Annotated in this window: 47 protein-coding genes (1 of these 47 only partly in view); 22 read left to right on the top strand and 25 right to left on the bottom strand. The window is 44.3% G+C overall.

Translation table 11 applies throughout. From position 1 onward, the window contains the following. Window positions 1-209 precede the first annotated feature (209 nt). Window positions 210-1,040, bottom strand: coding sequence for a class I SAM-dependent methyltransferase (locus KYS23_RS09010; protein WP_159531771.1), 831 nt, complete (start codon window positions 1,038-1,040; stop codon window positions 210-212). An 85-nt stretch (window positions 1,041-1,125) separates the two neighbouring features. Between KYS23_RS09010 and gloB the strand changes: the two genes are divergently transcribed. The 4 genes from gloB to KYS23_RS08990 all read left to right on the top strand — a co-directional run bounded on the left by gloB (window position 1,126) and on the right by KYS23_RS08990 (window position 6,981). Then, window positions 1,126-1,917: a hydroxyacylglutathione hydrolase gene (gene gloB, locus KYS23_RS09005; RefSeq protein WP_159531773.1), complete on the top strand. Its 792-nt coding sequence runs from the start codon at window positions 1,126-1,128 to the stop codon at window positions 1,915-1,917. A 63-nt stretch (window positions 1,918-1,980) separates the two neighbouring features. Further along, window positions 1,981-3,660 (top strand): lytic transglycosylase, encoded by a 1,680-nt coding sequence (locus tag KYS23_RS09000; RefSeq protein WP_159531775.1) that lies wholly within the window; start codon window positions 1,981-1,983, stop codon window positions 3,658-3,660. An 18-nt stretch (window positions 3,661-3,678) separates the two neighbouring features. Further along, a complete protein-coding gene (locus tag KYS23_RS08995) occupies window positions 3,679-4,734 on the top strand; it encodes an ion transporter (protein WP_159531777.1) in 1,056 nt (351 codons plus the stop codon). 114 nt (window positions 4,735-4,848) lie between these two features. Continuing rightward, complete coding sequence (locus KYS23_RS08990) at window positions 4,849-6,981, top strand: TonB-dependent siderophore receptor (RefSeq protein ID WP_218418437.1); 2,133 nt, start codon at window positions 4,849-4,851, stop codon at window positions 6,979-6,981. A gap of 67 nt (window positions 6,982-7,048) precedes the next feature. On the opposite strand, the gene cysS is transcribed toward KYS23_RS08990, so the two are convergent. Continuing rightward, complete coding sequence (gene cysS / locus KYS23_RS08985) at window positions 7,049-8,431, bottom strand: cysteine--tRNA ligase (RefSeq protein ID WP_159531781.1); 1,383 nt, start codon at window positions 8,429-8,431, stop codon at window positions 7,049-7,051. A 161-nt stretch (window positions 8,432-8,592) separates the two neighbouring features. Between cysS and KYS23_RS08980 the strand changes: the two genes are divergently transcribed. The 9 genes from KYS23_RS08980 (at window position 8,593) to KYS23_RS08940 (ending at window position 19,322) form a co-directional block, all read left to right on the top strand. Next, window positions 8,593-9,084 (top strand): peptidylprolyl isomerase, encoded by a 492-nt coding sequence (locus tag KYS23_RS08980; RefSeq protein WP_159531783.1) that lies wholly within the window; start codon window positions 8,593-8,595, stop codon window positions 9,082-9,084. A 121-nt stretch (window positions 9,085-9,205) separates the two neighbouring features. Next, window positions 9,206-9,931, top strand: a complete 726-nt coding sequence (gene lpxH / locus KYS23_RS08975) for a UDP-2,3-diacylglucosamine diphosphatase (protein ID WP_159531785.1) — start codon at window positions 9,206-9,208, stop codon at window positions 9,929-9,931. Between the two features lie 323 nt (window positions 9,932-10,254). Continuing rightward, window positions 10,255-11,838: an alkaline phosphatase gene (locus KYS23_RS08970; protein WP_218418436.1), complete on the top strand. Its 1,584-nt coding sequence runs from the start codon at window positions 10,255-10,257 to the stop codon at window positions 11,836-11,838. A gap of 13 nt (window positions 11,839-11,851) precedes the next feature. Beyond that, on the top strand, window positions 11,852-13,765 hold the full coding sequence (locus KYS23_RS08965) for an alkaline phosphatase (RefSeq protein ID WP_218418435.1): 1,914 nt from the start codon (window positions 11,852-11,854) through the stop codon (window positions 13,763-13,765). A gap of 66 nt (window positions 13,766-13,831) precedes the next feature. Further along, window positions 13,832-14,653 (top strand): hypothetical protein, encoded by an 822-nt coding sequence (locus KYS23_RS08960; RefSeq protein ID WP_218418434.1) that lies wholly within the window; start codon window positions 13,832-13,834, stop codon window positions 14,651-14,653. Between the two features lie 110 nt (window positions 14,654-14,763). After that, window positions 14,764-15,384: an OB-fold-containig protein gene (locus KYS23_RS08955; RefSeq protein ID WP_218418433.1), complete on the top strand. Its 621-nt coding sequence runs from the start codon at window positions 14,764-14,766 to the stop codon at window positions 15,382-15,384. A 17-nt stretch (window positions 15,385-15,401) separates the two neighbouring features. Next, window positions 15,402-17,150: a flotillin family protein gene (locus KYS23_RS08950; RefSeq protein WP_159531795.1), complete on the top strand. Its 1,749-nt coding sequence runs from the start codon at window positions 15,402-15,404 to the stop codon at window positions 17,148-17,150. A gap of 243 nt (window positions 17,151-17,393) precedes the next feature. After that, a complete protein-coding gene (locus KYS23_RS08945) occupies window positions 17,394-18,329 on the top strand; it encodes a transposase (RefSeq protein ID WP_218418432.1) in 936 nt (311 codons plus the stop codon). Window positions 18,330-18,872: 543 nt separating this feature from the next. Then, entirely contained in the window at window positions 18,873-19,322 is a 450-nt protein-coding gene (locus tag KYS23_RS08940; protein WP_159531799.1) for a hypothetical protein, read from the top strand. Between the two features lie 159 nt (window positions 19,323-19,481). Here the strand turns inward: KYS23_RS08940 and KYS23_RS08935 are convergent, their stop codons facing one another. The 5 genes from KYS23_RS08935 to KYS23_RS08915 all read right to left on the bottom strand — a co-directional run bounded on the left by KYS23_RS08935 (window position 19,482) and on the right by KYS23_RS08915 (window position 27,258). Beyond that, window positions 19,482-21,791, bottom strand: coding sequence for a xanthine dehydrogenase family protein molybdopterin-binding subunit (locus KYS23_RS08935; protein WP_218418431.1), 2,310 nt, complete (start codon window positions 21,789-21,791; stop codon window positions 19,482-19,484). Continuing rightward, entirely contained in the window at window positions 21,781-22,803 is a 1,023-nt protein-coding gene (locus KYS23_RS08930; protein ID WP_218396622.1) for an FAD binding domain-containing protein, read from the bottom strand. The genes KYS23_RS08935 and KYS23_RS08930 overlap by 11 nt, the downstream gene beginning before the upstream one ends. Further along, window positions 22,803-23,300, bottom strand: coding sequence for a (2Fe-2S)-binding protein (locus KYS23_RS08925; RefSeq protein ID WP_218418430.1), 498 nt, complete (start codon window positions 23,298-23,300; stop codon window positions 22,803-22,805). The genes KYS23_RS08930 and KYS23_RS08925 overlap by 1 nt, the downstream gene beginning before the upstream one ends. 326 nt (window positions 23,301-23,626) lie before the next feature. Continuing rightward, complete coding sequence (locus KYS23_RS08920; protein ID WP_218418429.1) at window positions 23,627-25,867, bottom strand: heparinase II/III domain-containing protein; 2,241 nt, start codon at window positions 25,865-25,867, stop codon at window positions 23,627-23,629. A gap of 365 nt (window positions 25,868-26,232) precedes the next feature. Beyond that, on the bottom strand, window positions 26,233-27,258 hold the full coding sequence (locus tag KYS23_RS08915; RefSeq protein WP_218418428.1) for a zinc-binding alcohol dehydrogenase family protein: 1,026 nt from the start codon (window positions 27,256-27,258) through the stop codon (window positions 26,233-26,235). A 137-nt stretch (window positions 27,259-27,395) separates the two neighbouring features. Here KYS23_RS08915 and KYS23_RS08910 point away from each other — a divergent pair, with 137 nt between their 5' ends. Then, window positions 27,396-28,328, top strand: coding sequence for a LysR family transcriptional regulator (locus KYS23_RS08910; RefSeq protein ID WP_218418427.1), 933 nt, complete (start codon window positions 27,396-27,398; stop codon window positions 28,326-28,328). On the opposite strand, the gene KYS23_RS08905 is transcribed toward KYS23_RS08910, so the two are convergent. After that, window positions 28,325-28,936 (bottom strand): acyl carrier protein phosphodiesterase, encoded by a 612-nt coding sequence (locus KYS23_RS08905; protein ID WP_159531813.1) that lies wholly within the window; start codon window positions 28,934-28,936, stop codon window positions 28,325-28,327. The genes KYS23_RS08910 and KYS23_RS08905 overlap by 4 nt on opposite strands. A 140-nt stretch (window positions 28,937-29,076) precedes the next feature. Between KYS23_RS08905 and miaE the strand changes: the two genes are divergently transcribed. Continuing rightward, entirely contained in the window at window positions 29,077-29,835 is a 759-nt protein-coding gene (miaE, locus tag KYS23_RS08900) for a tRNA isopentenyl-2-thiomethyl-A-37 hydroxylase MiaE (protein WP_159531815.1), read from the top strand. 461 nt (window positions 29,836-30,296) lie between these two features. Continuing rightward, window positions 30,297-30,893: a Yip1 family protein gene (locus KYS23_RS08895; RefSeq protein ID WP_159531817.1), complete on the top strand. Its 597-nt coding sequence runs from the start codon at window positions 30,297-30,299 to the stop codon at window positions 30,891-30,893. A 127-nt stretch (window positions 30,894-31,020) separates the two neighbouring features. On the opposite strand, the gene purF is transcribed toward KYS23_RS08895, so the two are convergent. The 10 genes from purF to KYS23_RS08845 form a co-directional block, all read right to left on the bottom strand. Next, the gene (gene purF / locus KYS23_RS08890; RefSeq protein WP_159531819.1) at window positions 31,021-32,544 is read right to left on the bottom strand and encodes an amidophosphoribosyltransferase; all 1,524 of its coding nucleotides are present in this window, start codon (window positions 32,542-32,544) and stop codon (window positions 31,021-31,023) included. Between the two features lie 14 nt (window positions 32,545-32,558). Further along, on the bottom strand, window positions 32,559-33,047 hold the full coding sequence (locus KYS23_RS08885) for a CvpA family protein (protein ID WP_218418426.1): 489 nt from the start codon (window positions 33,045-33,047) through the stop codon (window positions 32,559-32,561). Window positions 33,048-33,207: 160 nt separating this feature from the next. Continuing rightward, entirely contained in the window at window positions 33,208-33,816 is a 609-nt protein-coding gene (locus KYS23_RS08880) for an SPOR domain-containing protein (protein ID WP_218418425.1), read from the bottom strand. 31 nt (window positions 33,817-33,847) lie between these two features. Beyond that, window positions 33,848-35,167, bottom strand: a complete 1,320-nt coding sequence (gene folC, locus KYS23_RS08875) for a bifunctional tetrahydrofolate synthase/dihydrofolate synthase (protein ID WP_218418424.1) — start codon at window positions 35,165-35,167, stop codon at window positions 33,848-33,850. After that, window positions 35,167-36,012 (bottom strand): acetyl-CoA carboxylase, carboxyltransferase subunit beta, encoded by an 846-nt coding sequence (accD, locus tag KYS23_RS08870; RefSeq protein WP_159531825.1) that lies wholly within the window; start codon window positions 36,010-36,012, stop codon window positions 35,167-35,169. Before accD ends, folC begins: the two co-directional genes overlap by 1 nt. Window positions 36,013-36,244: 232 nt before the next feature. After that, a complete protein-coding gene (truA, locus tag KYS23_RS08865) occupies window positions 36,245-37,036 on the bottom strand; it encodes a tRNA pseudouridine(38-40) synthase TruA (RefSeq protein ID WP_013783501.1) in 792 nt (263 codons plus the stop codon). 61 nt (window positions 37,037-37,097) lie between these two features. After that, the gene (locus KYS23_RS08860) at window positions 37,098-42,017 is read right to left on the bottom strand and encodes a FimV/HubP family polar landmark protein (protein ID WP_218418423.1); all 4,920 of its coding nucleotides are present in this window, start codon (window positions 42,015-42,017) and stop codon (window positions 37,098-37,100) included. Between the two features lie 422 nt (window positions 42,018-42,439). Next, the gene (locus KYS23_RS08855; RefSeq protein WP_159531840.1) at window positions 42,440-43,456 is read right to left on the bottom strand and encodes an aspartate-semialdehyde dehydrogenase; all 1,017 of its coding nucleotides are present in this window, start codon (window positions 43,454-43,456) and stop codon (window positions 42,440-42,442) included. Window positions 43,457-43,515: 59 nt separating this feature from the next. Further along, entirely contained in the window at window positions 43,516-44,715 is a 1,200-nt protein-coding gene (locus KYS23_RS08850) for a 4-phosphoerythronate dehydrogenase (protein WP_218418422.1), read from the bottom strand. An 81-nt stretch (window positions 44,716-44,796) separates the two neighbouring features. Next, a complete protein-coding gene (locus KYS23_RS08845) occupies window positions 44,797-45,552 on the bottom strand; it encodes a class II aldolase/adducin family protein (protein ID WP_159531844.1) in 756 nt (251 codons plus the stop codon). A 72-nt stretch (window positions 45,553-45,624) separates the two neighbouring features. Here KYS23_RS08845 and KYS23_RS08840 point away from each other — a divergent pair, with 72 nt between their 5' ends. Continuing rightward, window positions 45,625-46,329 (top strand): Crp/Fnr family transcriptional regulator, encoded by a 705-nt coding sequence (locus KYS23_RS08840; protein WP_159531846.1) that lies wholly within the window; start codon window positions 45,625-45,627, stop codon window positions 46,327-46,329. Window positions 46,330-46,453: 124 nt separating this feature from the next. Here the strand turns inward: KYS23_RS08840 and fabB are convergent, their stop codons facing one another. Then, on the bottom strand, window positions 46,454-47,668 hold the full coding sequence (fabB, locus tag KYS23_RS08835; protein ID WP_218418421.1) for a beta-ketoacyl-ACP synthase I: 1,215 nt from the start codon (window positions 47,666-47,668) through the stop codon (window positions 46,454-46,456). A 461-nt stretch (window positions 47,669-48,129) separates the two neighbouring features. Here fabB and KYS23_RS08830 point away from each other — a divergent pair, with 461 nt between their 5' ends. Then, window positions 48,130-49,149 carry a GGDEF domain-containing protein gene (locus tag KYS23_RS08830; protein WP_218418420.1) on the top strand — a complete coding sequence of 340 codons (1,020 nt, stop codon included), beginning with the start codon at window positions 48,130-48,132 and terminating at the stop codon, window positions 49,147-49,149. Window positions 49,150-49,185: 36 nt separating this feature from the next. After that, a complete protein-coding gene (gene mnmC / locus KYS23_RS08825) occupies window positions 49,186-51,312 on the top strand; it encodes a bifunctional tRNA (5-methylaminomethyl-2-thiouridine)(34)-methyltransferase MnmC2/FAD-dependent 5-carboxymethylaminomethyl-2-thiouridine(34) oxidoreductase MnmC1 (RefSeq protein WP_218418419.1) in 2,127 nt (708 codons plus the stop codon). Window positions 51,313-51,467: 155 nt separating this feature from the next. On the opposite strand, the gene KYS23_RS08820 is transcribed toward mnmC, so the two are convergent. From KYS23_RS08820 to KYS23_RS08795, 6 genes are all read right to left on the bottom strand, one after another. After that, window positions 51,468-52,184 carry a FlgO family outer membrane protein gene (locus tag KYS23_RS08820; protein ID WP_218418418.1) on the bottom strand — a complete coding sequence of 239 codons (717 nt, stop codon included), beginning with the start codon at window positions 52,182-52,184 and terminating at the stop codon, window positions 51,468-51,470. Window positions 52,185-52,186: 2 nt separating this feature from the next. Then, window positions 52,187-52,951, bottom strand: a complete 765-nt coding sequence (locus KYS23_RS08815) for a FlgO family outer membrane protein (protein WP_159531856.1) — start codon at window positions 52,949-52,951, stop codon at window positions 52,187-52,189. A 4-nt stretch (window positions 52,952-52,955) separates the two neighbouring features. After that, entirely contained in the window at window positions 52,956-53,669 is a 714-nt protein-coding gene (locus tag KYS23_RS08810; RefSeq protein ID WP_218418417.1) for a FlgO family outer membrane protein, read from the bottom strand. Window positions 53,670-54,103: 434 nt separating this feature from the next. Further along, on the bottom strand, window positions 54,104-54,406 hold the full coding sequence (locus tag KYS23_RS08805; protein ID WP_159531860.1) for a YfcL family protein: 303 nt from the start codon (window positions 54,404-54,406) through the stop codon (window positions 54,104-54,106). A gap of 40 nt (window positions 54,407-54,446) precedes the next feature. Continuing rightward, entirely contained in the window at window positions 54,447-55,577 is a 1,131-nt protein-coding gene (locus KYS23_RS08800; RefSeq protein ID WP_218418416.1) for an ATP-NAD kinase family protein, read from the bottom strand. Further along, complete coding sequence (locus KYS23_RS08795) at window positions 55,574-56,098, bottom strand: elongation factor P hydroxylase (RefSeq protein WP_420838752.1); 525 nt, start codon at window positions 56,096-56,098, stop codon at window positions 55,574-55,576. Before KYS23_RS08795 ends, KYS23_RS08800 begins: the two co-directional genes overlap by 4 nt. A gap of 205 nt (window positions 56,099-56,303) precedes the next feature. On the opposite strand from KYS23_RS08795, the gene KYS23_RS08790 reads away from it, so the two are divergent. The 3 genes in view from KYS23_RS08790 to KYS23_RS08780 are tightly spaced (at most 49 nt apart) and all read left to right on the top strand, a layout consistent with a single transcriptional unit that may run on beyond the window. Further along, entirely contained in the window at window positions 56,304-57,020 is a 717-nt protein-coding gene (locus KYS23_RS08790) for a DUF8198 family protein (RefSeq protein ID WP_159531866.1), read from the top strand. Window positions 57,021-57,069: 49 nt separating this feature from the next. Further along, complete coding sequence (locus KYS23_RS08785) at window positions 57,070-57,525, top strand: acyl-CoA thioesterase (RefSeq protein ID WP_218418415.1); 456 nt, start codon at window positions 57,070-57,072, stop codon at window positions 57,523-57,525. A 27-nt stretch (window positions 57,526-57,552) separates the two neighbouring features. Beyond that, on the top strand, window positions 57,553-57,671 hold the start of the coding sequence (locus KYS23_RS08780; protein ID WP_218418414.1) for a retropepsin-like aspartic protease family protein. 1,081 nt of this gene lie beyond the right edge of the window; the window shows 119 of its 1,200 coding nt (coding positions 1-119); its start codon is at window positions 57,553-57,555; its stop codon lies off the right edge, out of view.

Below are 57,671 nucleotides of genomic sequence, written 5' to 3'. Positions count from 1 at the left end.
CTCACTTTTATATTGCCAAGGCGAATTGTGGGTGTCTTGTTTTTGGCTCTCGTCAAATCGGTGATAAAGGTGGGCATCCATGTTTTAACCCCAATCAAAAAATGGACATCCACTGATTAATATTCCAAATTAACGTGGGTGTCCACGTTTAAGCACCCAGAAATATCGTGGGTGTCCATGTTTCGGCTTAGACTAAAACTGTGGGTGTCTCAGCTTTTGGCTTTATTATAGGAAGAGGTTCTGGCGCTCGCGGCACCAACAGGAGAGAACTGACGTTTTAGTTGAAGTTTCGGGCGAATAGCCGTCATAGGCATTACCCGCTTTCTGGCCAATATTACGTAAACGGCACTACACCATGGGAAATAAGTGGAAAGGTATTGCTGAATGTTATTCGCGTAACCCCATCGCTGTTCAAAAAACAATGTAGAAAACATAATTTGGCGCTGTTCTACAATTTCAAAGCCCAACAGCTGCAACCAATCTTTAATGCGATATGAGGTAAAAAAACGAGCGTCATGCAGTTTATTGTCGCGCTTGACCGGTAAGTACTTGGCGATGCCGGCTAAACTCAGCGGGTTGAACCCGCTAATAATAACGTAACCACTTTGAGTAATAACTCTGTCTACTTCCCGTAAAATTTCGTGAGGGTCTTGCGCAAAGTCCAATTCATTGGCTAGTAAAAAGCCATCTATGCTGTTTTCAGAAAATGGCAGCTGATGTGACTGTCCTACTATTTTGGGGCTTGCTGAACTATCAACGCTTTCTATCCGCCCATCACTATTACTCGCACTTTCACTTATCTCATCACGCTCTAAATGCATCGCACTAAATGGCACTTGGCTAACAATGTTACGTATTGGGCTTTTCACCAAAGGAATTTGAGCACTTAAACTGCCGAGTTTCACGAAGTGATACCCAAAAATGCGTTGGGTGTAGTCGTCGCACACTTGCGTGATGGCTTGCTTAATTTGCTCTCCTGCTGGAAAGTCGGTCCAGTCTTCAGGATAACGGGGTGCTTGGGAGCGAAATGCTGATCTCATAGATGCTAAGCGTGCCTTAAGGTTGCTCTGTGTACAACAAGTTCTTATAGTATCGCATAATTATACCTACACAAGCAGGTGCACCATGACGACTGACGTTCTTCCTCACGGCATTTCAATTTTTCCAATAGAAGCATTTAGCGACAATTACATCTGGTGTATTCACAATAACGACCAAGCGATCGTTGTCGACCCAGGCGATGCGGAGCCCGTACTCTCGTTTTTAAACAGTGAAAACCTACATTTAGCGGCCGTGTTAATTACGCATCATCATCATGACCACACGGGTGGCATTGCCAAATTAATGTCGGCAAACCCAGGCCTTCCCGTTATCGGCCCAAGAGGGGGACATATTCGTGGCATCACTAAATCCGTTTCGCAAGGCGATACCTTACAGCTTCCTGTATTAGATTTAGAATTCCAAGTAATGGAAGTGCCCGGTCATACACTCGATCATATTGCGTTTTTTGGCCACAACGTTTTGTTTTGTGGTGATACATTATTTTCAGCAGGTTGTGGCCGGTTATTCGAAGGTTCGCCTGAACAAATGTTGCACTCGTTGAACAAGCTGAAGCGCTTGCCCGACAACACGCTGGTTTACTGTACCCACGAATATACTCAATCGAACGTACGCTTCGCATTAGAAGTAGAACCAGAAAATCAAAACCTACAAAACTATTCATCGTGGGTAGATAAAAAGCGAGAAATGGGTATGCCAACCCTGCCCTCATATTTGGCAGAGCAAAAACAAATTAACCCTTTCTTACGTTCTCATGAACTTTCTGTACAAACTGCTGCCGAAGCTTATTGCGAAAAAAACATGGGCGACGATGTAGCGGTATTTGCTGCAGTTCGGCGCTGGAAAGATGAGTTTTAATGCAAAACTAACGCACTGAAGGTAGAATGTGCGGTTTGCAGGTATTCGAGAGGTCCCTTCTACATGCAGTTGAAGTTGTTTGTTTTGTCACCCGTTTTATTAGCGTTAGGGCTAAGTGGGTGCCAAATCACCGAAGAACAAATACAAGAAGACGTGGCGAATGTACAAAATGTTGAAGGCGCTACTGAACCCTGCAACACATTATACGACACGCCAGAAGCAATTGAAGACTGTGAAATAGCGCGCGAAGGCGTTATTGATGTAGTGCACCCTAAAGATAATCTGCTGTCGGAAGCAGAAGAGCTTATTGACGATCCTTCAGTAGAAACCGAAGCCATTATTACCAACGTGTGGCAGCGAGTAAGCGATGGGCTTGATTTATACATTCCCGATGATCGCCGCGTTGATGTGCAAAAAAACTGGTATTTAAAGCATCCAGAGTACATGAAACGTGTGGTTACTCGTGCCAAGCCGTTTCTTTACTACATTGTTGATGAAATAGAAAAGCGTGATATGCCAATGGAATTGGTGTTATTGCCCATTGTTGAAAGTGCTTTCGACCCTTTTGCCTACTCTCATGGCCGAGCCGCTGGTATGTGGCAATTTATTCCCGGCACGGGCAAGCGTTTCGGAATGGAGCAAACCTGGTGGTACGATGGGCGTCGTGACGTTATAGCGTCCACAAAAGGTGCTTTAGATTACCTAACCTATTTATCGAACATGTTCGATGGCGATTGGCTACATGCTCTAGCGGCGTATAACAGTGGCGAAGGCAGAGTTTCAAAAGCCATTCGCGCAAATAAAAAAGCCGGTAAGCCTACCGATTTTTGGTCGTTAAACTTACCTCGTGAAACGCGTGCGTATGTACCGAAATTATTAGCATTGGCAGACATTTTAAAACATCGTGATGAATATGCTTTTGCATGGCCTGAAGTTGAAAACGTCGCCGTTATCGAAGTGGTTGATATTGGTTCACAGGTAGATTTGGCCTTTGCTGCCGACCTTGCGGGCATGACGCTTAAAGAGTTACATGCATTGAACCCTGGCTTTAACCGCTGGGCTACTGCTCCAGAGGGCCCGCATAGATTAGTGTTACCGTTAACCGAAGCCGCTGATTTTAGTGATGCGCTTGCTAAAATTGATCGTACCGACCGATTGAATTGGGTACGTCATACGGTGAAGCCTGGCGATAGCTTAGGGAAACTTGCGAATAAATATCACACCACTGTAAAAGTGATTAAGCAAGTTAATGAGCTTAACTCTAACGTTATTCGTATTGGCCAACCCATTATGGTACCTGTGGCCTTGAAAGCGCTAGATAATTACGACCTATCACAAGGCCAGCGTTTAGCCAGTGTGCAAAACAAAAAGCACGGTGCATATAAAGTTACCCATACTATTCGCTCAGGTGATACGTTATGGGATATTGCACGTAAATATGGCGTTACTACTAAAAAACTAGCGAGTTGGAACAATATGGCGCCTGGCGACATGCTCCATCTTGGGAAAAAATTAGTGGTTTGGCAGAATAACAATAGCAACTCAAAAAACGCTGATGCTATAACCAAACGCGTAACCTATACGGTTAGAAACGGTGATTCCCTGTCGCGCATTGCGAATAAATTCAATGTCAGCATCAGCAATATTGGCAAATGGAATAACATTAATACATCGCGTTACTTACAGCCGGGCCAGAAGCTAAAGCTGTTTGTAGACGTCACTAGATTAAATAGCACAGGCTAAATAGCAAAGGATAGAGCAATGCTAAGGATTAACCGGGACAATTTACGTAACAGTCATGAAACGCCCTGGTTGATCTTAGATTTAGTCATGCTGGGTATTTTATTTTTAAACCTAGCATGGCTAATTTTCGATGCCTTGTACGCTACCGATTTTATCTATTCTCAAATAGATGCCTTCTTCCCCGCTTTAATTAACGCTTACGACCCCATTCATCACAACTTCTTGTTGGTTGATTTAGTCTTCATTGGCATTTTTCTCACTGAGTTTTGTTTTAGGTGGATTGTTGCCATCGTGCGCAAAGAGCACCTGCGTTGGTATTTTTTCCCTTTTCTGCATTGGTACGATTTAGTTGGACTAATTCCTCTTGGGGCTACGCGGCTGTTCCGCTTCCTACGCATATTTTCAATTTTGCATCGGCTGCACAAATATCAAATTATTGATTTAAACCGCACCGCAATTTTTCGGTTCTTCGCCTTCTATTACGATGTATTTGTTGAAGAGCTTAGCGACAGAATTGTGGTGAAAGTATTAAGCGATGCGCAAAAAGACATTGCCGCAGGCTCACCATTGGTAGATGAGATTACCGAGCAAGTCCTTGCACCACGCCGCCCTGTTATTACCCAATGGATGGCGGGTGTTATTAATCACTTAGGGCAATCGATAAGTAACGACGAACATGGTGAAGTGATACGTGAACATGTTCGCAAAAGTGTAGGCAAAGCGGTACGTGGAAACTCCCAGGTGTCTACGCTTAATTACTTACCCATAATTGGTAAAACAATTGAAAACACACTGGAGGAATCGGTAACCGATATTGTCACCATGTCGCTGGTAAATTTGTTGTCTGATTTAGATGCTGATCGCATCGACCATTTCATCTCAGTGGGTATGCATGATTACACCCCTACAGCCGATGCATTAGATAAAGAAGTATTACAGGTGGTGAATGAATGCTTAGAATTGATGAAAGGACACATTGCACAACAGCGCTGGAAATCAGAGCTCGCTAAAAAAGAATCTACGATGCCAGTAACAGCGCCTTCAGAGGATACAACAATAAAAAGGAACTTGTAGATACACCTTTGCAAAATTAAAACCTAATGATAACCATTATCATTTCAATACTCATATGGTAGACTTCTGACCAATACCATTGGTTGTTAGTCTTACATTTTGAGGAAATAAAGAATGTCGAACGGTCGTAAAGGTTGGTTTTACCCTTCCTTAACCGCATTAGCGATAGCGGTAGCTACATCACCAGTTGCACAAGAACAAGACGATGAAAGCCTTGAGCACATTGAAGTTAACCCTATGCAGTCGTACAGAAGTACGGCGACTAAGTCTTCTTTGCGCCCTATCGATTCGCCTGTCAGTATTAGTGTTATCGATCAAGAACTTTTGCAATTGCGCCAAGCACAATCTGTGTCAGAAGCCTTGCGCTATAGCTCCGGTGTAACGACTGAAAGTCGCCCAACCATCACTATTTTTGACCAATTTACCATTCGTGGATTCGATACCTACCAAACTTTTTACGATGGCCTACCCCTTTTAAGTAACAACAGTTGGAATTTGTACCCGCAAGTAGACTCGTTCGCCACTGAATCATTAGAAATTCTAAAAGGCCCTGCATCGTCACTTTATGGACTAGTTCCTCCAGGTGGAATGGTGAATCAGGTGGCCAAATATCCAAAAGACGAAGACGAAACTTTGGTTCGTGCAGCGGTAGGTTCAGATAACTTATTTGAGCTTGGTGTAGATACTACCGGCCAACTTACCGACAACGCGCGCTTTCGTATTGTGGCACTTGGTAGAAAACAAGATGGATTTCAGGACACTACTGAGAATGAGCGCTACACCATTGCGCCTTCTGTAACCGTAGATATTAGCAAGGCAACGGAGCTTACCCTTTCTGCGTACTATCAAGACGACCCTGAAATGGTGCCCTCTACCCCACTTCCAGGCGTTGGTACCCTTTACGAAGCACCTTATGGCAAGCTTGACGCTAGTGTTTACGCCGGTGATAAAAACTGGAACAGTTATTCTCGGGAAGTGCTTATGCTTGGCTATAAACTGAACCATGAATTTAGTGAAAACTGGTCAGTATTACAAAAATTTCGCTACACCGATGCGGATGCCCTGCAGCAAAACTCGTATCATTCTGGTGAACCAACGGATGGAATTTTCCTTACCCGTTCAGCGTACCTTACCGATGAAGAAATTGATGGTGTGACCGTTGATACGCAGGTCGCAGGTTTTGTGAAAACTGGCGATGTATCACACAACCTGTTATTCGGTGTGGATTATCAAAATTCCGACTCAACCGTAGCGTATCGCGATACATTAACCACAGATACGCCAGTGCTTGATTTAAGCAATATTGATAACGACCTTTTCGATGTAAGTTCGCTGCCACTGGATTTCTATCAAGAAGATCACGTTATCGACATTGAGCAAATTGGCTTTTATCTTCAAGACGAAATTCGTATCGATAATTTCACGTTCTTACTTAATGGTCGATATGATCAATTTGAAAGTACCGATGTAGCTGAAAATGAGTACGCTGGCTTCCCTTACGGCAGCACCACAGAAATTGACCAGAATGAGTTTTCAGGCCGTGTAGCAGCTATGTACACGTTTGACTCAGGGTGGCGCATGTATGCGAACTACTCTGAATCTTTCGAACCTGTTTCAGGCACCGACTCAGTTACTGGCGAAGCTTTCAAACCTACTACAGCTGACCAAGTTGAAGTGGGTACTAAATATATTAGCGGTGATGGCGCAACCACGTTTACGGGGGCGTACTTCGTACTGACGAAACAAAATGTAGTGGTCAATACGTCAGACTTTGCGCAATATACACAAAATGGTGAAGTTGAATCTAAAGGGATTGAGCTAGAACTTAATACCCGCGTGACCAACGCACTATCGGTTCAAGCAAATGCGACTTTCCTTGATATGGAAGTGACCGAAGATACATTAGACCCAGACGTAGTAGGTAAAACACCGGTATGGGTTGCTGAAGAAAGTGCCTCTGTTTGGGCAAACTACTTTTTCGACGATGCTCTAGACGGGTTAATGTTAGGTGCAGGTGTACGTTACGTGGGTGAAACCCAAGTAGATAAGTACAACACCGACACTGTGCCTTCTTACACCTTGGTTGATGCGGTATTGTCTTACGACATGCCAGAGTATGATTTAAAACTGACGGGAAGCGTAAGTAACTTGACCGACAAAGAGTATGTTGGTGCTTGCTACGACACGAATAACTGTTGGTATGGTGCACAGCGTAGATTTGAAATTGGTATTGAAAAGCGTTTTTAAGCGAATGTTTTTTGATAATCAGGGCTTAGCCGATGATGTCAGCTAAGCCCTTTTTTGTTTTGAGCACCTACCCTCTGCGCCAAGTCGTACCTGCAGGCCCATCTTCTAACACTATATTCTTAGCGTTAAGTGCATCTCTCGCAGCATCTGCTGCAGCCCAATCTTTAGCTGCACGAGCATCGTTCCGCTGTTTTATCAACGCTTCTATTTCAGCGGCTTCATCATCGTTTTCGCTACCGCCTTTCAGGTAAGCATCTGGGTCGCTTTGCAGCATTCCCAAAATAGCACCTAAACCTTTAAGCACCGCAGCTAATTTACTCGCTTCTTCGGTATTATCTTTATTTCGGTTTATTTCACGCGCCACATCAAACAATACTGAAAATGCTTCAGGTACGTTTAAATCGTCATTCATGGCGGTTTCAAAGCGCGCTAAATAACCACCGTAGCTAAGGTCGGTAGATTCATCTACTGATACACCACGAAGCGCAGTGTATAAACGCTCTAATGCCGCTTTTGCTTGGGTAATGTTATCTTGCGAGTAACTTAACTGGCTACGGTAATGTGCCGACATTAAGAAGAAGCGCAAGGTTTCAGCATCGTGCTCTTGTAGTACGTCACGAAGGGTAAAAAAGTTACCTAACGACTTAGACATTTTCTCATCGTCTACTTGCACCATGCCTGCGTGCATCCACACGTTTACGTACGGTGTATCAAATGCGCAGCAAGACTGCGCCACTTCATTTTCATGGTGCGGGAACGTAAGGTCAGAACCTCCACCGTGAATATCAAAATGTGCACCCAAATGCTTTTTGTTCATAGCAGAACATTCAATGTGCCAACCGGGGCGGCCTTCACCCCACGGCGATTGCCATGCAGGCTCACCGGCTTTAGCGGGTTTCCACAACACAAAATCTAGCGGGTCATCTTTGTCCGATGTTACTTCAACACGGGATCCAGATTGAAGTTGATCTAAGTCCTGCTTGCTCAACTTGCCATATTCAGGGAATTTGCTTACATCAAATAATACATCGCCATTTGAGGCCTGATATGCAAAGCCTTTATCCATCAATATCTTAATAATATCGATGATCTCAACCATATGTCCGCTAACGGTTGGCTCTACGTCTGGCTCAAGTAAATTGATAGCCGCAAAGTCTTCATGCATCATGCCAATGGTGCGCTTAGTTAACGCTTGAAAGGTTTCACCGTTTTCATTAGCACGGGCAATAATTTTGTCGTCAATATCTGTGATATTACGAACGTACTTCACATCAAAACCCAAATGACGCAGGTATCGAACAAGTATGTCGAAACTAAGGTAAGTGCGAGCATGCCCCATATGGCTTAGGTCGTACACGGTAATACCACACACATACAAGCCCACCTTCCCTTCTTGAAGCGGCACGAATTTCGCCTTGTCACGGGTACGGGTATTGTAAAGGTGTAGCATAAAGTGAATTCCTAAGTATCAAAATGGCCGCAAAGTTTAGCACTGTATGTGGCCAAATGGTAAGATTTTGCGATGCATTTTAGCATCGCTACTTCCCCGCATGGCTGGTTATGCGGTAATATTACTGGGTATTTACTTATTTAAAGGCAGGACACGAAGAAATGGTTACTCTCAAAACAAACTTTGGTGACATCACCCTAGAATTATTTGAAGACAAAGCCCCTAAAACTGTAGAGAACTTTCTAGCTTATGTTAAAGAAGGTTTTTACGATGACACTATTTTTCACCGTGTGATTGACGGTTTCATGATTCAAGGTGGTGGTTTCACTGCAGATATGGATCAGAAAGACACCAAAGATACTATTGAAAATGAAGCAAACAACGGCGTTGCTAACGAAATTGGTACTATTGCGATGGCACGTACTAATGATCCGCATTCAGCAACTGCGCAGTTCTTCATTAACGTGGGTAATAACAGCTTCCTTAACCACACTAGCGAATCAGTGAATGGCTGGGGCTACTGCGCATTCGGTAAAGTTACCGACGGCATGGACGTAGTTGAGAAAATCAAAAACGTTAAAACCGGTTCAAGCGGTTATCATCAAGATGTACCTGTTGAGCCAGTTGTTATTGAAAAAGCGGTTGTAGCTTAGTGCTGTTAAGTGAGCATTTAAAACCTTAAATGCTCACTATCGCTACATCTTATTAAGCAAAGGCCGTACTCATTCAAAGCGGCCTCTTTTTTCGAAACGCCTTTCAAAGTTGTCCATTTCTATGTCATTTACCTACTTCATCGCTGATTTACACCTAAGTGCAGACCGCCCTGACATCACCGCGTGCCTAATGCAATTTTTAGAAAGCGATGCAAAGGAAGCCGATGCCTTATATGTGTTGGGCGATTTATTTGAAGTATGGATTGGCGATGATGACGTTACCCCATTTAATACCGCTATTGCAGAGGCATTCAAGACTTTAAGCCAACATGTGCCTATTTACTTTATGCATGGCAATCGCGATTTTGCGATACGCGAAGGCTGGACATACAAGGCGGGAATGACACTTATCAACGAACCCACCGTTATTGACCTATACGGGACACCCACACTTATCACCCACGGCGACGAGCTTTGCACTAACGATGTGGCCTATCAAAAATTCAGAAAGAAATCTCGCGGTTGGTGGTGGCCTAGGCTAATGCTAGCCTTGCCTTTATGGTACAGACGCCGCGTTGCAAGAAATGGTCGAGCGGAAAGTAAAGAGAACCAAAAGCACCTCAAGCCAGACATTATGGATGTGACACCCACAGAAGTGATTAAGGTTATGGAGCAGCACAATGTTCAACGCTTAATTCATGGACACACACACCGCCCTAACATTCATTCTCTTACCGCCAATGGCAAACCTGCAACCAGAATCGTGTTAGGTGACTGGTATGATCAAGGCAGCACATTGTGTGTATCACACTCCAATGTTATGTTACAACATCACACTTTTAAGTAGCGATATCTGATACTTAGCTTCCTGTCATACTAAAAATTTCATAAATTTAATTTTATTATTTGTCTTCAAAATACGCTTTTCCAACACTCTAATTTGTAAAGATAATTTACAAATAGTCTTGCCCTCCTTCTCTTAAATTTTGTACTTAGTAGTTGCTTTGTTAAAGCCCGTTCAAAAATCTGTCAAATAAACGTCACTTTCCCGATATATCGTTGAAAATAGCGCATTTAAATGATAACGAGAATCAATTTCATTTGGCGATTTGCGTACTAATTAACAATAAAACTGACCATCACAATTTAAATTCAATGTAGGGAACGACGATGAATCGTACTTGGAAAACGAAGCTTAGTGCTCTTGCACTGGTTGCTTCATCTGGTTTGCAAGCAGCTGTTTTACCCGAACACCAAACAGATAACGAATGGTATTCAGATGCGCAAAGCAAACTTACTGAAAAACTAGTGACAAACAACCAGTTCAAAGCCAAAAACGTGATTTTGTTTGTAGGCGACGGAATGGGGGTTTCTACACTTACTTCTGCGCGCATCCACAAAGGGCAGCTAGAAGGCGAGTTGGGCGAAGAAGGTTACTTGGCATTTGAAAGCTTTCCTCACACAGCCTTAGTCAAAACCTACAATGTTGATGCACAAACTCCTGATTCTGCGGGCACTATGACAGCGATGATGTCAGGCCTAAAAACAGATGTGGGTGTTATTGGCGTTGATGAAGATATTGAACGCGGAGAATGCGCTACCGTTTCTGGCAATGAAGTTATTACTGCACTTGAACTTGCTGAAATTAAAGGTTTAGCGACCGGTATTATTTCTACTGCACGTATTACACACGCTACGCCTGCGGCCACTTACGCTAAATCGGCTGATCGTAACTGGGAAGATATTTCAGATATGCCAGAAGAGGCTGCTGCGGCCGGCTGTATTGATATTGCAGACCAACTAGTCAATTTTGAAACCTTCCTAGAAGACAGATATACAGGTGTTGATGTTGACGGTATTGAAGTGGTTATGGGCGGTGGCCGTCGTCACTTCTTACCTAATGATGCGGCTTTTAATAGTGCTGATGCAGTTAGCGAAGTAGAAGGCGATCGTACAGACAACCGTGACCTTACCGCAGAGTGGCAAGAGATATATGAAAATGGTGTCTATGTTGTTGACCAAGCAGGCTTCGACACTTTAGACACTGAATCGACTGAACGGGTTTTTGCTTTGTTCAACGAGTCGCACATGCAATACGAAGCAGACCGCGCTAATGACGTAGCGGGCGAGCCATCTATTGCTGAAATGACCGAAGCTGCGGTAAACATCTTAGATAACAACGACACTGGTTTCTTCTTAATGGTTGAGTCAGGCCGAATTGACCATGCCCACCACGCTGGTAATGCAGCCGGTGCACTTACAGACACTTTGGCGTTTGAAGCCGCTGTAATGGCCGCCTATGAAAACACAGATCCATCTGAAACACTTATCTTAGTAACGGCTGATCACGGCCATGTATTTACTATTGCAGGCTACCCAAAACGCGGTAATCCCATTTTAGGTAAAGTGGTTAATGTTGGAGCAGAAGAACCCGCAACAGCGTCCGATGGCACGCCATATACCACGTTAGGTTACACCAATGGCTTAGGTTTTCGTGACCTAGGAACAGAAACCGATTCTGATGAAGGTTACAACTACGACAATGCGGCAGGTCGTATGGACTTGACCGATGTAGATACCACTACCGCCGGTTATCACCAAGAAGCACTTATTCCACTTGGATCTGAAACACACTCTGGTGAAGATATAGCATTACACGCAACTGGACCAGGAAGTCAATTAGCACAAGGTGTGATAGAACAAAATGTTGTTTTCCACCTAATCAACCAAGCCCTTGGCCTGATAAACGAATAAGTGGAGAAGAACAATGAAACTTTTTAAATTGAGTATTGTTGCATTAGCAGTTGCCGGCCTAACCGCCTGCTCTCTTGAAGGCGATGACGGAAACGATGGCGCAGCAGGTGTTGATGGTTCAAATGGCCTTAATAGCTTAACCGTGCAAACTGCGTTAGCAGTAGGCGATGCAAACTGCCCGAATAGCGGTGTACAGTTTGATTCTGGCCTAGATACCAATGCAGATGGCACGTTAGGTGACGACGAAATCACCGATACAAGTTACGTTTGTGCACCCGGCAGTTCTGAAGTTGCAACCGGTGAGCTGCTTACTACTTTGAACAACGACTGGTTTATAGCCGCCAGTGCAAAAGTGGAAAACAACAAGCAAGTGTGGATGGATGCGACAGGCACCTCAGCAAGTATCTCGAGCGCTAACATCGAAGTTACTCAAGTAGCCAACGATGAAGAGTTACAGGCTATGGTAGCCGACCTTCGCGGTAAAGCGAAGAACGTTATTCTGTTCGTTGGTGACGGCATGGGCATTTCAACCATTACAGCCGCACGAATTCTAGATGGCCAGTTAAAAGGGCTTGATGGCGAAGAAAACCAGCTTAGCTTTGGTAAATTCCCATTCTCTGGATTGTCTAAAACGTATAACGTTGATGCGCAAACTCCAGACTCTGCTGGCACCATGACAGCCATGGTTAGTGGTGTAAAAACCGATGTGGGTGTTATTGGCGTTGATGAAGATATTGAGCGCGGCGAATGCAGTACGGTTGCTGGCAACGAACTCGTGACCGCATTAGAACTTGCAGAAATAGCGGGTAAATCTACCGGTATTATCTCTACTGCTCGCATTACTCATGCTACACCAGCAGCTACCTACGCCAAGTCGGCCGACCGCAACTGGGAAGATGTATCTGATATGCCTGAAGATGCGGTTACTGCTGGCTGCCCTGATATAGCCGATCAGCTAGTAAACTTCGAAGCTAACTTAGAAGCTAACTATGAAGGCTTAGACGTGGATGGCTTGGAAGTAGTAATGGGCGGCGGCCGCCGCCACTTTCTTCCCAACGATGCTGCGTTTAATAGTGTAGATGCTGCAAGCGAAGTTGAAGGTGATAGAACGGATGGTCGAGACCTTACAGCGGAATGGCAGAATATGTATGAAAATGGTGTTTATATCGTCGACCAATCTGGTTTTGACGGCTTAGACACCGAAACGACCGAACGCGTATTTGGTTTGTTTAATGAATCGCATATGCAGTATGAAGCTGATCGCAGCAACGATATTGCTGGTGAGCCTTCGGTTGCAGAAATGACTGAAGCGGCTATCAATATTCTTGATAATAACGATGAAGGCTTCTTCCTTATGGTTGAATCGGGTCGTATTGACCATGCTCACCATGCTGGAAATGCTTATGGCGCTTTATACGATACCTTAGCCTTTGCTGACGCTGTTGCCATGGCTGACGAACTGACTAACGATGAAGATACACTCATTATTGTTACTGCTGACCATGGCCATGTATTTACCATTGCCGGCTACCCTAAACGTGGTAATCCCATATTAGGTAAAGTGGTAAATGTTGGCGCTGACGAAGCCGCTACAGCGTCTGATGGTACACCCTATACCACGTTGGGTTACACCAATGGTCTTGGCTTCAGAAACCTTGGAGACGAAACCAATTCAGATGCGGGTTACGCTACAGCGTACGATACTGGTCGCAAAGACCTTACTGATATCGACACTACTACCCCGGGTTATCACCAAGAAGCGTTAGTTCCTATGGGCTCAGAAACTCACTCAGGAGAAGACGTGAGTATTCATGCTAAGGGCCCTGGCGCTTTCTTAGTAAATGGCACAAACGAACAAAGCGTAATCTTCCATATCATGGACTTCGCGGGTGACTTCGTTACCCAAGCAGACGCCGTAGTGGAATAAAAAATTACGTTTATCGTCAGTTCGTAAGGGAGCGTTTGCGCTCCCTTATTTCGGAGTTTTATATACATGAAGTACCTAGTTTTACCCTCGTTAGCTTTAGCCACGTATGTTATTTCAGCCCTGCTAACTATCGCGCCTAGCCACGCGACGTCTGTTAGCACAGATTTGGACACCCACTCCAGTAACTTGGACACCCACTCCAGTAACTTGGACACCCACATAAAATGCGAACTTGAAGCAGGCAACCTGAAAGCTGACTATACCGTCACTACCCGCCGCGGATTCACTCCCGGCAATAGCACGGAAATTTCGCTTTTGCGCTATAACAATACGGTTGCTCATCAGTACCCCCAGGTTGGCATTACTGAAACTTGGACAATGGTGCGAAACAAGCTAATCAAGCCTGTTCGTTATTTTGATAAGCACGAACGCGCTATCGAATATCAGCCAGGCGAAAGTATTCACGGCCGAGTAGAAAAAGACTTTTCATTTCGTTATCAATTAATTAGCAATACTTTGCTAAACAAAATGACTTTAGAGCGTTCTGAAGGCAAAGGTTGTATGAGAATTGAGTATTTAACTTATCAAAATAGCAAAGTAGATATGACGCTCGCTTGGCTACCTGAGTTAAAACTAATCCAACATTTTCGTGTGAATGAAAAGAATACTACCCGAGAATGGTCATTAGTTTCAGTTGACGACAATGTAAACTTAGAAGCATTTTTTGAAAGCCGTGATAAATACAAAGCTACCGATTATGCTGACATTGGCGATGATCATACCGACCCCTTTTTAACTAACATGGTAAATCAGGGTTTTATAGAAGCAGGCGCTAGCGGATTTTATGACCAAAATGGGAATGCGATAGGTGAAGGTCACCGTCATTAAACTTTAGGTTTATCATATAAAACTGTCCCTAGTTTGGTCGTTTTTGACTGGATATATAAACAGAATGTGATATAAAAAGGTTAATAAAGACATCATCAGGGACGGTGTAAATGTTAGATATTTTGCTGAGCGATGCGAATTTTTGGTTTAGTATCGCGTTAGCCACGGTAGCCATTCTATTCATTATAGAAATTGTGGGGCTTGTTTTTGGCATAAGCATGGTTGGTTTGCTTGACGACATGCCTAGCTCAAATATTGATGTAGAAAGTAGCTCTATTCTTAGTTTTGGGAGCTGGCTCAATTTAGATAGAGTCCCGCTGCTAATATGGCTGGTGGTGCTTTTAAGCATTTTCGGTTTACTTGGGTTTGTGACTAATTACGCCACCAAATCTATTGCTAATACCACCCTACCCGTTTGGGTAACGCTCCCTTTTTCCGCGATTGTCGGTACCTTACTCACATCGAAAGTAAGTGTGATAATTGCGGCTGTAATTCCAAAATTTCAAACTTCTGCTATTCAAAACGACGACTTCATAGGTGCGGTAGCACATATAACTATTGGGATTGCATCGAAGGGGAATCCGGCAGAAGCTAAATTCACCGATGATTATGCACAGCCCCACTATGTTTTAGTCGAACCTTTTGAAGACAATGAACTCTTCAAGCAAGGTGAGCGCGTAATCCTTGTTAAGAAAACCACCCACAGCTGGTTAGCCACCCGTTATCAATAATAAATAAGAGACTGAGTATGGAAACCCTTCAAACGTCAAACTTACCTTCATTGCTATTTATTGCAGGTATTATTGTAGTAGCCCTTATCACTATTGGGCTTATTTTTGCCAAACTGTACACTCGAGCGACCAAAGAAACCGCCTTTGTTCGAACCGGACTTGGTGGTGAAAAAGTTATTAAAGACGGGGGTGCAATTGTACTTCCTGTTGTACATGAAATTATTCCAGTCAATATGAACACACTGCGGATAGAGGTGGAAAAAACGCAGAAAGATGCGCTTATAACGAAAGACAGAATGCGCGTTGATGTTAAAGCTGACTTCTATCTTCGTGTAGCGCCTAATTCAGCCGGAATTTCTATGGCAGCGCAAACATTAGGTACACGCACAACCCGAGCTGAAGAAGTTAAAAAGCTAATGGAGTCTAAGTTTGTTGACGTGCTTCGCGCCGTGGCAGCCGAGATGACCATGACGGAAATGCACGAACAACGTGCCGATTTCGTACAGAAAGTACAACAGAGCGTGGCTAACGATTTAGAAAAGAACGGTTTGGAGTTGGAATCAGTCAGTTTAACTGGTTTCGATCAAACCGACCTTGAATTTTTCAATGAAAACAACGCATTCGATGCTGAAGGTCGTGCTCGTCTTGCTAAAATTATTGAAGAAAAGCGCAAAGAAACCAACGATATTCAACAAGAGAACCGTATTCTTATTGAACAACGTAACTTGGCTGCAGAGAAACAGTCTTTAGAAGTAAAGCGCGATGAAGAAGAAGCCCGTTTGATGCAGGAGCAAACCCTTGCGTTTAAACGCCAAGAACAAAAAGCGGAAATCTCGAAGCAGCGAGAAATGAAAGAGCGTGAAGAGCGCGAAGCAGAGATTGCTAAAAATCGCGCAATTGAAGCTGCCGAAATTGAAAAGTCTCGTGAGATAGAAACTCAAGAAATCGCTAAAAGTCAGGCTCTTGAACAAGCGCGTATTCGTCAACAGCAAGAAGTAGAAGTTGCTGAGCAAGTAAAACAAATTGCGGTTGCAAATAAGTCTGAAGAAGAATCGGCGGCGCGCGCGAAAGCCGCAGAAGCAGAGAAAACCAAAGTAGAAAAAGAAGAAGCTGTTATCACCGCTAAATTGGTAGCCGATGCTGAACGTAAGAAGCAAATTGAAGTCATTGATGCGCAAAAAGAAGCGGAACGTGATGCGGTGAATATTACTGTTGAAGCAGCTGCAAAGAAAGAGGCTGCTGAAAATACTGCTGAAGCCATTTTAACGGAAGCAAAAGCCAGCGCTGATGCGAAAATGCTACAAGCTGAAGCAGACGAGAAAGTGCTTGCCGTAGAAGCCGCAGGTAAACAGGCACTTTATGAAGCAGAAAATACACTTAAAGATGAACAGATCGAACTTCAAAAGTCGCTAGCTATGATGGAAGTTTTACCTGAGCTTATCGCGCAAGCAGTTAAGCCTCTTGAGAACATCGAAGGTATTAAAATTCTTCAAGGCTACGGTCAAGGGAGCGGTCAATCTGGTAGTGGCCAAACCGTTGCGACAGGTAGCGGTTTAGCAGACCAGGTCACACAAGCGGCTTTAAGTTACCGAGCAAATGCGCCTGTAGTTGACGCAATGCTTCGGGAAGTCGGCTTGGTAAACAGTGAAAGTGGTACCCTCGATGACTTACTTACTGGCAAAAGTGAAATACTAACAGGTACAGCTGCTAACGCACCTGTCATAAAAGCCCCCAAACCTCCTGAACCCGATGCATTGGCGGAATAGTATTGCGTAGCCGATAAACTCATAAAGAAGCCCCCTTTCAGGGGCTTCTTTATTTCATATCGATAGGTTATTTTCACTTTCTCTAAGCAAAACTTGGACACCCACCGAACTTCATTTTCGATGCCTCGCTTAAACTAGCAACTTAAGCTTGGACAGCCACACAAACCCGCCCCAAGTTCAGTATATTAATATTCATGTAAACGGCACTATTGTGACACTTATAAAGATTACTGAGTTTACGCTATGCCTCGCCCTCGAAAATCGCTCATCTGCTTACAAGATACCCCTTACTACCATTGTATTTCGCGGTGCGTGCGCAGAGCGTTCTTGTGTGGTGAAGACCATTACAGCGGAAAGAGCTACGAGCATCGCCGTCAGTGGGTTGAAGCTAGGCTAATTAAACTAGCCAGTATATTCGCTATTAACGTTTGTGCCTATGCAGTGATGAGCAACCACACACACGTCGTTTTGCATGTCGACAGAGATGAAGCCTTATCGTGGACTACTCACGAAGTATTGAAACGTTGGCATACGCTCCACAAAGGCACAAACTTAACCCGTCAGTATATGCAAGCTGAACAGCGTAGCTTACTTTCAGACGCCCAAATAGAATCCGTAATAGCAACAGCAAATATATATCGTCAAAGGTTGCACGATATCAGTTGGTTTATGCGGCTTTTAAATGAGTTTATTGCGCGTCTAGCAAACAAAGAAGACGAATGTACCGGACGTTTTTGGGAGGGTAGGTTTAAATCTCAATCATTACTTGATGAAGCTGCCTTGGCCGCCTGCATGGCATATGTCGATTTGAATCCGTTGCGCGTAGGTTTATCAGAAACCCCAGAAAAATCTGATTTCACAAGTATCAAAAAAAGAGTTGCTGCAGCTAGGATTGGAAAGCAACCTCGGCATTTACAACCTTTTGCAGGTAACGGGAATACAATTAAAGGGCTCCCTTTTCTACTCGATGATTACCTAGAGCTCGTCGATAAATTGGGAAGAAAAATCCGTTCGGATCAAAATGGCTATATTTCCAATATTCTCTCACCTATTCTTGTTCGCACTGGACTACAAAATATTGACTGGGAAGGCATGTGCCAAGGGATTGAAAAACAGTTTTCATCGTCAATTAGTCTTTCAATAGCTATACGGAGACAGAAGATACTGGAAACCGCTTAACTAACTGTATAAACCTAAACGGCACCCTCAGCGCAACTCTTCTAATAGTAACTAAGCGTTCGTTCCATTTTATAAAAAATGCTAGATTTCAAGCAATAGTTACAAGCGATATACGTATTGTTCCAACCTCACTGACAAGTCACTTCCAGCAACGAGAAGGGAAATGATTTACTCCTAAAAGCAGATATTCTATACATTCCCTAAAGGTGGCTGTCTTAATTTGCTCCTGTTTTATAGCCCGAGAAATGTGATTATATTGCATTAGCAGTTTGAACTTGAGTGAGTGTCTCAAGGTTGAAGGTTTAAGCGAATTACTAAAACTTCAGATAGATAAGTACCCTATATCGTTGCAGAAGTATGGGTGTCTAAATATTGGAGCTTTTAGATATTGGAGCTCTATCGAGATACTCGATTTTTAGATTGAAGTAAAAATAAAATCTGTATGAAATTTAACCAACCCATAAAAACTGTTACACTCCGCAAGTCTCTTGGAATTTGAAGTAGGGGGCATTAACTCACTTCAATATTATCAGGAGATAATGAATGAAAATTATACTTTTAATCCTTACGTTAATTGGCGTTTGTACAAACCTACAAGCCAAAGATCGCCTTGATATCTATGAAGATTTTGATATTGGTACCGAGCTTGTCTCAATGACCATGGTTAAAGTCGCCCCCAATATGGAAGACATGTATTTAGCCGGGTTACAGCAATCATGGGCTAAAGCAGTCCAAATTCAAAAAGATATGGGTTACATCAAGGACTGGAAAATATACGCAAGTGAACTCCCATTAACTGGTGACTTCAATATGCTATTAGTCGTTACCTATGAGAAGCTCTCTGATTTGGAGCCCAGTAAGAAAAAATATGAAGCTTTTATGAAAAAATGGGGGGAAGACAATCAAACTATGTCTGAAGAACTCAGCGCCGGGTACCCCAAAATCCGTACCTTGACCGGGGAATATATGTTACGAGAAATAATTTTAAAATAATCTATGTGATTTATATCGAACCTCTCGACGTGTGACTCATCGCGTCCTTGCGAATTATGAGTCACACATAATTTTATCTTTCCAAAATTGAAGATAATAGTTACTACTCTTTCGGTTAAAGCCTATTGGTTCGCCATATATCCTTAACGAACCTCATGCCTAACCTCCACGCTTATTTTGCAGTCCTTCCATCACCTTATCCATTGTGATCGGAAATTCTCGAATTCGCACGCCCGTTGCATCTGCAATCGCATTGGCAATAGCAGCTCCTGCGCCTGTAATACCAAGTTCGCCAATGCCTTTGGCGCCAATAGGAGATGCTTCATAATCTGGCGTTTCTAGGAAATCTAAGGTGACATCAGCAATATCGCGGTTAACTGCAATATGATACTCGCCGAAGTCGGGGTTGATAAAACTGGCCGAATCGGTGTGATGATGAATGGCTTCGGTAAGTGCATACCCTGCCCCCCACACCATACCGCCTTTAATTTGCGAAGACGCCGTTTTAACATTGAGGATTTTACCCGCTGAAAAAATGCCATATTGTCTTTTCAGTCGCACTTCACCTGTGTGGGTGTCCACTTCCACTTCTACGAAATGAGCGCCACAAGAATACTGTTCGTCTTCACTTGTATCATCTTCTCCCACTTCACCTATTTCAGTTAGTGGAAAATTATCCTTATCGATAAGCTCACTTAAAAGAAAACGCTGCGGCTCACTACTATTAGTGTGTGTGTCCACATCTGTTCTCTTAATGTGTGTGTCCAGATTTGTTGTAGTGTAGGTGTCCACATCGGTTTCCACATCGGTTTCGTAAACCACCAGCATGTTGCCTTCTAACACCAACTCACATTCCGACGTAAGGTTTGGCAACTTTTGTTTGAGTGTTTTCTTCAACGATTGCTTCAACAACTCGCAGGCCTTCATTAATGCTGAGCCTGTACTTGCCGCGCCGAAAGAGCCCCCAGAACCACAGGATGGTGGCAAGCTGCTATCACCAAGTTGTACATCTACACTATCAAGCTGTGAATGGAATGCGCCTGCCGCTATCTGCGCCAAAATGGTGTAAGATCCCGTTCCGATATCTGTCATATCCGAACGCACAGTAAGCTTTCCATTGCTGTCGAGGCTTATGCTGGCTGCACTGGGTACCAGAACGTTCATACGCATAGCACTTGCCACGCCATGGCCTATTAATTTCCCAGGCTTGGGCGCTGGTTTATGTTGCCACCCAAATTTCTGTGCCCCTTCTTGTAAGCAATCTCCCAACCTATGGGTAGTAAAGCGCTTACCACTAACAGGGTGAACTTCAGGTAGGTTTTTAATTCGAAAGGTAAGCGGATCTATCCCCGCTTTTAGGGCTAATTCATCTATGGCCGATTCAAACGCCAGCGAGCCAATGGCATCGCCAGGCGAACGTGTAGAGTCGATAAGCGGGGTGTCTGCATCCTTTATTCTATGGGTACTGTTTATAAATTCTGCAGCATACGTTACACGTGCTCCCGCTCCAGTAGCCTCGGCAAACTCGTAACCTTTTGCTTTCGGCATAGCACTATGATGTTCAATATCACCTATCAAACCATCACTGTCGCAACTCAAATGCATCTGCTGAAAACTATGTCCTCTATGAGGCGCATTGTAAAATACCTGGCGTCTGCTTAGAACAACCTTCACCGGTCGCTTCAAATATCGCGCCCCTAAACAGGCCAATACGGCATCGTAATGCAAACCTAGTTTAGAACCAAAACCTCCCCCAATAAAGGGGCTTTTCATCTCAATGTTCTCTTCATCTAATTCGAAAGTAACCGCTAACGCTTCCACTGCTGATGCAATAATTTGCACACTGGTATACACGCTTAGCTTTTCGCCATCAAAGTTTGCAATGGTTGCATGTGGCTCCATGGCCGCGGATATTTGAGAGGGGGTGGTATAGTCAGCCTCTATCTCCACTGCCTTTTTATCATGGCTGCTATTTCCACTTTCGACATCAGCTTCAAATCCGCCATCAAGGGAATCAGGCACGGTAGTGGCCTGCTCTGAAGATAGAAGCAAATCTGGACTTTGAGCATCAATCGTATACTCAACCAAACTCGCAGCATAACGGGCTTGCTCCAATGTATCAGCAATGACTAAAGCAACTGGCGCACCAAAATGACGAATATGAGGCTCGTTTAGTACAGCCCTACTCTGCGTAAAACGGCTTTCGCTTGCGGGCTTACTGAATGGCTTAAGCGGTCCAGCATTTTTATAGGTTAGTACAGCATGCACGCCCTCTGCCTTTTCAGCTTTCTCTGTCGATAAATGAGTAATTTCTCCTACGGCAGTGTCGGAAGCTACCAGCCACCCCACTAACGCTTTTTCATCGAACTGCTGCTCGGCTGCATAACGTGCGTGTCCAGTTACTTTTAAAACACCATCTACACGATTTATCGGCTTTCCTAATACGTTTTTCGAAGTATCAATTTTCATAAAGCGCTCCTTCGTAATCATCATTTTCACACTGATGTTCATAAAGTGAATTCAGTACGCTTTTGAATGTATTACGGAGTAAATCAGGTTTGAAATTGTTACTGCCATATACCTTCGCATCGGCCAACTCAGCATCAATAGCGAGGTCTAAAACTTCATCAGAAAACTCAGCGCCTATAAGCATTTTAATAGCGCTCGCAGGGAACCAAGGTTTAGTTCCTACCCCGCCAAAGCCTAATGTAACCTTTTCAATTCTATTGCCTTTTACCACAAGCCCAGCAGCTACCGATACCAAAGCAAAGGCATAAGAAGAACGGTCACGCACCTTACGGTAATATTGGCTGCCATGACGTTGTTTTGGAATAATGACGGCAGTAATAACCTCTTCATTCTCGAGAATATTTTCTATATGAGGTGTACTACCGGGCTCGCAGTAAAATTCACGTACTGGTACCCCCCTTTCCTCACCTGATTTTGCGGTTAGCAGCACTTTTGCATCTAGGGCTATCATAGCTACAGCCATGTCTGATGGATGAGTGGCAATGCAATCATCACTAGTACCTAAAATGGCATGAATACGGTTCATGCTTGTTAATGCCGCACACCCTGAGCCAGGTTGGCGCTTATTGCAGGCATTAGTGGTATCGTAAAAATAGTAGCACCGCGTTCGTTGTAGTAGATTGCCTCCGGTGGTCGCTCTATTTCGAAGTTGTACCGTGGCGCCGCTTAATAATGCTTGAGATAGCAAGGAGAGTGATGGCTTGTGATAGGCATAGTTGGCGAGTGCCGTATTCGTAACCATGGCACCAACACGATAATGATCGTCGTGTTCAGTAATACTCTGCTCATCTTCCCATTGGCTTAAATTAATCAACTGTGAAGGGGTTTCAACCTGAAGTTTCATCAAGTCGATAAGATTAGTACCTCCAGCAATATACTTAGCGCGGTCTTCGGTTGATAAACCGGTAATATCTTGAGTATGCTTTATATGCTGTACGCTAAAGGGGTTCATTATTGTGGCTCCAAAGCAATAACATCTTGTATTGCATCAACAATATTGGGATAAGCGCCACAGCGGCACAAATTGCCGCTCATTCTTTCCCTGATATCTTCTTTAGATGAGTAATCAGGACCACAGGTTACCGCACTGGGGTTCTTTGCTGCTCGCTCACCAAGCAATGCCACACTTGAGCAAATTTGCCCCGAAGTACAATAGCCGCACTGAAAAGCATCCCGCTCTACAAAGGCCTTTTGTAGGGGGTGTAACTCATCATTCTTGGCTATTCCTTCAATAGTGGTAACCGATTTTCCTTCAAGCTGAAAGGTGAAAACCAAACACGCATTTATTCGCTCTCCGTCAACTAATACGGTACAGGCACCGCATTGACCGTGGTCGCAGCCTTTTTTGGCGCCAAACATAGAGAGATGTTGATGTAAAAAATCGAGTAGCGTGGTTCTTGGATCTTCAGGGAGGGGGTAAGCTTCTTCATTTATAAAAAGTGTAGACATGGCGTTTTCCTATACCGTACAGCTATCAATCCGTTACTGCTCAGGAGTTAGCTGAATATTTGTCGTTCACCTTTTCACTACGCCCCCTTTTTATGTTTGGTTCAGCATTTGATGTTGCGATTTAAAAAAGAAAAACCGCACGCTCTTTAGATTGCCGATAACATCTGAATGCTAACGACGACTATTGGAGTTGGTGCGGCTTTAGTTACACTGCGCATTTCATTACGAAAAGCATTGCTATTTAAAAACAGCGTTCACTTACACTTTTCCTTGAACCTGTCATTACGATGCTTTGATTTTATGCCGTAATTTCTATAGCGACCAAATTACTGGTAAAAGTAAGGGCCCGTCCAGCTATACTTTTTACCGTCTACTTTCACACTATGTTTCGCGTTTTGCGACGCATCTTCATTGGAGATAATAAACACTTGCTCCGTGCCTTTAACGTCGGTAATTTTAATACCTGTATAGGCTTCGCTATCAATCATCACGCTCAAATCAGTAATACTACTTTTTGAATTCTGTGATGATTCACTTACTGGGCTATATGACCCATGAGGCTCTACTACCGATACGAACAGGGTATCCTGTGTATCACTTCTGCGAAGCATGATGGCAGGATCGCGTCGTAAGTTAAACTCAGGGTCGTTAGCGCCTATACGGGTAAAAAACACTTCATCTTCACTGTTAGTGATAGATGTGATGGTGTAATACTTACCATTACTCAACCACGAAAACTGAGTGTTGTGGTCAGCCGCATCGCCTTTTCCTTCAACGTATAAATGTTGATAGCCATTATCATCACCTAACGGATTCAGGCTCGTTGGCGTATCGTATTTGAAGTTCATATCTATTACTTGGCCAAAATAGTAGAACGGAAAGTCATACTGATTTTTCTTATCTGACTCAACACGCATAATGTCTAACACGAACGGCTTTTCGAAGTTGTCGTTAGCGACCATAACCATAGTGCGGTGCATCAAAGTACCAGGGTACGCATTTTCTTCTGTAGCACTCACCACTTTGATATCTTCACGCTCAGCATCAAAAGTAAATAACTCAGAATGATGCTGACTTGCAATATCGTAATCGCCGTTAAAATGTTTCTTCTGATTTATTGACAACGTGTTGTGCGCAATGGTGGTTTTCGCCCACGTTTTGTTTTCTTCTAAGTAGTTACCGCCACCTTTTTGCTCAATATTTACAAAACGAGCTAAACCGTAATCTTGTAATACTTCCTCGCCTTTTTCATACATTGAAAAAGAAAGTTTGTCGTAATGGCCATGACTTAAGCCTTGGCCCGCATACTTAAACACCAAGGTCATATCTTCATCACCTTGGCGCAACACACCTATGCCACCTTGCTTGCCATTCACGCCGTCACTTAAGTTCACTGATTGCTTGATAAAAGGTTCAACCTTACCATCGCGAACGTCAATTGCCGCTTGTAGCCCTGATTCTTGCAATAACACTTCGCCTTGTTTTTCAACAACACTAAGCAGTTGTGGATTCTTATCACCGTAGAAATAAGCTAAATCCACCGCACTCACCAAGGAGCTCTTGTAATAAGACATCCCTTTTTGGGCATCGTTAATTGGGAAGAATTCACCATCAGCATCAGACAAATTAAGAAGCGCGTTTACGCCTTTCAATAACACATTGTCTTTGTGCTGAAGTACTTTTAAGTCTGGACGGCTGTTGTCCATTGCTAAAGCAAAAATAAGGAAAGGATACATTGCATAGCGTTGGTAATATGGTCCTTCGGTATAATAGCCATCGGGCGAGAAAGGTTCTTCTAAGTTAGCAAAGAAGCCTTTGCGCTGACCTTCTACCTTAATGGTGCCACCGTCGTTATCTTTACCGCCTACTTCTAAACCATCATCTTCAATACCATACAAGGCACGCTGAATAAGTTCTTCGTCGTTCATTACTAGGCCAATCATACCGACCGCCGCGATGCCCCACGTGCTATGGTTGTGAACGCGATTGAAAAACTGCGGGTTCTCTAGTGAGATAAAATCAGCGAACGGACGGAACAAATTCGTTTCTAGCGTTTCCCGTTCTTCAGCAGAAAGATAATCGTAAATGGCATCATAAGCTTGGCTCATGTAAACCAACCAGTTACTGTCGTTTAAGCACTGCCAAAACAATTTACCACGTGAATACGAGCGTTCTTGAGGGTGAAGCGGTAAATCTTTGTACATGGCTTCATACTGAAACAACATATCGCGAATGTATTTTGCGTATTTTTCGTCGTTCAATACCTGATACAACACACCGGCTTTTTGAGCTACAAAGAAGTTTTGCTTGTGGCGTTGATGGGTATAACCGCCTGAAAAGTCTTTAGGAATAGGCGTATCAATTCCCATAGCAATTTCTGCATCTACTTCCTGCTTAACACTTGATAATGTTGTGTCAAACAGGGGAACTTGGCCTAAATTGTCTCTCATTCTTTCCACACCAGGTTTGGTAAGAATAAGATTAGGGTGTTCTGTTGCTTGCAGGGTAAAAGGCGACATAGTTATGCCCACCGTTAATAACGTAAGGGTAAATTTTTTTATATTCATATTATAAGTTCCGTTTTTAACACTTCGCCTTTTTAGAATTTATTAACAATGGGTGTAGGGTAAAAATTGTTAATAAGAAGATAGCGAATTGAGGATTAGTACAATAACAGAACCTCTAGGGTATAAAAGCTGACCACTGGGAGAAAACGCAAAAACAATCAATCATTTGTTCAAAATGCAATCAGCTGTAGTATTTTTACTAAAAAATCTTGTATAGGCAGGTACTAAATAAAAACGTGAATAGGATGATAAACGTGACGTACCACTTAGTACGCCACGTTGAATACGTTATGTTTCGCTAGTCAAAATTGCATTTAGCTAGTTTTATCACATCAAACTCGATATACGATCCCCCAACAAACAAGTTAGAAACCTTCTAAAACGATTTTTCCAATTGCTGTGCCTGCTTCTAGGGTCTTATGCGCTTCAATTAAGTTCGCCGCATTAATCTTACCCAAATGCTTACCTACTGTCGTTTTTACTTGGCCTGCATCAATTAACGCGGCAACATCGGATAGCAACTCACCTTGGGCGCTCATATCTTCTGTTTGGAACATTGAACGGGTAAACATAAACTCCCAATGCAACGATATACTTTTAGGCTTGAGCTTTGAAATATCTAATGCTTCAGGGTCGTCAATAAGCGCAATTTTACCCATAGGCTTCATGATTTCTACGTAGGCATCGAGATATGCATCAGTGGCGTTCAAGCTTGCCACATGTGTAACTGGCCCAATATTTAGCGCAGTAATTTGTTCAGCTAATGGTTGGCGGTGGTTAACGACATAATCAGCACCCAAGCTCTTAACCCACTGTATAGAACTTTCACGAGAAGCAGTGGCAATAACCGTAGCACCGGTTAAGGCTTTTAGCAGTTGAAGCATGATTGAACCAACCCCGCCAGCCGCGCCTACTACCAACACGGTTTCGTCAGTTTTCTTGGTATTACCCGCTTGTTGTTTTTCAAGCGCCAAATGTTGGAACAATAATTCCCATGCAGTTATCGCGGTAAGCGGTAATGCCGCCGCTTCGCTATCAGACAAGCTTTTCGGAGCACGGCCAACAATGCGTTCGTCTACTAACTGGAATTCAGCATTAGTGCCTTGGCGCGTTAAATCGCCCGCGTAATATACTCTATCACCTACTTCCAAGGTTTCTACATCATCACCAGCTTCAACCACTTCACCTACCGCATCCCACCCCAAAATTTTAGGTTCACCATTTTCAGGCGATACACGTTGGCGAATTTTAAAATCTACTGGGTTAACGGCAATAGAATTGATTTTCACCAACACATCCCGTCCCGACGCGGCAGGCTTGGCAAGCTCTACATCCGTTAGTGCGTTTTCATCTGTTATAGGTAAAGATGTAGTGTATCCAATTGCTTTCATCGAGAAATCCCCTTCTGCTTAAGTAAAATACTGAACGAATGTGCATATTCATATGCAATGAGAATATAATACGCCTTGACTGTTTCAAATTAAACAGCACAATATTTGAAACATTTTCAATAGAAAATAGATAATCTATGTTACTTGAAGATCTCATTGTTATTTTAAAGGTCGCTGAGTTTCGCAGTATTACTGCCGCAGCATCTAGCTTAGACATGCGCACAGCAACTGCTAGTGCTGCAGTTAAACGAGTTGAAAGTACGCTAGGTTCCGACCTTTTTATTCGAACAACTCGTTCGCTTCGCCTTTCTGCTGCGGGTGAGCGTTATTTACCTGTTTGCGAGCAAGCCATCACCATGCTTGAACACGCAAAGCAAAACTTGCAAGAAGATACGGGAAATATTGAGGGCGAATTACGCATAGGCTTATCGTCAGATTTAGGCCGCAATGTTATTGCCCCTAGGCTTAATAGCTTTATGGATGAGCACACTGGTATCACCATGAAGCTGCATTTAAGTGACAGCAATATCGATTTTTATCGCGACCCTGTTGATATCGCCCTTCGTTACGGCTCGCCAAACGATGCCAGTTTATACGGCTTTAAAATATGTGAGGTCCCTAGGTTGTTGGTCGCCTCCCCCGCTTATTTAAAGAAGCACGGCACACCAAAAACCTTAGAAGACTTACCTAAACACAACGGCCTTTTTTATCAGCTACACGATATTATTTATAACGAGTGGGAACTTACCCGCAACAATCAACCCGTGAAAATTAAAATGCAGGGTAACCGTGCTACTAATGACGGCGACATGGTGCGAAGATGGTGTGTGAATGGTCATGGCCTTGCGGTAAAGTCTAGTTTAGACATGTGCGACGACCTACTTAATAACCGCGCAGTGGCGTTAATGCCTGACTATATTGTTAAACCTACCCAATTATGGCTAATTTGCCCTAGTAGGCAATCCATAACGCCCGCCGTAAGGTTGCTAAGAGATACCCTTAGGACTCAATGCCAATACCAATTACAACAGTTGGTGGCGGCAGGTATTTTTGCCGAGGAGCGAATCTAAACCGTGATAAGTCCGCTGGGAGTACCGCGCTCAGGCCCGTGTTGCTGAACATGTTCAATTAGGGCAGGAAAAAAGCCTAGAAATAGGCTATTCAAGGGCGTGAAGTTTGCTTCTATATCTTGCACGCATTGAGCAAAATCATTTTTAAATCGTATGCGCTTCGCTACCGCCTGTATAGCGAAACCTATCCCTTCAAACTCCGCGTAGTCTGCAAACCAGTTGTGCGTAATCATATGAGAAACACTACGCTGCATAGATGTGGGCATAACAGGCAGCTTCTTTTCCAATAACGAAAAGCTGTGCTCACAAAATGATTCAAAGGGAATGTTAGAGAACCGCGCCCAATGCGTAATTAATAGATGATCGAACAGCATATCTATCGCCACGGGTGCAAAACGCCTGTGCTCAGGTTTAAACAGCGCTTTTGCTTGTTTCACACTAGCATGACTGTCAGTAAACTTATCTACCGTATAGTGGTTTTCTAGGCCTTTACTAACGCCATTACTGAGCGTGGCGAGTGCTACACCTTTGCGAAAATCGCCAAGTAAATTGCCGTAGTGAGAATCAGCATTGGGTTGGGCTAAAAAAAGATGAGCGAGGTAATTCATTGTCCCATTATACGCCAATTAACGAGCAAATCGCTTCCCCCTACAAATATTGTTTGGTATTTGCTAGGTCCCCCATCGGTTCGAAGTATGAATGTGGTACAATTGTGGTTTACGTTAGCCCTAATTTAGTTTTAAAGACAGTGAATACAGCAGAATTACTCGCCCCCATAAATAGGTTTTTACACGCTACAACACCAGATGCATGGGTTGAAGAAGCTACAAAGCCTGAAAACTTTTCCATGCTGCTTTTAGATCATTTGATTTGTGAGCTTAAAGCATCTCAATCGGCCATGTTTCTTATTCGAAAATATGCCGTCGATAAAGAAAGTAGCGATGCCCTTTTGGCGTGGCTGCAACCCTTCGAGCAATACGTGTATAAACGTGAAGGTGACTGGCGAGACTTACTATCTAAAAATAAACTGTCGAAATCTGTTATCCCACGCTCTGATTCAAAATACGGCCAAGACCTTATTGATAAAATGGTGCTGCTGATTAAAGAAGAGTTACATCACTTTTATCAAGTATTGGAGATGATGGACCATTTCGATATTGAGTATCGAAGCATCACCCCTTCGCGCTACGCAAAAGGATTACTTAGGCACGTTAAAACTCATGAGCCAGATGCGTTAGTCGACAAACTAATATGTGGCGCTTATATCGAAGCACGCTCTTGCGAGCGATTCGCAAAATTAGCGCCCCACGTAGATGCAAAGCTTGGTGAATTTTATATTTCCTTGCTTCGCTCCGAAGCTAGGCACTATCAAGACTACTTGTCGCTGGCCACCGATATCGCGGGCAAAGATATTTCAGAAAGAATTGCGTACTTTGGTGAGGTAGAAGCTGAATTAATCACTACCAGTGACAGCGATTTTAAATTCCATAGCGGGCTTCCAGCTTAAGGTATTTATAACGCCCTTACAGGCTTTCTAAAATGAAGGGGTGGAAGTTGATAATGCGTGGTGTCATGCCGCGCGTTTAACTCATCGTTTCTTGCTACCTTCTCGTTTCACTCCCTTTTAGTCTTGCATAGCTACTATTACCTCTTGTTAATATGTCCAAATCTGGTTGCTCATACCTAATTGATGGCATCGCATTACCTAAGATAAGCCTTATATTTGTTAGGCTATTTAGCCATCATTTCTCTCAAATGACTGCCTGACTTCGACCCATCTTGGTGCACCTTCATCAATTAGCTAAATAAGTGCATTTTAGGCCCTGTTTTTCACACTATTTATTTGACTGATTCATCATCCTGTAGCAAAATTGCAGTGTAAAATAAATGTTGCATTTTATACTTCAGTATTAACATTGATTCTTATAATAAATAATACTCTTCAGACTTTCTCAGAGGCGAAGGACAATGCTTTTAAACCATGTTATTGGGATGTACACGCATCCAAAAGAAGAATGCCGTAATATCGATCGACGCCAAGAAACCTTTTTCTACGCTTTTAGCCACATTGCTATTATTGCGTTAATACCCACTATTGTGGCGTATTACTCAACGGCCTACACAGGTTGGAGTATGGGCTCAGACCTAATAAAATTAAGCGAAAGCAGTGCGCTATTAATGGCGACGGGTATGTATTTCGGCTTAGTTGCTGGCGTAGTAGCCTTGGCTGTAGTCATTCATGAGCTCGCTAAAGCGTTTGAATCATCAACTACTTTCACGCAATCATTAGAGTTAGCCGCTTACACCGCTACTCCATTATTTATGGTGGGCTTTGCTGGTTTGTACCCTGAGCTTTGGGTGGTAATGGCAGCACTATTAGTTGGTGTAGGTTATTCAGTCTATCTGCTTTTTTCTGGTGTGCCTTTGTTGATGCAATTGCCACAAGAAAAAGGGTTTATCTATTCCAGCTCAGTGGTTACCTGTGGACTCGTGTTAATGGTTATTCTAATGACTGGCGCAGTACTATTGTGGGGTATTACAACAGGCCCTATTTTCGCCAGCTAGCGAATAAAAAGAAAGTGTTAATTACTTTACCCATTCAGCCATAAAATAATAAACACAAAAAAGCCGCTTAATAGCGGCTTTTTTTATGAGTTAACCACATAGCCATAACTATCTGCTGGCAAATGGCCTAGTCGTTTGAATCGATATTGTGCATATCTAAATTGCTCAACTCTGCTTGCAGAATTGGCGCTTCACGAGACTTCTCTCCACGCGAGATATCAATACGTTCAAGGTAGTCTTGGTCTACATCACCGGTAATGTAGTTACCGTCGAAGACTGAAGTTTCAAAACGTTGAATTGCATCATTTTCTTCCCTTACAGCTTCCACTAAATCAGTGATATCTTGGAAGATAAGGCCGTCAGCTTGAATAAGGTCGGCTATTTGATCAATTTCTCGGCCATAGGCAATCAATTCGTTGGCAGAAGGCATGTCGATACCATACACGTTAGGAAAACGTATTTCAGGCGCTGCAGAGGCGAAGTATACCTTCTTAGCACCAGATTCTCTGGCCATCTCAATAATTTGGCCTGATGTAGTACCACGCACAATAGAGTCATCAACCAACAGTACGTTCTTGCCTTTAAATTCAGACGAGATAGCGTTTAGCTTACGGCGCACAGACTTCTTACGCATAGTTTGGCCAGGCATAATGAACGTACGGCCAATGTAGCGATTCTTCACAAAGCCCTGACGGTACGGCAAATCTAAAGTGTTGGCAATTTGAAGTGCCACATCCATAGACGTTTCGGGAATAGGAATAACGACGTCAATGTCTAAATCACTCCATTCACGAGAAATTTTCTCACCCAATCGACGGCCCATATTCACGCGAGACGCATAAACTGAAATACCGTCGATAAAGCTATCTGGACGTGCAAAATACACAAACTCAAAAATACAGGGTGAGGTAATGGGGTTCTCAGCACATTGTCTGGTATGAAGCTCGCCATTTTCAGTAATGTACACCGCCTCACCTGGCGACACATCGCGGATGAATTGAAAGCCTACCGCATCCAGTGCCACACTTTCTGATGCTACCATCCACTCTTCGCCAAGCTCTGTCATACGCTTACCTAGCGCTAACGGGCGAATACCGTGTGGGTCACGAAATGCCACAATACCTTGGCCGATAATTGCGGCTACCACCGCGTAAGCACCGCGAATTTTCTTGTGTACTTTGGTTACTACTTCAAAGATATGTTCAGCAGTAACACTTAGCCCTGCCACTTGCTGTAGCTCGTGAGCAAGAATGTTTAACAACAACTCTGAATCAGATGTGGTGTTAATGTGACGACGGGCAATTCGAAATACTTCTTCTTGCAAATCGTGAGCATTGGTTAAGTTACCATTGTGCGCAAAAGCAATACCAAACGGTGAGTTCACATAGAATGGCTGCGCTTCGGCTGAACTCGAGGTACCTGCGGTAGGATAGCGAACGTGCCCAATACCCATATTACCCGATAAGCGCTTCATATGACGCGTATGAAATACATCACGAACCAAACCATTTGCCTTACGCAAATTAAACATATTTTGGTCGATGGTCATTATTCCAGCAGCGTCCTGTCCACGATGTTGGATTACCGTTAAACCATCGTACAAAGACTGAGCTACTGGTGTTTTACCAACTATTCCGACAATACCACACATGTGCGTTACCTATATCAAGCGGGATTTAAGAAACTGGAGGAGCCTTTCACATACGTGAAAAACCACTCAATAATGACACCAAATTCGGGAATAAATACCGACGTTTGCCACCACTGCGATGAGGCAGCAGCAGAGAAAGTGTCCATGAAAAAGAGAAGCGCACTAACGATAAGTACTCCGCGGAGCGCTCCAAATACAATGCCTAAAACGCGATCGGTACCTGACAGGCCTGTTGCCTGAACCAGTTGTCCAATTGCAAAATTTAACATGCCGCCTAACATCAGAGTTGATACAAATAAAGCGGCAATGGCAGCGCCATTTCGAAGATACAAATCATCGATGGCAGTAAAGTATACGGCTAAGTCGGCATAAAAATGGCTGGCAATAAAGAGTGCGCCAAACCATACCACAAGAGAGATGGCTTCTTTAACAAACCCTCTAATAAGGCTTATTAAGGTAGATACCGCAACGATACCCAATATGGAAAAGTCTACCCAGTTCATTGTCTCTTAATTGCGTTATAGTCGCGGAAGTTGTTAGTAGCGACATGCCGTTGGCGAGATGGCGCGCATTCTAACAGAAGCCAGAAAGATTACCAATGTGTAATATTTTTAGCTTCTGATTTTCATAGCGTAGAAAGTGCTGTGTATAAATGGGTTTACACTATTCTACTTTAAACGTGGTGACCTTCCCTTTCAGGTCAGTGAGTTCACGTAAATGTGGCAATGCTGCCTCTAATTTTTGTTTTTCTAAGTCTGGCCCAACAAACACTTTGTTAAGCGGGCCAGAGTTAGTCATTATCCGGCGGCTAAACGCACGATATCCCGCTTTTTCAAGCTTATTCAATAATGACTTTACGTTTTTCTCATGGCGAAAGCTGCCAAGTTGTATAACCCAACCTACGTCATCCACAGTAGATGAATCCGGTGCTTCAACAATGGTTTGACTGGCAAGAGAATCTTCTGGCGTTATTGAAGCCTCTACCGGCTCAGGCAACGCTTGAGTCTCACTGGGCACATTGGACGTTGCACCTTCATCATCCAGCGCCTTATCATCCGTTACCGTTACGGGCAACTGTGCAGCTTTAGCTACCCGCTCACTTGGAAAGGCTTCGGGCTCTACAATAGGTTTCTTAGGGGGACTTGCAGGAACAGATACAAACGGTTCTTTATTGGTTTGCTTCTTGCCATCGAGAAAGTCTGGTAAAAAAATAACTGCCAGCGCCACAATGATGATGGTGCCCACGAGTCTATTCTTTAATGCCGACGTCACTATTATCTCCTGTTGAACTTATTGTTCGATTTTATTGTTGTTCATTTGCGTTGGTATAATTTAACACTTCAGCCACGGTAACAAAGGAACCAAAGACCAATATAAGTTCGCCTTCATGGTAATCATTACGTGCTGCTTTATAAGCATTAGTCACATCATTGAAGGTTTGGATATAGCTTTTATCAAGCTGAGCATCCAAAAGTGCATCCGCTAGCACGTCTGCATCGCACCCTCGAGGGCCTGAAGTGCTTGCTAAGTACCATTGTGCATTCAGCGATGACAAAGGCGCAAGGGTTTCTACAATAGATTTGTCTTTTAACATACCCGCTACCACGCGTATTTTACTTGCGGGGTAACGTTTAAGCCATTCCCGCATTGCGTTGGTTGCTTGGGGGTTATGCGCGACATCCACCACCACTAGCGGGTTATGGCTAATTTCTTGCTGGCGGCCTGGCAAACGGGTATTGGCAATAATCTGCTTTATCGCTGTTTCATCTGGCAGTAAGTCCAATAATTCCAGTGCCGCAAGTGCCGTTGCTGCATTTTGCTGCGGAATATGCGGGTATGGTAGCTGGGTAAATTCAGTATGCTTACCCTTCCATTGCCACGTTCGACTGGTGCTAGCGCTAAGGCTATAGTCAGGCGCGGTATTATCAACAATGAAAAAGTCTTGCTGCGCCCATCGAGCATCAACATCTAATTCAAACACAACTTCACGTAGCGAACTTGGTGGAAAAAGCTCACCAATAACAGCTTTACCATTTTTTCGCATTATACCGGCTTTTTCACGAGCAATTGCTTCGCGGGTATCACCCAGCCAGTCTTGGTGATCAAGGTCAATGGTAGTAATGATGGCTAAATCTGGGTCGAGAATATTGGTGGCATCTAACCTTCCCCCTAGCCCTACTTCCAATACGGCCACATCAACACCCCAATCCTGCATCATTTTCATTGCAGCTAAGGTGCCGAATTCAAAATAGGTTAAGGTGATATCACCACGGGCTTTTTCGATAAGCTCGAAGGCTTGGCAAAATGCGCCTTCTTCAGCCAATTCACCGTTTAGCCGCACACGCTCGCAGTAACTCACTAGATGAGGAGAACCAAACACCGCGACGGTTTTACCTTGCGCAAGCATAGCTTGCTCTAACAAGCGGCAAGTTGTGCCTTTACCGTTAGTACCGGCCACGGTAATAAGTAGAGAGTCTTTTAGATGGATACCCATGGCATTTGCCACAGATTTAACGCGTTCAAGCCCCATATCAATGGCACTTGGATGAATAGATTCAAGATGAGAAAGCCACTGACTCAACGTGGTTATTGAGTCAGTATTTTGATTTTTTTGTGTATTCACTAATTCTGATGATGCAGCTTAAGTAACAAGCCGTGTAATTTATCACGCATTTCCCTGCGGTCAACAATCATATCAATAGCGCCTTTCTCGACAAGGAACTCACTACGCTGGAAACCTTGTGGTAGTTTTTCGCGTACTGTTTGCTCGATAACACGAGGACCAGCAAAACCAATCAACGCTTTTGGCTCAGCAACGTTAACATCACCTAGCATCGCTAAACTGGCAGAAACACCGCCCATTGTTGGGTCTGTTAGCACAGAAATGTAAGGTAAACCTTTTTTGCTCATTTTTGCCAATGCCGCAGATGTTTTTGCCATTTGCATTAGCGACATAAGCGCTTCTTGCATACGTGCACCACCACTAGCAGAGAAACAAATAAGTGGCGTGTTGTTTTCAAGACAAGCGTTTACCGCAGCAACAAAGCGAGCACCTACCACAGAGGCCATTGAGCCCCCCATAAAGGCAAATTCGAAACTGGCTACTACAACTGGCATACCTTTTAGTTTGCCTTGCATAACTACCAAGGCATCTTTTTCATTGGTTAGCTTTTGCGCGGCTACGATTCGGTCTTTATAACGTTTTGAATCTTTAAATTTTAAGATATCTTGTGGTTCAAATTCACCACCAAGTTCTACGCGGTCGCCTTCATCAAGAAAGCCGTCTATACGGCGACGGGCCGTAATACGCATGTGATGATCGCACTTAGGGCAAACTTCTTGAAGTTTTTCCAACTCAGTTTTGTACAACACAGCTTGGCAAGAGCCGCATTTTGTCCAAATCCCCTCAGGTACATTACCTTTTGTGGATGTTTGCGTACGCGGAAGAATTTTTTGAATCCAGCTCATGGAAAAGGAATCCTTTATATTTATTAGCGCACCGACACTGTTTTTTCATTCGTGCTTTGTGTCAATACTACATGAATATTTCGGTTACTTTATTGTAGCGCAAGAGAAAAATACGCACTACGTTAGTACAACCACCTAATATAGCGCGCTATTAGACCACAATACAGTAAAATGGAAAAAACAAAACTGGTCTAAGAAGTTGAACGGTAACCCATTGCTACCGTTCACGCTCTTAAGATTCTGGAAGAAAAAGAGGCCCTAGAGGTGATTTTGGTATACCGAAGTGCTCAGGGTAAGTCACATCTACCAAATACAACCCATTAGGTTTGGCGGTGGTAGCGGCTTTTGCACGGTCTTTTAGGGTAAGTAGATGCGCCATCCAATCGACAGGTTGCTCTCCTGCCCCAATGCAAAGCAGTGAACCCGTGATGTTACGTACCATATGATGCAAAAACGCATTCGCACGGATATCTAACACCACATAACGACCTTGCCTATGTACACTCACGCTACTTACGGTTCGGTGAGGCGTTTTGCTTTGGCACAGCGAAGCCCTGAATGTAGTGAAATCGTGCTCCCCTACCAGCGCCTGTGCGGCTTCATGCATTTTTTCTGCGTCTAACTCGCGGTATTCGTGAGTAACACCATTGTGCAGGATAGCAGGTCGCATACGGGAGTTATAAATAACGTAGCGATAACGACGATGGGTAGCCGAAAAGCGGGCATGAAAATCATCAGAGACAGGTTTGGCCCAGGTTACGGCGATCGTGTCAGGCATGTTAGCGTTTATACCGAGTGTCCAAGCACGCTCTGGACGCTCTACATCGCTGTCAAAATGGACTATCTGGCCAGTTGCATGTACACCAGCATCGGTGCGACCAGCACAAAATACTATAATAGGCTTATTTGCGATAACGGTGAGTGCTTTCTCTAGGTATTCTTGCACGCTAGCCACGTCTTTTTGACGTTGCCAACCATGTACCGATGCACCATCATACTCGATGCCTAAGGCGATTCGCCCCATGTTTCAAACACCTCTAAATAGAAAAGCCGCTAAGTGTAGTCATACCGCACTCAACATGCAATTAACTGATGGATTTTAAAATACCTTCAGCTTCTTGCTTTTGCTCTTCACTACCCAGATTCATCACATCTTCGAGTAATTCCTTCGCAGCAACGATATCATCCATTTCTAGATAAACCCGTGCGAGGTCGAGGTTCGCGTTTTGCCCAGCATCTTTATCAATATCAATGACGTCATCGGCATCATTAACACCGGTGAAATCAGAAAGGCTTACATCTAAATCAAGTTCTGCACTGTCTGGATCTATCTCGTTATCTTCGCCATCATCCATGAGCGCTTCCACATCCAAGAAATCTTCTGGCGGTGTACGGGGTTCGGTTTCAGCATCGCGCTCCACATCGTTTAATAGTGCACTTAAATCTAAGTCTGGGTTGTCGAGCTTAAGTTCAGGCTCGGGGCCTTCTTCAAGATTTAGGCTCTCTGCCGATTCAGCGGTATTCGCTTCAATACTTGGTTCATCTTCTTGCTCTGATTCGATGCTTTGCAGCAATTCATCAAATTCTGCACCATCTAAATCGTCAAATATCTCTTCTTGTTCTGATTCTTCAGTTCCCGACAACCAGTCATCTAATCCTGGCACATCTTCTAGCTCGTCGAAGTCGCTAGGATCTTTTTCATCGGTAGAAGGGTCTACATTCGCTAAGGGCTCTTCATTGGCTAAAGGCTCTGCCACCAAGCCATCGACTTCATGCTCTAATTCAAATTCATCAATTTCATCGAATGCGCTATCAAGAATACTGTCATCGTAATCGTTGCTTTCGGCCTCTGGCTCTGGCTCTGGCTCTGGCTCTGGCTCTGGCTCTGGCTCTGGCTCTGGCTCTGGCTCTGGCTCTTCAACATCATCGCTCGATTCACCAAATGTAGGAATATCATCCATCATTTGTTTATCAAACGCCGCCAATGCATCATCAAGTGGATCAGCTTCGGCTTCGGCTTCGGCTTCGGCTTCGGCTTCGGCTTCGGCTTCGGCTTCGGCTTCGGCTTCGGCTTCGGCTTCGGCAAGACGTTCATCAGCATCGGGCTCGATGTCAAAGTTATCTTCTAAGTTATCTTCATTAATTTCATCAACTTGAGGCTCATCTGGCGCAACCTCTAGGCCCGCTTCAATGTCAGAATCAAGCTCAGAAAGTAAGTCCTCAGTCAGTAACTCGTCTTCATCACTGTCGTTTTCTACATCGCTGTCGTTTTCTACATCGCTGTCGCTTTCTTCATCGCTGTCGCTTTCTTCATCGCTGTCGCTTTCTTCGTCGCGGTCGCTTTCTACATCGCTGTTGCTTTCTTCATCGCTGTCGCTTTCTTCATCGCTGTTGCTTTCTTCGTCGCTGTTGCTTTCTTCATCGCTGTCGCTTTCTTCTTCGCTGTGGGCACCGTCTACTTCTACACTTTCGGGTTCAGCAGATTCGAGAGCATCGTCCCTGTCATCATCATCATCATCATCAAAGTCTAGCTGAGCTTCAGCTGGCGGTGCTTCATCTAATACTTCGTCTTCATTAAACCCGTCAATGTCATCTTCTGACTCGGCTTCTTCTAACGAGGCTATATCTTGTATTTCTGCATCTGGATCATCAATGACTTGCTCAGCGGAACCTAAAGATTCAAGTTCGTCTGACGGCTCATCATCGCTTAAATCCAATTCATCAGTATCTGATTCGTCTGTTTCTGATTCGTCTGAAACTGACTCATCTGCATTTTCGTCTGCTGGAAGCGGCTTATCAACACCAAGCTCAACCTCTGAATCACTATCGGCGTGACTGGCCGCTAACAATTCATCTGCTAAAGCATCGTGAGTTTCACTTTCACCGTCGCTTTCAGGCTGCACAGCGTCATCACTGGGGAGGGGCTCTTGTTCTAGTTCCGCCGGTGCTTCTGCTGGCTCTTCTGATGACTCTTCTGGTGACTCTGCTGGCTCCTGTACTGTTAACCCAGCATCCTCTATCGCTTCTTCGATAGGCGTATCGATTTCATCTTGCCCATCGGCGTTATCTTCATCTTCAGGCGTAATTTCTGCTGGAGTATCTTCCAGCGCTTCATCTAGTTCGGCAAATTCTGACTCTGTTGCTGGTGCAGCGTCATCAGATTCGTCTGATGCAAGCTCTTCATCGGTGGGGTTTGTTTCAACTGGCAGTTCTTCGGCAGCCGCATCATCTACATTGTCTAGTGCTAATTCTTCGGGCTCTGGTGCTAGTGCAGCGACCTCAAGTTCTTCGTCAGCAAGCGCTTCATCAACAGGTGCTTCGCCAGCCTCGTCAGAATCTGTCGTTTCTTGCTGCTCGATTTCACTGTCTGTGTTTACAGTTTCAAAGGTATCATTTTCAACGACTTCATTCTCTAGCGCATCGGTTTCATCGCTCAGGTCGTCAATTGATAGTGTTTCATCATTATCTAACGGCGCATCGGACGGAGCTTCTTCGATGTCGCTGTCGATATCAGCTTCAAGTTCAGCGAGAAGCTCATCTGCAAGCGCATCGCCGGAATTTGTGTCTTCATCTGATTCAATATCTGCTTCTAGCTCAGCGAGTAAATCATCGGAAAGCGGATCATCAATGTCACTGTCGGCCTCAGAGTTTTCAGCAGCTACAGGGTTTTCTTCTGGGGAGTCATGAGGCGCTTCATCTGGCTGATTTTCAGCTTCTAGCTCTGCTAATAAGTCATCAGTAAGCGGGTCATCAAAATCGCCATTCTCGTCGAAGGCAGGCGCAGCTTCATCTGCTGCTTCGGGCGCTAACGCATCATCTTCCGACTCGATACCCGCTTCGAGCTCTGCGAGCAAATCGTCGGTTAACGGATCGTCAAAATCAGCATTTTCATTGTCTGATTCACCATCCATCTCAGCGTCCGCTGATTCAGGCTCAACATCGTCATCATCCGATTCAATGTCTGCTTCAAGCTCGGCCAGTAAGTCATCTGTAACAGGGTCAGAAAAATCATCATCTGCGGATTCTTCTACCTCAGAATCAGTCTCTTCCTCAGATGCATTCTCATCGAATCCTAGCTCTTCTTCGCTTTCAGCCTGCAATTCGGAAATTAAGTCATCCGACAATGGATCAGAGAAATCCTCTGCATTCTCCATGTCTTCAACATCAATTTCTTCTAAGTCGCCAGTAATACTGTCTAGGCTTTGAATAGCTTGTGGTGAAGGTGCTGATGCAATAGACTCTATTGCATCCTCTTCGCTTTCGCTGTCTTCGTCGCCTTCATCTAGGCCACCCATCATTTCGATTTGCTCAATCTCGTTGAGCAAATCATCGGTAATTCGATCGAGTTCTTGATTCTGCTGATTAATTTCATCATCAAGCTTATCAATCATTTCTTCATTGATAAGTTCATCTTTACTGTCTAATTCATCAAGCAGCGTGGGCTCTGGTGCATTTTGTTCAAGCAAATCATCAATACTGATTTCAGGCGTTTCGTCTTCGTCATCCACACTGGGTAAGGTGGCAATATCCTCTTCGCTTTCATTCGAAGCTGATTGTGCTGCTTCGAAAATGTCGTCTACTTCGTCACTCGTGGCAGTTTCAGCCATTGCACCATCTAAAATATCATCGATATCAAAGTCGTCATCTAAGGCATCGGGTTCAGACGCATCTGGCGCTTCTTCAATATCGTTTTCATCTTGTGCTTCGCCTACACCTAGGTCTGTATCAAGCTCGGTATCAAGTGAATCATCGTCATCACCAGATAAATCAAACCCTTCTAAACTGTTATTGTCATCTTCACTGAGCTTATCGGACAAATCATCATCATCGAACAAACTGTCGAGCTCATTCTGATCGAGTTCATCGCTGCCCGACTCAAATAAATCATCGGTATCATCTTCCGGCACCAGCATGTCATCGTCGAGGTCGCCAAAGGTTTCTAAATCATCATCAAGGCTTTCTTCTAACTCAGACGTAAGCACATCATCAAGCAAGTCGTCGTCGTTAAACAGATCGTCATCCGTCAACTCCATGCTATCGCCAAGATCTGGCTCCAGCGCATTGGCCAAATCGGCCATGTCAGTATCGGGCACTGGCACATCATCAGAAACTTCTTGAACTTCTGGTGTTTGTGTAGCTTCTGCCGGTTTACGTTTCAATAACCAAGCAATCAGTCCGCCGACCAACAATAAGGTAATAATGCCGGAGCCTATAATGAGAAGCATTGGGCTAGAAAGCGAACTCCACATCGAGTTTTGTTTTTCCGCTTCTCGCTGCATTTGCTCGGCTCTCATCATCTCGAGCAACTCTTGTTGCAGCGCAACTTGCGTATCTATTTGTGTTTTAACATCACCTTCAACCTGATTACGAAGCTCTTGAAGTTCACCGTTAACCTCGTCTACCCGCTCATACAGTTTGCGATTTTCATTTAATAAAGCTTCTACGTTTTCTAATGACGCAGCAAATTGCATCCGAAGTTCATCAAACTGACGGGTTTGCTCTTGGTCTAAACGCGTAATTTTTTGTTCAATATTGGATTGGGTTTGGCTTAAATCGTTTTGATTCACCAAAGGCGCAGGCGGTTTGATATTTCGTACACTGCTACCAGGTTTGTTTAGCAACTCAGCAAAGGTTCGCTCGTCACTTTCTGCGCGTATTTGTGCTTGCCTAGCATCGATACGAGAAATATACCGTTCTGATGGCAATTTCAGTACTGAACCATCAACCAGTAAATTTAAGTTCTGCTGTTCAAATGCATTGGGGTTTAGTTCATAAATAGCTGACATAACCTGATAAACCGACAGGTTATTATTTTGGCGATAGCGCTCGGCTATACGCCAAAGAGTATCTTGAGAATCAATGGGGCCGTATTCTAATCCAGAATACTGGCTGGTCGCGTTCTTGGGCCCTTTCAGCAGGGTAGCGCGTTCCTGTGCATCGACATTATTGTGGGGGGCTAGTAAACATAAAGTAAGTAAAACTAAGCCCGTCAAATGCAATTTCATAGCAATCCTATATGCCCTCAAGCGTCAACACCACCAAGTGTCATGGTGGAGATTCGTAGCTAAACCTCTTCTAATTTGCACTTAAATGCTGCAAACGGGTTCAGCTTTTTATTCTTATCATTTGATAGCGCCTGCGCACGAATGAAAATGCCCTATCAATACAGATTTTCTACATTGCTTACCGCTATTTTTAACCTTCGCTGATGTATTGACAACACCACTTGGGTCGACGGTATTTGTAATCTGGTTTAAGAAACTATAAACCAGTTATTAAAGGCAATCTAGTTAGCCCTTCTGTTTTCGGTATCTATTTGTTGAATATCGATATAACTGCTTATCGGCCGAGCAAGCAAAATGTTTACTTACTCGGCGAAATCAATGTTAAATGCCCTAATTTGGGTTTTGCCTACTTAGCCCTATGATTACATGTAATCGCGAATTAAGGTTTCAGCAATTTGAATACTGTTTGTCGCCGCACCTTTACGGATATTATCTGACACAACCCAAAGGTTAAGACCACAAGGGTGAGTAATATCGTTTCGAATACGCCCAACATGGACCATATCATTGCCGCTGGCACTGCTTACCTGGGTAGGAAACTGATCGGCAGCATCATAAACTTTTACGCCTGGTGCATCAGCAAGTAATTGCTTAACCTGTTCAGCATCAATTGGAGCGCGAGTTTCTAAGTGAATGGCTTCACCATGCCCGTAAAATACTGGCACTCTTACTGCCGTTGCATTAACCAAGATGCTGTCATCGCCCATAATTTTTTGTGTTTCCCACACCATTTTCATTTCTTCTTTGGTGTAGTCATTGTCTTGAAACGCATCAATCTGAGGAATAACGTTAAAGGCGATTTGACGGCTAAACGCTTTTGTTTCTAGCTCTCGCGCGTTTAGCAGGCTAGCAGTTTGCTTCACCAGCTCTTCCATCGCTTCTTTTCCTGCACCAGATACAGACTGATACGAACTTACGTTAATACGATCAATACCCACAGCATCGTGTATTGGTTTCAACGCCACCATCATTTGAATGGTTGAACAATTAGGGTTGGCAATAATGTTTCTATTGCGAAAATCAGCCAGTACATGGGCATTAACTTCTGGCACGACAAGCGGAATGTCTGGCTCGTACCTAAATTCAGACGTGTTATCGATAACGATACACCCTGCATCAGCGGCACGTGGCGCAAACTCAGCAGAAATACTGCCGCCTGCAGAGAAAAAGCCAAATTGTACCAACGACCAATCGAACGTATCTGCATCCAACACTTCTACATCTTCGCCCTTGAAGCTAATACTGGTTCCCGCTGAACGTTTGCTGGCTAGTGGATATAAACGATTTACTGGAAAGCCACGCTCTGCCAGTAGTTCTATCATGGTTTGCCCAACTAGACCGGTCGCGCCTAATACGGCAACGTCAAAGGCTTGTGACATAAGTGTTGTTTCTCCTGCTAATAGTGTTGCTTAAAAATAGAAGACGTTAGGCTGGCAAGCTAGGCTTGCAACAAAAAGCCTAACCCTCTCAATTGCTGTTTAATTTCATCTGATGTGTTACTGGGCAATATCAGCGTATACGCACTGCATTCCCGTCTTACCCGATAGCTTTTGCGCATAGTAGCAAAGGTGTGGCTAATGCACGCAGAAATTTTTTCGCTATTCGCACTTTCACTTTTCTGCCTCGATACATCCCCTACCCCTTCTCGAAATGCTTTATCGTCAACACGCAAGCTATAAACTTTTAGCATTAAGCCTATTAAATCTTGTTTCGACAATGTGGAAGCTGATGCTGAGGTCAATTCTACTTCTATGCGTTCAACAGCGGATAAATATTCGCCGAGAGTTTTAGTACAAGGTTCTTTCAGCAAATTGCATATTTGTTCGTAAACATACTGAGTACCTCGCACTTTACCCTCTACTGAATGCCCCGCAATATGAGGTGTCATAAGCCAACAATATTGCAATAGTTCAAGATTGATGGCGGGCTCATTTTCAAACACATCTAACACCACCGAGGGCGCGTTTGGTTGTTTCAGCCGATTTAACAAAGCCTGTTCATCAATCACCTCACCACGACATGCATTGATAAGCAACTGATTACTCCCTAGTTGCCCTAGCACATCAGCATTAATCAACTTACCCGTGGCATGGTTGCCTGTCTTCACATAGGGCACATGAAGCGTGATCACATCACAATCGATAATGTCTTGAAAACCAACAAAACTGCGTGGGTCATCCGACTCATTTAATGGGGGATCGCACAACTTATATTCAATGTTCAATGCCGCTAATCGTTTAGCCAAGGCCGTGCCTACATGTCCTGCCCCCACTATACCCACGGTAATAGCATTAATGTCTATCTTACCTGCTTGGTCAGCCAAAAATAATGCGCTAAGTACATATTCGGCCACGGCAACGGCGTTACAACCGCCCGCGGAATTCCAGCTGATCCCCTGACTATTAAGCCAGGTTTTATCCATGTGGTTAGTGCCAGAGGTGGCAGTGGTAACGAACTGGAGTTGCGACGCTTGGCTAAGCAAGGCTTCATTGACTTTGGTAGTGGAACGCACAGCCAAGATATCTACGTTTTTGATATCTTCCGGAGTAAGGGTTTGCCATGCATAACTGCTAACATCGCCTAAGCCGCTGAAGTATTCACGGCCTAAAGGAATTGTATCTTCAAAGAGTATTTTCATGATGCTAAGTTTACCTCAATCCTTTGGATTAGTAACCTTGAGCACCATGAATCAATACAGTTTTTTAGTCTACTTTAGCGCTTATTTGTCGAAACCAGGGAATCGTCGGGCAACCCGCCGCTTAATTCCTGGCCACGCTAGGCTTCCCCCCGCTTGTTTTGTAACTTCAGACGCTTGTGCGCGGATCCCTTGCAAAATAGCAGAATGAATAGGGATTAACTTCTGGCCTGTGGCCTGAGCTTTTAACTGTATTTCGCAAGCTCGCTGAAAAATGAACATAAACAAAAACGCATCGGGAATGGTGTCGGCACAGGTAAGCAAGCCGTGATTCCGTAAAATCATAAATTGTGTCTCACCCAAATCGCGTACTAGGCGCGCTTTCTCATCAGGGTTCAAGGCTACGCCTTCATAGGCATGATAAGACAAAGAGGCTAACGGAAACAAAGACTGCTGTGAGTACGCTTGTAATCCTTCCTCTAATACTGAAAGTGCAACCCCTTCAGTAGTATGCAAATGCATCACGCACTTCGCATCGTCTCTAGCTTCGTGCACCGCACTGTGAATAGTAAAGCCCGCGGGGTTGATGTCGTACTCACTTTCCATGACCTTGTTGCCATGTAAGTCTACCTTCACCAAGCTTGACGCTGTGACTTCATCAAACATCATGCCGTAAGGGTTTATCAAAAAATGATGCTCGGGCCCTGGCACTCTTGCAGATATATGGGTAAAAATTAAATCATCCCAACCGTACATGGCCACTGCACGATAGCACGCCGCTAGATCCACACGGGTTTGCCACTCTTGTTCACTCACCTGTGCTTTGACTTCTGAATTCATAATTCATCTCCTACATTTTTTTCTACCTTACGCCTAATTTACAGGCTAAACTGTCGGATAAACGACACTGTAATGAAAATGTTAACTCAAGAATACTCAACCGTTTTAACCAGCTCAATGTGGTTTTCTTCACTCCCTGAAAACTTGCAGTGCGCCTTGCTTGCTAAGGTACGTATTCGTCATTTAAAAGTAGGTCAACAACTGCATGCTAAAGGCGAGGAAGGCATTGGTTTTTATGGCGTATGCGAAGGCCGCCTGCGTGTAATGAATATTGGTGCTAATGGCAAGGAAATGCTGTTTGCATTGCTTGGGCCTGGCACGTGGTTTGGTGAAATTTCTCTTTTCGACGATTTACCCCGCACTCACAATAGTGTGTGTGAAATCGATACTGTGATTGCGGTTATCCCAAAAGGTGCGTTTAACGCAGTATTAAAGGCTCACCCTGAGCTTTACCCACACTTTGCCCGCCTGCTGTGTTCAAGAGTAAGAAGTGCATTTCAATTTATCGATTCCAGCGCTGGGCTAAACTTACAACACCAGTTAATTAAGCGCCTACTGATGCTAACCACCAGTTACGGCCAGCATCTCCCCCAAGACAACGCTATTACCTTAACGTTATCGCAAGAATCTTTAGCGCAAATGATAAACAGTAGCCGACAAACGGTGAACCAACTCTTAGGCGACTTGCAAAGCCAAGGATTACTGCATTTACATTATGGAAAAATAACCATCAGTCGACCAAAGGCTTTGTTCGCGCTGCTTGTAGATGAGGCGTGATAGTTAGATAGTCACAGGTACGAACGGCAAGATAGCAGGTGAAAACTACTAACTCGATGGGGAAAATCAAGCTCCCCATCAAGTATATCAACAAGTCCGATACGAACTTGCTTATCGTTATAGTCTAGCCTTGGTAGCGCTGCATCACTAACGTCGCGTTAGTACCGCCAAAACCAAAACTATTAGACATAACCGTGTTCAACGTTACTTCACGTGCTTGTGTGACAATGTCGAGACCAGCGGCGGCATCGTCTAACGTGTCGATGTTAATTGATGGCGCAATAAAATTATTTTCCATCATTAACAAGCTATAGATAGCTTCGTTAACGCCAGCTGCACCTAATGCATGACCCGTTAGTGATTTTGTTGCACTAATTGGCACACCAGATTGGCCGAATACTTCCTGTATAGCCGCCAGTTCTTTCACATCTCCTACAGGTGTTGAAGTACCGTGGGTGTTCAAGTAGTCGATGGGTGCAGATACATTCTGCATGGCCATTTTCATGCAACGGATTGCGCCTTCGCCTGATGGTGCTACCATGTCGAAGCCATCAGAAGTTGCGCCGTAGCCAACCACTTCACCATAGATTTTTGCGCCACGGGCTAATGCGTGCTCAAGCTCTTCAACCACAACCATACCGCCGCCGCCAGAGCTAACAAAGCCATCGCGTGCTGCATCATAAGTACGTGATGCTACTGAAGGGTTGTCGTTATATTTAGAACTCAGTGCGCCCATGGCGTCGAACTGACTTGACAGTGCCCAGTGCAATTCTTCACCGCCACCTGCAAATACAACGTCTTGCTTACCCAGTTGAATAAGCTCCATGGCATTACCAATACAATGAGCACTAGTTGCACATGCCGACGCAATTGAGTAGTTCACACCGCGAATTTTAAACGGCGTGGCAAGGCATGCTGAAACCGTAGACGCCATACAACGAGGAACCATGTACGGCCCCACACGTTTTACGCCTTTTTCACGCAGAATGTCTGCCGAAAGTACTTGGTTTTCAGAAGACGCGCCGCCAGAGCCAGCAATAATGCCGGTGCGATCGTTAGAAATGTCGCTGTCTTCAAGGCCTGAATCTTCAATGGCTTGTTGCATTGCAACATAAGCATAGGCCGCCGCATCACCCATAAACCGCATAGCTTTACGGTCGATGTGCTCTTTAAGGTCGATATCGATATTACCCCACACTTGGCTTCTTAGGCCCATCTCAGCGAACTGCTCAGAGTGTGTAATACCTGACTTACCTGCTTGCAATGAAGCAAGTACATCTTGTTTATTGACGCCGATACTTGAAACAATTCCAAGACCGGTGATAACTGCTCTTCTCATAGTTTACCCTTTGCGTTGATGCGGCTATGGTAACGATTTTGATTGGTAAAGTGGTCTGCTTTGCAGCTTAAGACCCAGCACTTCACTTTTTCTAACCGCATCCTGATGCATTTGCTTTAATTATTTTTGCGCCACGTGAATTGCTTCAATCAATGTATCATGAAAGGCACATTCAAATACTAGAAGAAAATAGCAAGTTCACAAAAGCTTCACTAAATTTTTAAGCAGTTCATTCGGTCTATGGCAAGGCAACTGTATTGATGGGTATCGATATAGTTGTTTAACTTCACAAAACTGCTCACATCTCTTATCCATTCGTCTATCTTTAACAATTAAGATAAACTCTTTGAATCAATTCAGATAAAATTGTGTACTATCACTATTCACCAGCGCGTTCTACTGCGTGCAGTTCTTATAACATAAAAATCTTTAGTAAAATTTGTGCGGGAATACACATCACCATGGCCACTTCTAACTTGTGGGGCAACGAACTTGAGTTTCGTCGTACGGTATTAAGAGTTGTTCTACTTGTTATCATTGTTGCAGGTGTCATTTTTACTATCAATAACTGGATTGTAGGCCACAAAGTATTGGCCTTTGTTGAGTTGCTGGTTGTCTTTCTTTCCCTCGCTATTCTAGCGATTCATAAAAAGACACCGAACTTAAAATTATGGTCTTCCGTATTTTTATTCGCCCTGTATACGGTTATTCTTATTGGCATTCTTTCTGCCTCATTTACCTCAGCACTGTACAGTTGGCTATTCATTGTGCCAGTTCTTTCCTATTTGCTGTTGGGTACCAAATTAGGCACCATCTACTCTGTCTTATATGTATTATCAGGCTGCGGCATCTTGACCTACCGACATATTGTGCATAATCCCGACACACCCGTCATTGCCATTGTCAATATTGCCTTAACACTTACGGCTATTTGGGCGTTATCTTATACCTATGAACGAAAGCGGGCAGAGACCGTCAAACGTTTGCAGGAAATGGCCTCATTAGACCCGCTCACAGGGCTGAACAACCGCTTGCTTCTAGGCTCTATTTTCGACATGCTCTGCGAAACATTGCCCGAGAAACAAAAAAATGTATCTATGGTGTTAGTCGATCTTGATCATTTTAAGAAGGTGAACGACAAATATGGTCATGGCGTGGGCGATGCAGTACTTGTTGACGTATCTCGTATTATCAATAGTATGCGCAGACGAAACGATTGGGCTTTTCGATTCGGCGGCGAAGAGTTTTGTTTACTTATACCCGATGTTACGCCTTCTCAAGCACATAGCATTGCAGAGCGCTTACGGCATTCAGTTGAACACACGTTAAACGCAGAAGGCTTTGACGCTAAAATGACCGTAAGTATCGGCGTGGCCCGCTGGCCTGAAAATGGTGACACGTTGTCTGAAATCTACAAGGTCGCCGACGAGAGGCTGTATAAAGCCAAAGAACAAGGTCGCAATCAGATAGTCTTTGAATAGTTAGTTATCAACCGCATAAAGAGTTAAATTACACCGGTGAAATCTCAACAAGCAAGCGTGCATTTCAATGAAAACGGCACGCCTGTCGCCGACCATTTTGGCGACGTATACTTTTCCAATGACAGTGGTATTAATGAAACCCAATATGTATTTATGGGTGGAAATAGCATTGTTGAACGTTGGCTGGCACATAGCAACCCTAGCTTTGTGATTGCTGAAACCGGCTTTGGCACTGGGCTTAACTTTCTGGTTGCCATGCAAGCGTTTAAACACTTTAGAAACGCCAATCCCAGCCACCCGCTTAAACAATTATTCTTTTTAAGTACGGAAAAATTCCCACTACCCAAACCAGATATGGAAAAGGCATTACTGGCATTTCCCGCTTTGAAAGAAGAAGCTGGCGCATTAAGTACGCGCTATCCTATGGAGCTAGATGGGTGCCATAGGCGTCATTTCGATGAATTTGATACCACGTTGGATTTGTGGATTGGGGATGTACACGATTTATTGCCTCAATGGCATAGCCCAACAGCTGGGCTGATTGATGCATGGTTTTTAGATGGCTTCGCCCCCAGTAAAAACCCTGACATGTGGGCCGACACGTTATTTGAGCAAATGGCGCGATTGTCTAAAGTAGGTGCTACTTTTGCCACCTTTACAGCGGCGGGTTTTGTAAAGCGCGGGTTGGCTACCGCTGGATTTACCGTATCAAAACGTAAAGGCTTTGGTAGAAAACGCGATATGTTGGTGGGTGTTTATGAAACAGAAGCCGCGTCGACATTAGCTGAAAAGCGTGCCTTCGAAGGCCCCTACTATCGTTACAATCAAGCTGCTATTGCTCCTAAAAGCCACGTTATTGTGGTGGGCAATGGCCTTGCGGCAGCAACGGTGACACTTTCTTTAGCCAAGCGTGGCATTAACGTTACGGTATGTCATGATCAAGAGGCTTTAGCCACAGGCGCATCGGGCAACCCACAAGGAGGTTTTTTCCCTCAGCTTCATTCCGAGGCCAGTATTGCCAGCCGTATCCAAGCGCATAGCTTTTTGTATGCTTCGCATATTTACCACACCTTGCTTGATGAGCAAGAAGATTCAACAAACGTTGCGTTGAAAAAAACGACTGTGGCATACGACTTTTGCGGTGTTGCGCAGCTTAACTTTAACGAGAAGGTCGCTGTTCGGCAGAAAAAACTGGTGGCTAATGGTGTATGGCCAGAGGCGTTAATCAAACCAATAAGCCCTGAGGCGCTATCGGAAAAAGCGAGCATCGCCTTACCTTATGATGGACTGTTTATAGAGCAAGGGGGCTGGATATCGCCACCTGACTTAGTGCGTGCGCTAATTGAGCAAGCAAAACAGTACGCAGATGTGACCGTATTATGTCACCATGAGTACCTTTCTCACACTGTATTGAATGACAGTGACAAAACATCATTATCGGTTGCGCTTGCCCAAGCACACCACCTTGCCGTGGAGTTTAGTGTAACGGCGGGCATAGAGGATTCATCAAATAATAAGACCTTGTATGCTGATCATCTTATTTTGGCCACAGGTGCTGGTGCTGTGGGCAGTAATGCATTTGCTTCGTTACCGCTGCGCCCCGTGCGCGGGCAAGTAGAAGCCATTACTACTCAAGCGCCCATAAACGCATTAACCACTGTGATATGCCACAAAGGCTATATGACTCCAGCATTAAATAGCCGACATGCCCTTGGCTCAACCTACATCAAAAACGACCTATCTACAGAAGTACGAGCTCAGGAAAGTGAACAAAACCTGCAAACCCACCAGCAAGCAATGGCGAATACTGATGTTGTACAACAGCTCGAGCATGATGGCGAAGCAAGGGCGGCCACGCGGTTAGGTTCACCAGATCATCAACCTGTGTCTGGTATGCTTGCAGATTTTTCGGCACTTAAAACTCAATATGTTGGGTTGTCGTTAGGTAAGCCGCTTTATACCGCTGCCCCGTTGCCAGCAACTCCAGTAAGCACATTATGCTGCTTAGGGTCACGCGGCCTCACTACCGCGCCTTTAATGGCGGAATTATTAGCAAGCACGTTAACCCATGAGCCTTTGCCGCTAAACAATGATTTGTGCCAAGCGGTACATCCTGCACGGTTTATGGTGAGAGACTGTATACGAAGTATCTTTGATGAATAGCGATGGCTTTTATCGCTATTTTTAAGCTGCAATTTTTTAAGCTGCAATAAAAAAGCGCAGTGCTGAACGCCTATTTTACTGGCCCACTTCAGACTGCGCTTTTTTGTTTAATTCGATTGTCACCGGCAGTTAGAAACTCACCGATGCGTAACCCGTTATTGAACTGGCACCTGCGCCGTTAAGCCTTTATTTAAATCGGTCACGATGAACGCGGGAATATAGATATTCGCACTGGCAACAACTTGCTTGTTTTGCATTGAAACAATACGGGCATTAATGCGAACGCCCCTGTCGTCTTCAATAATAGTGCCTGTCACTACATGGTCCATCGACACTTGCTTGGCCAGTGCATTCGCTTTGCGGCTTAATACAAAATCACCAAAGGGCGTTACTGTCACGCCACCAGCCATTTTAAAGTCAACAATGGCTAGCCCAAAATCTTGAAGTTCGGCAATAAGGTATTCAGAAAGTTGATTTCCTAACACCGTGCTATCGCCTAAAGATTCATTCAGGCGCACAAAGCTGGTCACCCCCACCATGTCTTGCTGAGTAAGGCGGATTGCGTTATCCATTAAGTCCATCGCCAATTGCGATGCATAGTCATTTAAGCGTTTGTGGGTTTGTGAAGGAGAAAATCCTTGGTGCAATGGGTCTCTGTAGCCTGGGTCTACGGCAACATGCTGCTGGTATTCACGGTCGCGAGAGTCTGGGTGGTACTCAAGGCCTGATCCCCTTGGCACAGGAACAGGCTCAGCGGAGTGAGAAATTTCTCCGTCATCACCTAGCCAAAAAGAGCCGATTGATTCAGTACTGGTACACGCGGTGAGGTTAGCGACTAACCCCATTGCCAGCAAAGCAATAAGCCTTTTCATGATTAACCTCTACTTAATTTAACGCCATCACGCATGCCGTTCTTTTGGCTACCGTCGCTAGGGATCAACGCTTCTACCACATAAAATGGCACCAGCATTTGTGCACTCGCCACTACCGCGCGAGACTCTATGCCTAATATTCTGGCGTTAACTAACACGCCGCCTTGGTGTTTAGCCATGGTGCCCGTAAGTACGTAATCTATGGGTAAACTGCTGCTTAATTCTAAATAGTCGCGGCTAAGAACGAAGTCGCCACCGTCGGTAATACGAATGTAGTCTGTGGCTTTAAAATCGATAACGGGCACACGAAATTTATGCAGTTCGTGAACAAATGATTCTGCCATTTGCTTACCCAGCAAATCCGTTTCTTGAAGATTGGTATCAATAAGCGCGAAATGCGTTACGCCTATGGGCGTTTTTTCATTCACATATTCCATATTTGCGATAAGGTCTTGGGTCATATTTTTTACGTAATCACCAATATGCTTAGTTAGCGGTCGCCCTTTATAGGCCCCTTGAACACTCGAATAAAGTGTAGGTTGGCCCAAGGCGCCGAAAGCATCCATTCCCTCTTGCTCGTCTGACTGTTCGTCGTCTTCTTTTTGTGGTGAAGGACGGTCTATCGCCATAATATCTACTACATTCATGGCCGGTCGAGACGTTTCTTCAACTGCCACTTCTTCTTCGCCTAACATCATAGAGCAACCGCTCAGGGTTAACGTTGATATTGCTAGGATACATGCCGTGCATTTAAATAGTGCGTTCATCCCGTTACCTTCCACCTTCAGTTCTGTACAGTCGACCATTACGGCTCGTCACTCGCTCTTCTTCCCAGAAAATCTCAGCGGGAAAAAAGCGGGTAGCTGCCGCCACCACGTCTTTATTTCTAACATTGATAATTCTTGCGTTAACCACAGCCCCAGACTGTTGGTAAACCAAGGTACCTGTTATATAGAAATCGACCCGTTCGATATCGGACAATTGGTCGATATTGCGCGTAAGTACTCTATCGCTTTCGTCATTAACAATTATATCGTTCGAAAGCTTAAATTCTTGAGTAGTAAAACCACGTTTTGTGGCTTCGGTCATCATACCCTGTTCTAATTGATGCCCTAACATCATCAATGGATGTTGATCATTCTTGTTGTATTTCATGGTATCAACAGGCACAAATCCCGCCACGGCATAGCGCGCTTGCCTAGAAGGTCGCAAATCGGCAAACAGCTCATTGGCTAAAATGTAGGTGTGATATTCAACATTCCCAAGGGCTGGAATCGCCAAGGGATCAGACTGTGACATTTGGGCTTTAGGGTCGTCCGACGATTGACAGCCGCCAATGATGGCAAGTATTAATCCGGCAGAAATAGCTCGCGAAGTGTTGCGCAAAATACAGCGAAAGGTACAGCGTACCGTGCAGTACCTTGCTCTTTTGGGTGTGTTACTAGCGCTACGCTTGTAACTCGCAAGTTGAATTAAACCGAACATATATTCACCTAGAAATAAGCCATTTGTAAAAAGCGCGTTGTGTCACACTACTTGTCTTTTCTTGTCAACAACAAGAATTAGCAATATTCGCACCACAACCTGTGGGGGCGTGTCATGTAGCGCATAAAGACTGAAAAAAGGTTAACGCTAACAAGTGCCGAGCTAAAGCAAGCGATGTCAGAAAGCCTATAAAACACAGCCGTACGCCGCATTACTCCGCTACTTGGGGGCTTAGAGAGAATATATTGTAGTTAGCTACCTTTAGAAAAGGAACGCCAATCAACGTGGCTGGGTGTTTAAAATAACACCAACGATTGAGAGAAAGTGAGGGTGCCTAAGCGGCAAAGCCATGCCGCTTTCAGGCGTAATTTGCCGGATAATTATTCCGTTTCCAGATTCCACGCATAGCGCTTTGTTGTGCGACATTTTGGCGCTTAGCTGCGCGCCTGGTCAAATAATCGTGACCAAAGGCTCTTAACCTGCGCAGCATCATCGCCCTCTAGTTCTTTGTTGTTAAATGCGGCTTGCAAGCTTGCTGCCATATCTGAATCTAGTTGCTGCATAGTTGCGCTGCTTTGCATTTCTAGCTGACGAGACACCACGGCGAAATGGCCTTGTAAGTAACTGGCTGTAAACAGCTCATCGTCACTACCATGATTAACTACATCATCTAACGCAGCCTCTATCGCTGCAATTTGGTTTACTACTTGTTGGGGGGCTGAAGCCGGAGGTAACACGTATTTCTCCTATTCTTAAACGTAATCTAAAACTTTAAAACTATTCGGCGTTATAAAGAACCTTGTCTTTGTAACCGGTAATAATGGTGAACGCACCTTGTAGCGATGCATCTAACTCAGCATCGCCAGAATCTAATCGTAATGGTTTATTACCAAGCGATTGTAACTTTTGTTTAGTCGCAACAACCCGCATATTTTCTTTGCCAATAGCGCGGATAAAGTCTGGGCTAAGCTGTTGATTTCCACGCCCCAAAATATGCCCTTGCCCTCCGATAACGGTTAACACCACTTGGGTTGGCTTTCCTTGGGTAAGCGAAAGCAATTCAGATGCAGTTACATCGCTGGCTACAAGCGCTTTGTCTTGCAACACATCAACACCTAGTAGGGTATTTTCTAAACCCAGAAACTCCATAACCGCGCCTACGGTAGAGCCCGACCCCATAACAAAATAGGTGTCTGTGTTGTCGTCCATTAATTCGCTAATGGTAGCGGCAATGTCATCGAGGACGAGCGCTTCGTCCTCTTTACCACCCATTTTTACTGCTTGCACGTAGGTTAGTTCGGCGGGTACTCGCATCTCGCCATAGTGTTTTGCTATCAATTTTCCGGTTCGAAATGCGTTTTCATCGATATCTCGTACTTCGCCTTCCATCACACTGACAATTTCGCCCTTGATCATTTGGCTAATAACCTGCCCTGCGGCAGACGGGGTAACACAGTAAACGCCCGAATGGATTTTACATCCCGCCGGCACACCCAGCACCGGCACTTTGTCACCCACAATTTTACATACATTGCGGGCAGTACCATCGCCACCAGCAAATAAAATAACATCAAGATTACAGCCAAGAAAAGCCTGTACGGCACGCTCGGTATCTTCCCCTTCTGTTTGTTGCGATGCACTCTTGTACACCACCTCAAAGGGTAAACCTAAAGAAGCACACACGTCTTCGCCCATTTCGCCACCGGCGGTAACGATAGTGAACTGTTCTGACAAGCCCTCTACTATAGACAGCGCTTTGGCCATTTTTTCGTTAGCTTTTTTTTCAGCGCCCATTGCTAACGCCTTTTCACGCACATCGGCACCGTCACTGCCTTTTAATGCAAGCGCGCCGCCTATACCTGCAAAAGGGTTAACTACCACACCTAATCGAAATACCGGCTTGTTCATTGGGTTACTGCGCTCCCGTTAATTTCTGTGTGTTTTTTTAAAGCATCGATAAAGCGTGCCGCCCTTGGGGGGAAGCCATTGTTTTTATACCACGCTAACTGGGCTTCTACATTTTTAGTGAAACCTTTTCTATCGGGCTCTGCACCATTTAAATTATCGGTACTCACTTGAAATTGGCGCCCTGCGGCTTCGGTAAACGCCCACTCAATAGCTTGCGGCTTAATCTCTACACTTTCAAATTCAGCTTGCTGCTTGGCATCTCGCCCATCAGGACAATACCAATAACCGTAATCTTCGAGCAAACGACGCTTCTCACCTGCCACACACCAGTGGGCAATTTCATGCAGCGCGCTGGAAAAGAAGCCGTGGGCAAACACAATGCGATGATAAGGAATATCTTCAGTGGCAGGAAGATAAACAGGCTCGTCATCACCTAATACCAGCTTCGTTTGAAAGTCGGTAAAGGTGCTGTTAAACAAAGTAATAAGCGCAGGTACGTCAGGGTCTATCTCATTCGCCACGCAGAATAACTCCAGCAGCGAGTGAATAAGTTAGCCGAGTTAGATTGCACCGAGTACTAAAATTCAAAGACGTTTCCCGTTAGCCATACATTTAAGGGCGGGTATTATAACAGTGAAAATATGGCGGGAATAGGCTTAGCGGCTTGCATGCGCCACTCGCTTGCGTCAAGCTAGTATTAAAGCACTACGGAAGGATATTATTTGCGTGTCACAGAATATCGTTAAGCATATACACAGAGTGAATGCGCTTCGAGACCTAGCGCTTAAAGTGGGTATTATGGATAATATTCACGAACTTCAGCATTGGCAATGCGAGCGCTTGCTGGTGTCTCACGATGATTTAGCCAAACAAGCGCGCTATCAAAAAGCCATGCAATTTTTTGTAGATGAACTGTATGGCCCAAAAGATTTCAGCCAGCGTGACGCTGACTTAGTTAGGGTGATCCCCAAGCTTGCCAAAGTGCTTCCCGACAAAGCCATGAACGCCATGAATGATGCGTTGGCACTTAACGCCCTGTCATTCGATTTAGATATGCAAATGGTACATCAACTCAAAGGAGCACCATTAAATCGTGACAGCTACGCCCTAGCCTACCGCAATACGGGCCGGCAGCAAGACAGGCAACGCCAACTCGATATTATTGCACACCTTGGCGATCAACTCGGCGATGTGATTAAAATTAGGGGAATTGGTATGTTGATTAGCTTATCAAGACGCCCCGCCAAATTAGCTGGTTTATTGTCGCTTCACGAATTGCTAGAAAATGGTTTCCACTCATTTAAAGCCATTGGCGATGTGCAAAGCTTTATTCATCCTGTACTCGAACGAGAAGAAGTGCTTATGCATACGTTGTTTGATGAATCAGTCCCTCTGCCAGAAGATAACCCGCTTCCTATCGTTTCTACTAATTTAACCACCTGATGTGGGCTTTTATAGAGTCGCACCAAGGTAGCAACTGAGTTTACCCCGAATGCCAGAGTCTTTATTACCATGGCGATATGAATCGCCCTTTATCAAATCTTGGCAAATAGATGCTAGCCACTTAGATCACTATAACCACGTTAATAATGTGGCTTACTTAACCCAAGTAGAAGCATTGGCGTGGGCCCATTCCAATTCACTTGGCTTGCAGTTTTCTGACTATCAGTCGCTCAACCGCGCCATGGTGATTAAACGCCATGAACTTGATTACCACCTGCCCTCTCACGAAGGTGACAGTCTACAATGTGCAACGTGGATTGTGAGTTGTGATAACAAGCTAACCCTAAAACGACACTTTCAATTTGTTTGTGAGCGCAGACAAAAAACCGTATTTGAAGCACTCACCACTTTTGTTTGCGTGAGTTTAGATAGTGGCGCACCCAAACGTTTGCCTGAACCCTTTAAGGAAATTTATGGTAATGCATGCATTGAACCCAACTTTTAATTGCGAAGCCCAACGGAGTTTTAAATTATGAATAAAGGGCTATTAGCATGTTTAGTTGTGGTACTTACTGCATCCGTATTTCTGAACGGCTATTTATGGCTGTCATTAAACCAGGCTGTAGATATAGCTACGTCAAATAGCATGTC

Origin of the sequence: Alteromonas lipotrueae, assembly GCF_019249255.1 — a bacterium.
Classification (GTDB): domain Bacteria; phylum Pseudomonadota; class Gammaproteobacteria; order Enterobacterales; family Alteromonadaceae; genus Alteromonas; species Alteromonas lipotrueae.
The sequence above is the reverse complement of the archived record's forward strand: the minus strand, read 5'-3'. Positions and strand labels throughout refer to the sequence as shown.

Bases quoted from the DNA above. Each gene is read 5' to 3' on its own strand.
- KYS23_RS08830 (WP_218418420.1), top strand. From the start codon at position 48,130: ATGGCCACTTCTAACTTGTGGGGCAACGAACTTGAGTTTCGTCGTACG.
- KYS23_RS08955 (WP_218418433.1), top strand. From the start codon at position 14,764: ATGTTAGATATTTTGCTGAGCGATGCGAATTTTTGGTTTAGTATCGCG.
- KYS23_RS08845 (WP_159531844.1), bottom strand. From the start codon at position 45,552: ATGAATTCAGAAGTCAAAGCACAGGTGAGTGAACAAGAGTGGCAAACC.
- KYS23_RS08915 (WP_218418428.1), bottom strand. From the start codon at position 27,258: ATGAAAGCAATTGGATACACTACATCTTTACCTATAACAGATGAAAAC.
- fabB (WP_218418421.1), bottom strand. From the start codon at position 47,668: ATGAGAAGAGCAGTTATCACCGGTCTTGGAATTGTTTCAAGTATCGGC.
- KYS23_RS09010 (WP_159531771.1), bottom strand. From the start codon at position 1,040: ATGAGATCAGCATTTCGCTCCCAAGCACCCCGTTATCCTGAAGACTGG.
- KYS23_RS08995 (WP_159531777.1), top strand. From the start codon at position 3,679: ATGCTAAGGATTAACCGGGACAATTTACGTAACAGTCATGAAACGCCC.
- KYS23_RS08965 (WP_218418435.1), top strand. From the start codon at position 11,852: ATGAAACTTTTTAAATTGAGTATTGTTGCATTAGCAGTTGCCGGCCTA.
- KYS23_RS08960 (WP_218418434.1), top strand. From the start codon at position 13,832: ATGAAGTACCTAGTTTTACCCTCGTTAGCTTTAGCCACGTATGTTATT.
- KYS23_RS08990 (WP_218418437.1), top strand. From the start codon at position 4,849: ATGTCGAACGGTCGTAAAGGTTGGTTTTACCCTTCCTTAACCGCATTA.
- KYS23_RS08815 (WP_159531856.1), bottom strand. From the start codon at position 52,951: ATGAACGCACTATTTAAATGCACGGCATGTATCCTAGCAATATCAACG.
- KYS23_RS08905 (WP_159531813.1), bottom strand. From the start codon at position 28,936: ATGAATTACCTCGCTCATCTTTTTTTAGCCCAACCCAATGCTGATTCT.
- KYS23_RS08940 (WP_159531799.1), top strand. From the start codon at position 18,873: ATGAAAATTATACTTTTAATCCTTACGTTAATTGGCGTTTGTACAAAC.
- KYS23_RS08950 (WP_159531795.1), top strand. From the start codon at position 15,402: ATGGAAACCCTTCAAACGTCAAACTTACCTTCATTGCTATTTATTGCA.
- KYS23_RS08980 (WP_159531783.1), top strand. From the start codon at position 8,593: ATGGTTACTCTCAAAACAAACTTTGGTGACATCACCCTAGAATTATTT.
- KYS23_RS08810 (WP_218418417.1), bottom strand. From the start codon at position 53,669: ATGTTCGGTTTAATTCAACTTGCGAGTTACAAGCGTAGCGCTAGTAAC.
- cysS (WP_159531781.1), bottom strand. From the start codon at position 8,431: ATGCTACACCTTTACAATACCCGTACCCGTGACAAGGCGAAATTCGTG.
- accD (WP_159531825.1), bottom strand. From the start codon at position 36,012: ATGAGCTGGATTCAAAAAATTCTTCCGCGTACGCAAACATCCACAAAA.
- lpxH (WP_159531785.1), top strand. From the start codon at position 9,206: ATGTCATTTACCTACTTCATCGCTGATTTACACCTAAGTGCAGACCGC.
- KYS23_RS08895 (WP_159531817.1), top strand. From the start codon at position 30,297: ATGCTTTTAAACCATGTTATTGGGATGTACACGCATCCAAAAGAAGAA.
- KYS23_RS08910 (WP_218418427.1), top strand. From the start codon at position 27,396: ATGTTACTTGAAGATCTCATTGTTATTTTAAAGGTCGCTGAGTTTCGC.
- KYS23_RS08785 (WP_218418415.1), top strand. From the start codon at position 57,070: ATGCCAGAGTCTTTATTACCATGGCGATATGAATCGCCCTTTATCAAA.
- KYS23_RS08935 (WP_218418431.1), bottom strand. From the start codon at position 21,791: ATGAAAATTGATACTTCGAAAAACGTATTAGGAAAGCCGATAAATCGT.
- KYS23_RS08860 (WP_218418423.1), bottom strand. From the start codon at position 42,017: ATGAAATTGCATTTGACGGGCTTAGTTTTACTTACTTTATGTTTACTA.
- KYS23_RS08850 (WP_218418422.1), bottom strand. From the start codon at position 44,715: ATGAAAATACTCTTTGAAGATACAATTCCTTTAGGCCGTGAATACTTC.
- purF (WP_159531819.1), bottom strand. From the start codon at position 32,544: ATGTGTGGTATTGTCGGAATAGTTGGTAAAACACCAGTAGCTCAGTCT.
- gloB (WP_159531773.1), top strand. From the start codon at position 1,126: ATGACGACTGACGTTCTTCCTCACGGCATTTCAATTTTTCCAATAGAA.
- KYS23_RS08920 (WP_218418429.1), bottom strand. From the start codon at position 25,867: ATGAATATAAAAAAATTTACCCTTACGTTATTAACGGTGGGCATAACT.
- truA (WP_013783501.1), bottom strand. From the start codon at position 37,036: ATGGGGCGAATCGCCTTAGGCATCGAGTATGATGGTGCATCGGTACAT.
- KYS23_RS08970 (WP_218418436.1), top strand. From the start codon at position 10,255: ATGAATCGTACTTGGAAAACGAAGCTTAGTGCTCTTGCACTGGTTGCT.
- KYS23_RS08945 (WP_218418432.1), top strand. From the start codon at position 17,394: ATGCCTCGCCCTCGAAAATCGCTCATCTGCTTACAAGATACCCCTTAC.
- KYS23_RS08800 (WP_218418416.1), bottom strand. From the start codon at position 55,577: ATGAACAAGCCGGTATTTCGATTAGGTGTGGTAGTTAACCCTTTTGCA.
- KYS23_RS08925 (WP_218418430.1), bottom strand. From the start codon at position 23,300: ATGTCTACACTTTTTATAAATGAAGAAGCTTACCCCCTCCCTGAAGAT.
- KYS23_RS08855 (WP_159531840.1), bottom strand. From the start codon at position 43,456: ATGTCACAAGCCTTTGACGTTGCCGTATTAGGCGCGACCGGTCTAGTT.
- KYS23_RS08930 (WP_218396622.1), bottom strand. From the start codon at position 22,803: ATGAACCCCTTTAGCGTACAGCATATAAAGCATACTCAAGATATTACC.
- KYS23_RS09000 (WP_159531775.1), top strand. From the start codon at position 1,981: ATGCAGTTGAAGTTGTTTGTTTTGTCACCCGTTTTATTAGCGTTAGGG.
- KYS23_RS08885 (WP_218418426.1), bottom strand. From the start codon at position 33,047: ATGAACTGGGTAGACTTTTCCATATTGGGTATCGTTGCGGTATCTACC.
- KYS23_RS08820 (WP_218418418.1), bottom strand. From the start codon at position 52,184: ATGAAAAGGCTTATTGCTTTGCTGGCAATGGGGTTAGTCGCTAACCTC.
- KYS23_RS08840 (WP_159531846.1), top strand. From the start codon at position 45,625: ATGAAAATGTTAACTCAAGAATACTCAACCGTTTTAACCAGCTCAATG.